Raw genomic sequence first — 56152 nt, forward strand, 5'->3', positions numbered from 1 at the left:
CGTGGCGCTGTCCGTCGCGGACCTGCCCGGCTACGACCAGGACAACCCGGCGGCGCGCAGCGACGACTGGTCGAGGCCCGCCAGCGCGCTCGCCAACGCCGTCGCCGCCGTGAAGGCGCTGCTGCGCGGCCGCCCGGAGACCGCCGGGGGCCTGCTGGAACGCGGCTTCGCCCGGATCGGGGTGGCGGACCCGCTCTGCGGCGACTGGTACACCGACATCACCCGCCTCGCCGCTGCCGCCGCCGCGATCGAGCCCGCCCGGCGCCCGCTCGCCGAACGCGTCGTGCGGCTGGCGGCGGACCACCGCTCGTCCCTCGGCGGGCCGGGGCGATGATGGTGACGTGCGATTCGAAGCGATCACCTGGGAACGGCTGGCGGACGCCCTCGCCGCGCACGCCGACGCGCTGGAGCCGTCCGACGGCGGGCCCTGGCTCAAGGTCGCCGTCGACGGGGCCCCGGCCGCCCGGACCGGCGAGCTGGCCGAGTCGCTCGCACAGGCGCTGCGGCTGCGCGGCCGGGCCGTGCTCCCGGTGTCCACGGCGGGGTTCCTGCGGCCCGCGAGCCTGCGGTACGAGTACGGAAAACGGGACCCCGACTCGTACTACGGCAGCTGGTTCGACACCGGAGCGCTGTGGCGCGAGGTGTTCGGTCCGCTGGAGGCGGGCGGCAGCGGGCGGGTGCTGCCCGACCTCTGGGACCCGGCGACGGACCGGGCCACCCGGAGCCCCTACCGGCTGCTTCCGGAGGGCGGGGTACTGGTGGTGCACGGGCCGTTGCTGCTGGGGCACTGGTTCCCGTTCGACCTGAGCGTCCACCTGCGGCTGTCGCCGGGCGCGCTGCGGCGGCGCACGGAGGAGGCCGAGCAGTGGACGCTGCCCGCCTTCGAACGGTACGAGGACGAGGTGGCGCCCGCCGGGAGCGCGGACGCGGTCGTCCGGGCCGACGACCCGCGCCACCCCGCCTGGACGGGACTCCGGGACAGCCCTTAGGCCGCGCCCGTGTCCGCTGCCGGTCCCCCCGGCAGGGGCGGCCGTCCGCCCATCGCCATGACGGCCAGAGCTCCCGCGCGGCACCCCGCCGCGGCGGCCGTCGCGGGGTCCTCGCCCGCCAGCAGCGCCGCGAGGAAGCCGCCGGTGAAGGCGTCGCCCGCCCCGGTGGAGTCCACCGGGTCCCGCACCGGTTCGGCCGGGACCCGGCCGGTCACCGCGCCCCCGGTGGCGAGCAGGACGCCGTCCCGGCCCAGGGTGACGACGGCCCGGCGGACCAGCAGGCTCAGCTTCGCCGCGGCGTCCGCCGCTCCGGGGAGGCCGGTGAGCAGCCGGGCCTCGTCCGCGTTGGGCAGCAGCAGATCCACCTCCCCGACGAGCTCCAGGAACCGGTCGACGCCGAGCTCGGCCAGGAACCCCGCGGAGGCCGGGTCGACGCTCACCGGGATGTTCCGCCGCCCGGCCTCCCGGAGTGCGAGCAGGGCCGTCGCGCGGCTCCTCGTGGCGAAGAGCAGGTAGCCGGAAAGGTGGAGGCGGCCGATTCCGTCGAGCATCGACGGGGACCAGTCCTCCGGTGCCAGGCGCAGGGCGGCGCCGCTGTCCGTGAGGAAGGTGCGTTCGGCGGCGGAGTCGACCAGGGCGACGACCGTCGCGGTCGGGGCCCCGTCGTCCACGGCCAGCAGAGCGTGGACGCCCGCCCGGCGCAGCCGGTCCCGGTGCCAGGCGGCGGAGTCGGCGCCGACGCGGGCCAGCAGCCGCACCTCGGGGCAGCCGGAACGTACCGCCCAGCAGGCCACGTTGGCTCCAGCCCCGCCCGGCAGGGTCCGGATGCCGGCCTTGGTGTCCGTACCGTGGACCAGCGCTGTTCCGTGCCGGGCCACCACGTCCGTGACCACGTCCCCGACGACGAGGAGTCCACCGGTCACCGGGCGGTCCAGGCCGTGGCGATCCGGGCGGCGAGCGCCACATTGCCCCGGACCGCCGTCAGGTTGGCCTCCAGCGAGGCACCGCCGGTCCGCCGCGTCAGCTGGTCCAGCAGGTACGGCGTGACGGCCTGCCCCACGATGCCGTGCTCCCGGCACGCGTCCAGCGCCTCGGCCAGCACCCGGTCGTGCAGGGCGGGATCCAACTGCTCCTCCGGCGGTACGGGATTGGCGACGATCAGCGCCGCCGCCGGGCCGCCGAGCGCGTCCTGGGCCCGCATCACCCCGGCGACGTCCTCCGGGCTGTGCACGGTCCAGTCGACCGGTTCGCCCGAACTGCTGAGGTAGAACCCGGGGAACCGGTCCGTGCCGTAGCCGAGCACCCCGACGCCGAGCGTCTCCAGTCGCTGGAGTGTGGCGGGCACGTCCAGGATCGACTTCACGCCCGCGCAGACCACGGTGATGCCGGTTCCGGCCAGCAGCCGCAGGTCCGCCGATTCGTCCTGGGTCTCGGTCCAGCCCCGGTGCACCCCGCCGAGCCCGCCGGTCGCGAAGACGCGCAGGCCCGCGCGTGCGGCCAGGAACGCCGTCGCGGAGACCGTCGTCGCCCCGCTCGCGCCCGCCGCCAGGGCCGGGGCGAGGTCCCGGTGGCCGAACTTGCGCATCGCCGGGTCCTGGGCGACCCGCTCCAACTGGTCCTTGTCCAGGCCGATCCTGGCCCTGCCGTCCAGCACGGCGATGGTGGCGGGCACGGCGCCGCCGGTCCGCACGAGCCCCTCCAGCTCCTCGGCCACCCGCAGATTGCGGGGGCGGGGCAGACCGTGGGCGATGATCGTCGACTCCAGCGCGACGACGGGCCGGTGCGCGGCGAGGGCGGCCCGCACCTCTGCGGAGACCACGGGTGCGTAGGGGGCGGTGCCGAACGGCTCAGTCAGTGACATGTCCACATCCCTGTCGCGGGCGGGCCGCACTCAAACGTCCACCACCCGGGCCGCGTCGGCCGTTCAGGCGAGCTGGGCCAGCTGGACCTCCGGCTGCCCGCCGAATCCGGCGTCACGGGCTCGCACCGCGGCCGAGGCCCGGTCATGCACCTCCAGCTTGGTGAAGATCCTGGAGACGTAGTTGCGCACGGTCTTCTCGGCGAGAAAGAGCCGCCGCGCGATCTGCTGGTTGCCCAGACCGTGGGCGAGCAGGTCGAGTATTTCCAGTTCGCGACTGGTCAGGCCGCAGAAGTCCGTCGGATCAGGAATGTTCTGCATCTGCATCGAGGAGAAGTAGCTGCTGAATCTGGCAGCGATCGTTCTGCTGAAAGCGGCGCCGCCTTTCGCGACGATGCGAATGGAATCGAGGAGCTCGTCCGGTGAACCGATGCGTGCGAGATAGCCGCTGACGCCGACGCGCAGTGCCGCCACTATCATGTCGTCGTCATCATTCTGCGAGACAACGAGAATCTTCGGACGCGATCTCTCATGGCCGTATTTCGTGAGGACCTGCTGCACGTTCTCGCAGATGATTTGTTTCGATGGAGGCTCTCCCAGGATGATGACGTGCGGTTTCACCGCGTCTTCTTCGGGACATCGGAGCCAGTCGGCGGCGTCCAGGGTCCGGTCCAGCAGGACGACGTTCTCGTCCTGGTCGACAATGGCCTCCAGGCCCGCGAGAGTGACCGAGTCCTCGCCGATGATGAGCAGGTTTATTTCCACTTCTCCACGCCTTTCTCCGTCATTCCAGGAATTGAAATGCCAATACAGAGAAGCCGTACAGGGCTCCTTCTGACCATCATTCGTTCATGTGGGTGCATGAGATGAGTGGGGGGCCGGAGGTGTGGTGACGCAAATGCCGAGTATGCTGACGCGGTTCAGGGGAACGCAAGTTCGTTCATCAAGTGAAAGAAAACGCTTCCGCTTGGGGGTCGACTCTCGGCCAGGTCCGGCGGGCCCTGGGACGCGATCGGTAGGGACGGCGACGGCCGGACTCCGCGGCGTTGGACGTACCGCAGAACAGCGAATACTTTCGCCGCATGGTGCCTATCCGCGACCGGCGATCAATCGTGTTCGACGTGATGGCCGCGCTCGGCTTCACGCTGCTTCCGCAGCTCTCGCCGCTGCGCCCCGCCCTGGGCGGCGAGTTGAGCGGCACCACTGTCTGGCTGCTCTCGCTGAGTGCCGCGCTGCCGCTGACCGTCCGGCAGTTGTGGCCGTCGCCGGTCTTCGGCGTCACCCTTGTCGCGGCCTGCGCGGCGCTGCCGTTCGGACTCGGGCCCACCTCCTTCCTCGCCGCCGCCTACGCGCTGTACCTGGTGGCCCTGCGGCGGCAGCCGGGGCGTTCCGCGGTCCTCGTGGGCGGCGTGTGCGCCGCCGGCGCAGCGCTGTTGACCATGACGGGAAGTCAGCACTACGAGGGCGGGACCCGGGCCGTGCAGGCCGTGTTCGGGGTGCTGGTCCTCGGTGCGACCTGGGCGGCGGGGTCGGCCGCCCGGGAGCGCCGGGCCGGGGTCGAGCGCGTCATCGACCAGGCGGCCGAGCGGGCGAAGGTCGAGGAGCGCCTGCGCATCGCCCGCGACATCCATGACGTGGTCACCCACAGCGTGGGCCTGATCGCGGTCAGGGCCGGTATCGCCAACCACGTGGCCGAGACGCGCCCGGAGGAGGCGCGTGAGGCCCTGGTGATGATCGAGGGTGTCAGCCGGCAGGCGCTGCGGGACATGAGGGCCACGCTCAGGGTTCTGCGCCGGGAGGACCGGCGGGAGGACCAGGAGGAAGCGGCCGCCCGGGATCTGCGGCCGGTGCCCGGACTCCTGGACCTTCCGGCCCTGGTGCGGATGGCCGAGGCGGCCGGCGTCGGCGTCGACCTGCGCTCCCACTGCCCGCAGGAACCTCCGGACGGGGTCGCCACGTCCGCCTTCCGGATCGTGCAGGAGGCCCTGACCAACGTCGTCAAGCACGCGGCACCGACCCGCTGTTCCGTGCGGATCGTCGCGGCGGAAGGCGTGCTGACGGTCGAAGTCGCTGATGAGGGACCCGGTACCGGGCACCGCCCCACCGTGCCGGGGGGCGGGCTCGGACTCGTCGGGATGCGGGAGCGCGCCGACGCGCACGGCGGCACATTCACCGCCGGGGCGGGGCCGGACGGAGGGTTCCGGGTCGCGGTGACCCTGCCCTACTGACCCGTAGGCGTTCGTGTCCTGAACCGGACTCATTCGCAGGTATGGGTTCCGGGCGCCGGAGACGCCCGGCCTTCCCGCCGCGCGAGCGATGCGGGAGCCGGGGGCCCACGGCCAGACTGGATCGCATGATCGACGTCTCGAACTTGACGAAGCGGTACGGGCCGAGCACCGTCGTCGACGGACTCACCTTCACCGTGCGGCCGGGAGCCGTCACGGGCTTCCTCGGCCCCAACGGGGCCGGGAAGTCCACCACGATGCGGATGATGCTCGGCCTGACCCGCCCGGACGAGGGGTCCGCGCGGATCGGCGGGCACGCCTATCACGAGCTGCGCTACCCGGCCCGGCACGTCGGGGCGCTGCTGGAGACCTCCGCCCCGCACCGCACTCTGACCGCGTTCGACCACCTGCGCTGGCTGGCGCGGAGCAACCGGATCCCGCGACAGCGGATCGGCGAGGTCCTCGACACCGTGGGCCTCGCGGACGCGGCGAAGCGGCGGATCGGCACGTTCTCGCTCGGCATGGGCCAGCGGCTGGGCCTGGCGGCGGCCCTCCTCGGGGACCCGCCCGTCCTGGTCCTCGACGAACCGGTCAACGGCCTCGACGCGGAAGGCATCCGCCGGCTGCGTGAACTGCTGCGCGCCCAGGCGGCAGAGGGCCGGACCGTCCTCGTCTCCAGCCACCTGATGACGGAGATGTCCATGGTCGCCGACCACCTGATCGTCATCGACCGGGGCAGGCTCCTCGCGGACACCGGCATGGCGGACTTCATGGAGCGCCACGGCAGGTCCTACGTACGGGTACGGACGACCGAACCGGTACTGCTGAGAAGGGAGCTGGAGCGCGCGGGAGCCTCGGTGGCCCCGACTCGCGACGGCGGCCTGGAGGTCGACGGGCTGCCGGCGGGCGAGATCAGCCGCCTCGCCGCGGCGAGCGGCCTCGCGCTCGACGAACTGAGCACCCACCAGGGGTCCCTGGAGGACACCTTCCTCGGACTCGTCGCCAGGACGGGAGGACAGACCCGTGTCTGAGACACTCGCGGCCGTCCGGGCCGAGTTCATCAAGATGCGCCGCATCCGCAGCACGTTCCTCGCGCTGCTGCTCTTCGTCCCGCTCAGCGTGCTCATCGGCGCTCTGGACGGCTGGTCCGCGAAGTCGGCGATCGAGTCCGACAACGGGATGATCCGGGACGGATTCACCGCACAGCAGGCCGGACTGGACGGAATCCTGTACGGCCAGCTCGCCCTGATCGTCTTCGGCGTGCTCGTCGTCAGCAGCGAGTACGCCTCCGGCATGATGCGCGTCTCCCTGCTCGCCGTCCCCCGGCGCGGCCGGCTCTACGCGGCCAAACTCGCCGTCACCGCTGCCGCCGCCCTGCTCGTCGCGATCCCGGTCACCGTCGTCGGGTACCTGGTCACGCAGGCGGCACTGGGCCCGCACGGCGCCTCGATCACCTCGGACGGGGTGCCCCGCGCCCTGGCCGGGGCGGTGCTCTACCTGACCCTGATGAGCCTGTTCGCCGCGGGGGTGGCCGCCGCCGCGCGCAGCGCCGTCGTACCCCTGGCCGTGATGCTGCCGATGGTGCTCGCCGGCTCCCAGATCCTCTCCGTCATCGGGGCGACGAAGGAGGTGGCGCGCTACTTCCCCGACCGGGCGGGGACCCAGATGCTCACGGTCGACTCGGGCGACGCCGTCAGGGGCTGCGCGGTGCTGCTCGTCTGGACCGCGGCGGCGCTCGTCCTCGGCTTCGTACGCCACCGCCGGTGGGACGTGTGACGGGACCCGGCCGGGGCGCCTGCCTCACGCCCGTGGGACACGCGCCGCCGTAACTTCCCAGTCAGCCGGGTCGAGGACCGAAGAAGTCGGTTCGAGTGATCCGGCCCAACTGGGAGGAAAACCATGTCTGTTGAGATCTACGAGCCCCCGATGCTCCAGGAGGTCGGCGACTTCGACGAGCTCACCAAGTGTCTCGGCGTCGGAAGCTGCAACGACTTCGCCGGCTGTGGCTACGCCGTCGTCTGCTTCTGGTGAACTCATCCGGTGCCGGTGCGTCCGTTTCGGACGCACCGGCACCGCCCGGGGAACGAGGCGACATGGAATTCACAGTTCTTCCGGACTGCCCGGCCGGTGCCGCGGTCGCGGCGAAGGTACGGGCGAGCTGCCGGATCGACCACGCGTCGGGGCGGCCCTGGATCCTCGGGCACTGGCCCGACGGCGAGACCACGCTGATCGAGGCCGGCCGGCACCGCCTGGTGCTCATCGGCGACACCCGGATCGATCCGGCGGCCGCGGCCGCGACACTCGCCCGGACGAATTCGCCGCACGACGTGGACAAGGAGGCGGCCCGGCTGCCGGGCCTGTTCCACCTGATGGCCTCGGTGGACGGCGTCACCCGGGTCCAGGGTTCGCTCGTCGGCGTACGGCAGGTCTACTCGGCCGTGGTCGACGGTGTGACGGTGGCGGCGAGCGGCGTGGAACCGCTGCTGCGGCTCACCGGAGCCGGCCTCGACGAGGCGGTGCTCGCCGCCCGGCTGCTGGCGCCGGGCGGCGCGCCGTGGCCGCTCGCCCAGCGACCCGTCCGCCGGGGCATCGACCCGCTCAGGACCGGGCACTGGCTGCGGATCGACTCCGACGGCCGCTCCCGGCAGGTGCGTTGGTGGCAGCTCCCGGAGCCCACCCACTCGCTCGCGGAAGGCGCCCAAGCCGTCCGCACCGCGCTGGCGGAGGCGCTCGCCGCGCGGGTGCGCCCCGGCCGGACCATCAGCGCCGACCTGTCCGGCGGCATGGACTCCACCTCGCTCTGCTTCCTCGCCGACGCGGCCGGTGCCGACCTGGTCACCTATCACGTCGCACCACTGGACAGGGCGAACGAGGACACCGCCTGGGCGGCCAGGGCCGCGGCCCTGCTGCCGAGGGCCCGGCACCACACACTGGCGGCGGACCGTGCGGAGAATCTGTTCGGCATCGGTTACACCGCCGGTCACAAGGACGCGGCACCCGAGGGACCGTCCACCTGGGCCTCCGGACTCCCGCACATCAGGGACCTCGCGGGACGGGCCACGGAGCAGGGCGCCACCCTGCACCTGAGCGGATTCGGCGGCGACGAGCTGTTCGGCCGGATGCCCACCAGCGCCTGGTCACTGGCGCGCGCCCGGCCGGTCAGCGGGCTCCGGCTGGTCAACCGCTACCGGCTCGCCAACCGCTGGTCCTGGGGCAAGACCGTGAGGGCGCTCGCCGACCGGCGGACGTTCGCAGAGAACCTGACGGCGGTCGCCGCCCGGATCGCCGCCCCGCCCCCGCCGCTCGACGAACCCGACTTCGGCTGGGTGTTCGCGCCCCGCATGCCGTCCTGGGCCATGCCCGAGGCGGTGTCGGCGGTCCGGCGGCTGCTCACCACGACCGCCCGAAGCCTGCCGGAACCCCTGGACGCCGACCGGGCCCGGCACCAGGCACTGGCCTCCCTCGTCTTCGAAGGGTCGACGATCCGTCAGATCAACACGGTCGTGGCCGGCTCCGGTATCGCGTGGGACGCGCCGTTCCTCGACGACCGGGTGATCGCGGCGGCGCTCACCACCCGGGTCGACCAGCGCCTGGCCGCCGGCCGGTTCAAACCCCTGCTGACCTCCGCCGTACGCGGGACCGTACCCGGAGAGATCCTCGACCGGCGCGACAAGGGCGAGTTCAGCGCCGAGGCGTTCCGCGGCCTCGAACGCAACCGGGCCGCGATCCTGGAGCACTGCGAGGACTCGCACCTCGCCCGCCTGGGCCTCATCGACCCGGCGGCGTTCCGTGCCGCGGTGCTCAACCCCGGGCCGATGTCCCACCACCTCCAGCCGATCGACACCACCGTGGCCTGCGAGAGCTGGCTCCGGACCCACACCGGGGCGGACGCCCCGCACTCCGACACCCAGGACACGGGAGCAAGCAGATGAAGCTGAGGCTCGCCCGCGACGTCACCCTCACCCCCGTCGACTCGGGCGCCGTCCTGCTCGACGGACGCCGCGGCCGCTACTGGCAGCTCAACGCGTCCGGCTCCGCCGTCCTGCGCAGGCTGCTCGACGGGGACGGACCCGACGCGGTCGCGGCGAGCGTGTCAGAGGCCGCCCCGGTCGACGCCGACCGGGCACGGCAGGACGTCATGGCGCTCATCGAGTCGCTGAGCGCCGCCAACCTCCTGGAGGTCTCCGCATGACCACCCCCGCGGTCGCCGAGCACGCGGCACGCCTCCCGCTGCGCAGACAGCTCGCACCCCGCTGCGCGGCCGGCGCCGCCCGGCTCCTGGTGCGGCTGCCGCCCGCCCGGCTGCACCGCCTCCTCGGCGTGATCAGCCGGGGCAGCCGGCCCGCCGGATACGCGGAGGTGGCGCGGGCCCGCCGATCGGTCGTCTCCGTCAGCACCCGCTGCGCGGGCCTCGGCTGCCTCCAGCGCTCCGTCGCCACCGTCCTGATGTGCCGGGCCCGTGGCCGATGGGCCGACTGGTGCACCGGATTCCGCACCCAGCCTTTCGGGGCGCACGCCTGGGTCGAGGCCGACGGCCGCCCGGTCGACGAACCCGGCGAGCTGAGCGTGTTCCGTACGGTCCTGAGCGTGCGGCGCTCCGAGGGGAGCCCGCGATGACGGCGATCAGGGCCGAGAGCCTCTACGCGTACTACGGCACCCGGGCGGCCGTGAACGGCCTCGATCTGGCAGTGCCGGAAGGCTCGACGTTCGGCTTTCTCGGGCCGAACGGCGCCGGCAAGACCACCACCATCAGCATGCTGACCACACTGCTGAAACCCACCGCGGGCCGCGCGGAGGTGGCGGGCTTCGATGTCGCGAGGCAGCCGGCCGAGGTCCGGCGCCGGATCGGCATCGTGTTCCAGGAGTCGACGCTCGACCTGGAGCTCACCGCCGTCGAGAACCTCCGCTTCCAGGCGGGCCTGTGCGGGCTGCCGCGCCACGAAGCGCGTACGGCGATCGCCGCCATGCTCGAACTGATGGAGCTGTCCGCGCGCGGCGGCGTCCCCGTACGGCAGTACTCCACCGGACTGCGCCGGCGCCTGGAGATCGCCCGCGGCCTGCTCGGCGCCCCCCGGGTCCTCTTCCTCGACGAACCGACGACCGGACTCGACGCACAGACCCGCGCGGCGGTCTGGGACCACCTGGACCGGCTCCGCCGGGAACAGGGCATCACGCTCTTCTTCACCACGCACCAGCTGGAGGAGGCCGAGCACTGCGACCAGGTGGCGATCGTCGACCGGGGCAAGGTGATCACCCAGGGCACGCCCGCGGAGCTGAAGACCGTCATCGGATCGGACGTCGTCGTGCTGCGCACGGAGGACGACACCAGGGCCGCGGACGCCGTCTCCGAACGCTTCGGCATCGCCGCGGAACCCACCCCGGACGGGCTGCTCCTCAGGGTCGCGGACGGCGCCGGGCTCGTCCCGCGACTCTGCACCGGTCTCGGTCTCACCGTGCACTCGGTGTCCGTCGCACCGCCCACGCTCGACGACGTCTTCCTGCACCACACCGGGTCCGCCATCCGCGAGACCGGGACGAACGCACACACGCTGAACAACATCGGGGAGGGGCTGCGATGAGCCGCACCGACACCGTCCGGGAAGCCCCCGGCGGCTACGCGGCCACCGCCGCCGCCGAGGGCCCGCCGCCCGGTTCCGGGCCCCGGCACGCGCTGCGCCCGTACGCACTGCTCTGGCGGCGCGAGATGATCCGGCTGAAGCACAACCCGGTACGCCTCGCCATGGGACTCGTGACACCCCTGCTCTTCCTCGTCGTCCTCGGAACCGGCCTCGACGCGGCCTCCGGGAACCTCGGCAAGGCCCAGCTGAACGACTACCGGGCCTTCCTGTTCCCCGGCGTGCTGGTCATGTCCGTGCAGGCACCCGCGATCGCGGTGGGCATCTCGCTCGTGTGGGACCGCCGGCTCGGAGTGCTGCGGCAGATGCTCGTCGCACCGTTCCCGAGGTCGAGCATCGTGCTGGGCCTCGCGCTCGGCGGAGCGACCACGGGCGCCCTCTACGGACTGCTGGTCCTGTCCGTCGGAGGCATCGCAGACATCCGGTACACCCCGGCGCTGTTGCTCGTCCTGCTGGAAATCCTGCTGGTCTCCCTGCTGTTCACCTCGCTCGGGCTGCTCGCCGCGGTGACGATCCGGCAGGTCGACACGTTCCAGGTCGTGGTGAACCTCAGCCTGATGCCCCTCATGTTCTTCTCGGGCGCGATGTTCCCGCCGAACGGCCTGCCGGGCTGGCTCGCCATCGTCGTCAAACTGAACCCCCTCACCTACGGAGTCGACGCCGTACGCCGGACCCTGCCCGGCCCGGACGTGCTCAGCTCGGAGCAGACGCGGCTGCTGATCGGGGACTGGCACCCACCCGTCGTCGCGGAGGCGGGGCTGCTCGTCGCGATCGTGGCCCTCGCGCTCGGCGTGGCCACCTACCGGTTCTCCCGCACCACATGACCGGGACGGCGCGGATCACGAAGACATGGGCCCCCACCGCGGCCCGCATCGTCCTGGCGGTGGTCCTCGGCTACGCGGGCCTGGTGAAGATCCGGGACCTGAACGACGCGGGGCGCTCGGTCGCGGTCTACCGCATCGTGCCGGACGATCTCGCCGAACTCATCGGCGGCGCGCTGCCGTTCGCCGAGATCGCGGTCGCGCTGCTCCTGGTGGCCGGACTGGCCACGCGGGTGGCGGCAGTCGTCACGGCCGTCCTGCTGGCCGTGTACGTCGCGGCCATCGTCTCGGTGTGGGCCAGGGGGATGTCGATCGACTGCGGCTGCTTCGGCGGCGGCGGCACCCTCACGAGCGGCGCGGAGCGCGGATACGCCATCGACATCGCACGCGACCTGGTCCTGCTCGGGGCGGCCGCCCTGCTGATCCGGAATCCGCGGACCCGCTACGCCCTGGACCGCTGGGTCCTGGACACGAAGGAGGAATAGGCATGCCCCCGACGCAGCCCACGGACACCTCGGTACGGGACATGGTGACAAGACGGCACCGCCGCCGGCGCACCCTCCTCATATCGACCGTGGCCACGGTCGTCATCGCCGCCGCCGCGGTGGTCGGCGCGGGACTGGTCCGGACGAACAACTCCGATCCCGGAAAGGCCCCGGACCGCGCGCCCGCCGGTGCGACGGCCGACAAGGCGGGTCTCGCGGTATCCGGCGGCGCGGTCCGTGTCGACCTCTACCTCGACTACCTCTGTCCCGAATGCCGCAACACGGAACGGGCGATCGCCGCCGACCTGAAGGGGCTGAAGGCCGGTCGGGGCGTGCGGCTCGTCTACCACCCCGTCGCCTTCCTGGACGACTACAGCAGCCCCGGCGGCTACTCGACCCGTGCCGCCTCCGCGGCGGCCTGCGCCGCCGACCGGGGAAGGTTCGAGGAGTACTCCTCCGCGCTCTTCGAGAAGCAGCCGCCCGAGCGGGGGCCGGGACTCAGCGACGAACAGCTGATCAGTACGGCGGAGGACGTGGGCATCAAGGGCGACGCCTTCACCCGCTGCGTCCGCGACGCCACCCACAGGCCCTGGGTGAAGTACGTCTCGGAGGCAGCCGCCTCCCGCAGGGTCTCGCTGACCCCGACCGTCATGGTCGACGGAAAGCGCCTCGACATGACGGGCGGCGATCCGGGTGGAACGCTCGTCCGCGCGGTGCGGGAGGCGCGGCGATGACCACGCTGACCGTGGCACTCTCCGGTGACTGCATGGCCACCAGGGGCGCGTTGATCACGTCGGACCCGGCGGCCGAGCGGTTGCGCGGACTCCTGCGCGGCGCGGACTTCGCCTTCACGAACCTGGAGGTGGTGCCCAGCGACGGCCGGGGCCACCCCGTGCACAACGCGGCGGGCGGCGGCGGCCTGATCGCGGACGCCGGTGTGCTCGACGAGATCACCGAGGCGGGTTTCTCCGTGCTCGGCTGCGCCAACAACCACGCCCTGGACATGGGCGTCGACGGCGTGCTCGGCACTCTGGACCTCCTGGACGCGCGGCGGATCGCCTACGCCGGGATCGGCACCGATCTGCCCGCCGCCCGACGGCCCCGTTACGTGGACCGGCCCGGCGGCGGCCTGGCCCTCATCGCGTGCAGCTCGACCTTCCTGCCCGGACAGGAAGCGGCCGCGCCCTCGCCCGAACTGCCGGGCCGCCCCGGACTGAACCCGCTGCGGCACGGCGCCACCCTGGCGGTGACCGGCGCCCAGATGGAGGTGCTGCGGGAGATCGACGCGCGGACCGGGCTGCGGGCCCGGCGGGCCGAGGCACGGACCCTGCTCGGCATCGATCCCGCCCTCCCCTCTCCCGAGCGGCTGACGCTGTACGGCGCGCGCTTCCAGGTGGCGGAGGAGCCGGGGCTGACGACCGTGTGCGACCGGACCGACCTGGACGAGATCGCCCGCTGGGTGGCCGAGGCCCGCGGCCGGGCGGACGTCGTCCTGGTGAGCGTGCATTCCCACGAGCCGGGGCCGACACCGGAGGAACCGGGGGAGTTCCTGCGCGCGTTCGCCCACCGGATGGTGGACGAGGGGGCCGACGCCGTGGTGGGGCACGGCCCGCACTTCCTGCGGGGCATCGAGCTCTACCGGGGCAGGCCGATCTTCTACAGCCTGGGCAACATCGTCAGCCAGATCGAGCTCGCAGACCGGGTTCCCGCCGAGGACTACGCGAACATCGGCGCCGCTCCCGGGACGGTCGCGCCGGGCCGGTACTTCGCCGAACTCAGCGGCCACGGAAGCCGCTTGTTCGCCCCGCACCGCCGCTATTGGCGTTCGCTGGTGCCGGTCCTCACCTTCGACGACGGCACGCTCGTCGGCGTCCGCCTCCATCCGGTGGGCCTGGGCTTCGGCGAACCGGTCCACCGCCGGGGCCGCCCGCGGCTGGCCGGTCCGGCGGAGGCGGAGGAAATCCTCGCCGACGTCGCCCGCCTCGCGGAGCCGTACGGCACCACGGTGAAGGCCGGGGACGCGGGAAGCGGCGAGTTGCTGCTGGACGGGGGGTGAGTGCCTTCCGCGGAAGGCACCCGGGAGGGGCGCCGCTGCTAAAATCGGCGCGGCCGAAGCCCCCGACGAGCGGTATGCGAGGGACGCGCGATGACCGACGTGGTCCGGGTGCTGATCGCCGACGACCAGGCGCTGTTGCGCGGGAGCTTCCGGGTCCTCATCGACTCGACGCCCGGAATGGAAGCGGTCGGCGAGGCGGGTGACGGCGCCGCCGCGGTGGAACTGGCCCGGGAACTCAGGCCGGACGTCGTGCTGATGGATCTGCGCATGCCCGTCCTGGACGGCGTCGCGGCGACCCGGCACATCTGCTCGGACCCGTCGATGTCCGGTGTGCGGGTGCTCGCCCTCACGATGTTCGACATGGACGCGTACGTCTATCCGGCCCTTCAGGCGGGGGCCAGCGGGTTCCTGCTGAAGGACACCTCACCGCACGAACTGGTCGCCGGTATCCGGGTCATCGCCACCGGCGAGAGCGTCCTCGCGCCGACCGTCACCCGTCGCCTCATCGCGGACTTCTCGCGCCACAGCACGGCCCCCCGGCCGGTGTCGAGGCTCGTCGGACTCACCGGGCGGGAGCAGGAGGTGCTGGTGCTGATCGCGAACGGGCTGTCGAACGCGGAGATCTGCGAGCGTCTGGTGATCAGCCTGCCGACCGTGAAGACACATGTGAGCAGCCTCCTCGCCAAGCTGCGGGCCAGGGACCGCGCGCAGCTGGTCATCATCGCGTACGAGAGCGGGCTCGCGGAGCCGGGAATGCCCGCCGGATAAGGCTTTCTCATTCCGGACCGGTCCCGCTGCGGCAGAAAGGCGGAAGTCCGCGATTCCCGTTGCCACTGCTGCCGTACGGGCATGAAGGTGCCGATACCCGCGAGGAATGATTTCCGAACGCGTTCCCGGTCCCGGGACCCTTGCCCGTTCTTCTGGCTTCTGGCCCCTCGGTCTCGCGGTGGTCGGGCCGGAAGATTGTTCGGAGAATTATGCGGAGCGGCAGTACGGGGCCGGGACGCCTGCCTGCCCCGAACTATCGCTCCTCCCGCTTACGTCTCACTGACGTTTCACTAACGTTTCGCTGTCGTGGCGTCCCTGGGCTGCGGACTTGTGGAATGGGGTGCCTGCCGGGCTTGCCCGGTCCCGGGAATTCGGTACAGCATGGCCGCCTTGCGTCAGGCCGCCGGTATCGGGCCGACAGGCCGTCAGGCCAGTGAAGCGGCGTGCGCGGGTTCGATGGCGTGACGGAGCGGCCGGTTCTGTGTGAACCGGCCGAGTTCGTCGAGCACGAGCTGTCCGAGGCGCCGGCGTTCGGCACCCAGGGCGCCGCCGAGGTGCGGTGTCAGGACGACGTTGGGGAGGGTGAACAGTGGCGAGTCATGAGCCGGGGGCTCGGGATGCGTTACGTCGAGCACGGCGGTGAGATCGGGCCTGGCACCCAGGACCTGAGCGGCGGCCGGCTCGTCGATCAGCGCGCCCCGCGCGGTGTTGATCAGCGTCGCGCCGGGGCGCATCGAGTCCAGCAGCCGCGCCCCGATCGTGCCGCGGGTCTCGGGCAGGAGCGGTGCGTGGAGGCTGACGACGTCGCAGGTGGCGAAGAGTTCCCCGACGGGCACCAGCCGGACGCCCGCCCGGCGGGCGGCATCCGGGGAGGCGACGGGATCGGTGGCGAGGACCTCGACGTCGAACCGGGCCAGGTGGGCGGCGACCAGCCTGCCTATGTGGCCGAGCCCCAGCAGGCCCACCCGTGACCGGCAGGCGCCCGGGACCTGGGGATTGTGCGGGAACCGGCGGCTGTTCGCGACCTCCCGCGCGATGCGGTGGGTCTGCTTCAGCCCGAGGAGGACGTGGGCGAGGGTGAATTCCGCGACGGGGACGGCGTTGGCCGCGGCGGCGGAGACGATCGGGATGCCGCGCTCCCAGAAGGCGGGCGTCGTCAGGTGCCGGACGGACCCCGCCGCGACGAGCACGGCCCGCAGCCGGGGGGCCAGGGACAGGAAGGCGGTATCGAGGACGGGCGCCCCCCAGCCGGTGAGCAGGACGTCGACGTCCCTCAGGGCCTCGGGGTCCGCGGCCAGCTCCTCGCGGGTGCGGGGCGGTCCCTGCCAGCGTGCGAGCCGGCCGATACCGGCCAGCACCTCGGGCGGGTAGACGTCCGCCCGGCGTTCTTCCTCCATGACCAGCAGGGCTGTCGGTGCGGTGGCCGGTTCGTTCATGTCGGGTCTGGCTCCTCGGCCGGTCCGGGGCCGGACCGGCGGCCTGGCGGCCGTCGGTCCCCGCTCGGATCTGTGGGCGAATGGCGGGCTGAATGTCGTGGAACGGTGTGGCCTGTTTAGTTCCCAGGCCGGATGGCTCGCAGGGACGATACATCGGATCACTGGAATGTCCTCGCGTGCAGGTCGGATGTCCAGTCCCTGTTTCCCGGCGGTTGCTGTCGTGGTCCGAACTCGCCCCGGGGCGGGGAGTCAGTTCGGGTGCTGAGGTGAACGGGGCGGTTATAGGGGGATTTTCGGAGGTGCTATCGCCCGCGCGCGTTCCGGATTGCCGGAGCTGTGCTCGGAGAGGTGTCCGGCGGGGGCGGTGCTGACTCGTTGAAACATTTTGCATTCATCGGACTATTGACCGCAGATTCCGGCCCCGTTACCGTCCCAGAAAGCGCTTTCCAGGCTGACTGTGATGCGGCGAAAACAGGAGTTGTGATGCAGAGATCGCGATGGATCGGTGCGGGTGTCCTCGCCTCGGCACTGGTCCTCACCAGCTGTTCGTCCGGGCCTGCGGGAGTGGACGCCAAGCAGGACTCCAAGGCGCCGCTGGAGCTGTGGACCAGGACGACACCGGGCGGACCGGGGGAGCAGGGCGCGCTCAAGCTCGCCGCCGCCTTCGAGAAGAAGACGGGCTACAAGGTCAAGGTCACGGCCATCTTCGACGACTTCGAAACCAAGCTGCAGCAGCGGGCCGCTCAGAAGAACCTCCCCGACATCGTCATGAACGACGTCACCCAGCTCGGAGCCATGCACAGCCAGGGGCTGCTCCGGGAGATCGACCTGGACAAGATCAAGAACAGCGGGCAGATCATCGGCCAGGGGCTGGACTCCGGGAAGAGCGTGGACGGCAAGCAGTACGGGCTGCCGTACTCGGCACAGGCGTCCGCGCTGCTCATCCGCAAGGACTGGCGGCAGAAGCTGAAGCTCGGCGTCCCGGAGAACTGGGACGACTTCGCCGCGATGGCCAAGGCGTTCACCGACCGGGACCCGGACGGCGACGGCAAGAAGAACACCGCCGGGCTCGCGGCCCCGCTGTCCACCAAGCGCGGCTACGCCTCCTGGTACTTCTCCAACTTCCTCTGGGCCGCGGGCGGCGACTTCATCACCGAGAGCGGCAAGGGCACGTACAAGCCGGCCTCGGCCACCAAGGCATCGGTCGAGGCCACGCAGTGGTTCCGCGACCTGGGCTGCAAGGCCAAGGCCGTCCAGCCCGGCGCCGTGACCATGGACACCCCGCCGACGAACGAGACCTTCGAGGCCGGCCGGGCCGGCATGTTCGTCGTCGGCCCGTACCTGCTGCCCCGCTTCGACGAGACCCTCGGCAAGGACAAGTACGAGGTCGTGCCGATGCCCAAGGGTCCGAAGGACGCCACCGTCCTCGCGGAGGGCGGCTCGGTCTATCTGATGGCCGGCTCCGCCAACCGGGCCGGCCAGGACGCCTTCGCCGACTACGCGGTCTCCGCGGAGGGCCAGAAGAAGGGGATGGAGGGCGAGACCGGATACACCGTGCAGCTTCCCGTCAACAAGACGGTGGACATCTCCCAGGTGCGGCCCGACCCTCGTTGGAAGACCTACGCCCAGGCGTACCAGGACTCCGGGCGGTACGCCCCGTCCATCCCGAACTGGACCCCGGTGCGGCAGGCGACGGCGGACACCGTGAACGCGCTCATGGCGGACTGCGGTCTCGACACCGGGACCAAGCTCCGTGAGCTCGACAAGCAGCTCGCCGAGATCCTCAAGGAGCAGGGGATCGCCGCGTCATGAGCCTCGACCAGGCCGAAGCGGCCGCCCCTCCGGCGGCCGGCCCCGCCCCGCGGAAACCGGGCCGCCAGGGCCGCGGGGCCACCGGCCTCCTGCGGCGCGGCCGCAGATCGGGCCGGTGGTGGACGCCCTGGCTGTTCCTCGCTCCCGCGCTGCTCCTCTTCCTGTACTTCAAGTTCATCCCCATGGCCAACGCGCTGACCATGTCCTTCCAGGAGGTCCAGCCCTACCTGGGAAACAAGTGGGTCGGCACAGAGAACTACGCCACGGTGCTCCAGTCCCACGGATTCCGCGAGGCCGCCTGGCACACGCTCGTACTCGCCGCCGGGCAGACCGCCGGCTCGATGGCACTCGGCCTCGCTCTCGCCCTCCTCATGGAGGGGCAGAGCCGTCGGCTGAAGTTCGTGCGCTCCGCGGCGTTCCTGCCGGTGGTGGTGCCGCTCGCGGTCGTCGCCGAACTGTGGCGGATCATGTACCACCCCACCGGCGACGGCATGCTCAACTCGCTGCTCGGCATGGTGGGAATGGGCCCGTCCGGGTTCATCAACGACCCCGACACGTCGATGGCCTCCATCATGGTCACCGGCATCTGGCGGGGCGCCCCCTACGACATGATGATCATCCTCGCCGGTCTGACGAGCGTGGACCGCGGCCTGTACGAGGCCGCGAAGGTCGACGGCGCGTCCAGGTGGCAGCGGGTGTGGCACGTGGCCGTGCCCGGACTGCGCTCGGTGTTCTCGATCCTGTTCATCCTCGCCGCGATCCGCGGACTGCGGGTGTTCACCGAGGTGTTCCTGCTCACCAACGGCGGACCCGACGGCTCCACCGAGGTCGTCATGACCCTCATCTACAAGCTCGGCCTCGAACAGAACCGGCTCGGTGTCGGAGCGGCGGGAGCGGTCCTGCTGTTCGTCGCGACGCTGATCCTGACCGTCGTCGTCCAACTGCTGCGGCGGAGGGAAAGCAAATGAGCGAGCAGACCGAGACCGCGCTCGGCCTGACCGAGAGCCGCAGCGCCGGCGGACGGATCCTGAGGAACGTCGTCCACCTGCTGGTCCTGATCGTCTTCGCGGGGCCGCTGCTCGCCCTGCTGGTCAGCGCCTTCGGACACGTCAAGGACCCGACACAGCTGAGCGTCATTCCGTCGGGCGTCACCCTGGACAACTTCAGGATCGCCTTCGACCAGGGGGTGCTCAGGTACCTGCTGAACTCGTTCTTCGTGGTCGGCGGCGGACTGCTGCTACAGGTCGCCGTCTCCGTCCTGGCCGGGTACGCGCTGGCCAGGAAGGTCTTCCCCGGGATGACGCTGGTGCTCGTCGCCGTCCTGGCGACGCTGATGCTGCCCGAGGAGATCCTGGCCCTCCCGCTGTCCCTGATCCTCTCCGACCTGCCGGTCGTCCACTTCAACCTCATCGGCACCCTGGCCGGAATGATCGTCCCGCTGGGCGCCTGGGGGTTCTCCATCCTGGTGATGACCGAGTTCATGAAGGACGTCCCGCGCGAACTGGAGGAGGCCGCCCGCATCGACGGCGCCGGCGATCTGCGGATCTTCGCCCAGATCATCCTGCCGATGTGCAAGCCCGCGCTCGGCGTCATCGGGGTCTTCGGTTTCACCATGATCTGGGACCAGTACCTGCTGCCCCTCCTCGTCTCCACCGACTCCTCCTCGTACACGCTCCCGCTGGCGCTGCGCACCCTGCGGATCGACCCCGCGGTGACCCCCGGAGTGGTGATGGCCGCCTCGCTGCTGGCCCTGCTGCCCTCCGTGATCGTCTTCCTCTTCTTCCAGCGGTCCTTCGTCAGCGGTCTGTCCTCCGGCGCGCTGAAGGGCTGACCCCGGCGAACCCCTCCGCCACCACCCCCGTTCCCCCCCCCCGCAAGGAGCACTCCCATGACCCCGCCCGCGCCCCCCGCTCCCGCAGGAGCCCCGGAGACGGACTGGTTCACCGCCGCCCGGTTCGGCATGTTCGTCCACTGGGGCCTGTACTCCCTCGCCGCGCGGCACGAGTGGGTCAAGAACCGGGAGAAGCTGACCGACGAGCAGTACCAGGTCTACTTCGACCACTTCGCCCCCGACCGCTATGACCCGGTCCAGTGGGCCAGGGCCGCCAAGGCGGCCGGTATGCGCTACGTCGTCCTGACCACCAAGCACCACGACGGCTTCTGCCTGTGGGACAGCGCCCTCACCGAGTACAAGGTCACCAACACCCCGCACGGCCGCGACCTCGTCGGCCCGTTCGTCGAGGCGTGCCGCGCCGAAGGGCTCAAGGTCGGCCTCTACTACTCGCTGATCGACTGGCACCACCCCTCCTTCCCCGTGGACGGCACCCACCCGCAGCGCGACGACGAGGAGTTCAAGGCCGCGAACACCGGCCGGGACATCCGCGACTACCAGCGCTACCTGCACGGCCAGGTCCGCGAGCTGCTGACGTCGTTCGGGCGCGTCGACTACCTCTTCTTCGACTTCTCCTACGCCGGGCGCACCTGGTGGGGCGGCAAGGGGCCCGACGACTGGGACTCACCGAAGCTCCTGGAGACGATCCGGGAACTCCAGCCGCACGTCCTGGTCAACGACCGGACCGGGCTCCCCGGGGACTTCGTGACCCCCGAGCAGTACCAGCCGTCGGGCCCGATGACCGAGGACGGGCGCCCCGTCCTCTGGGAGGCCTGCCAGACGCTCAACGGCAGTTGGGGCTACGACCGCGACAACCTCGGCCACAAGAGCGCCGACCTGCTGATCCGGATGCTCGTCGACGGGGTGTCCAAGGGCGGCAACCTGCTGCTCAACGTGGGCCCCAACGGCCGCGGCGACCTCGACCCGCGCGACTCGGCGATCCTCGGCGAGATCGGCCGGTGGACGCGGCTGCACGAGCGGTCGGTCCGCGGCTGCGGCCCGTCCCCGTACACCGCTCCCGCCGATTGCCGGTACACCCAGCGCGGCGACCGGCTCTACGTCCACCTGTTCGCCTGGCCCCCGCGCCATCTGCACCTGCCGGGGCTCGCCGGCCGGGTGCGGTACGCCCAGCTGCTGAACGACGCGTCCGAGATCATCCCGGTCCACATCGACCCGGACCGGCCCGCCGTCAACACCGAGATGGGCGGGCAGCCCGCCGGAACGCTCACGCTCCAGATCCCGGTGCGCCGCCCCGACACCCCCGTCCCCGTCATCGAACTGTTCCTGGACACACCGGCCGAAGGCTGAGACCCGGACCCCGGTCCACGACACCCTCACTTCCTCACTCACGGAGGCACCATGCAACGCCGCGCGTTCCTCATGAGCACAGCGGCAGGGGTGGCACTGGCCGCCGCCCCCGTCGGCGGAACACCGACCGCGAGCGCCGCGCCGGCCGGGGCGACCGTCCGCACCCTGGACGAGCTCAGGGCGGCGATCGACCGGGCCCGCCCCGGAACCCGGATCGTCGTGGCCGACGGGACGTACACCGTCCCGCCGGACAGCCCCCTCATCATCCGGAACAGGCGCGGCACCCCGCGCGCACCCGTGACCATCGCCGCGCAGACCCGCGGCGGGGTCGTCCTGGAGGGCGAGCACAGCTTCGTGCTGGAGGCGTCCCACCACATCACCATCAGCGGCTTCTCGTTCCGACAGAGCAGCACCCTGGACGTCCCCCCGGACTGCTCGCACATCAGGCTCACCCGCAACGACCTCCAACTGGCCGACATCGAGGGGCTGCACTGGGTGATGGTGCGCGCCGACGACAGCACGGTCGACCACAACCACTTCCACGGCAAGAGCACCCTCGGCATCTACCTCGGCATCGAGGGCGCGGGCACCGAGGAGATGGCCCAGCGCGTCCACGTGTACCGCAACTACTTCTCCGACCACACCTTCGCCGGCTCCAACGGCGGCGAACCGATCCGGCTCGGCGTCAGCCCCCGGGCCCTGTCCGGCGCCCACGCGGTCGTGGAGTACAACCTGTTCGAGCGCGCGAACGGGGACCCCGAGGCGATCTCGGTGAAGAGCTCGGACAACACCATCCGGTACAACACCATTCGCGACAGCCTGGGCGGCATCGTCCTGCGGCACGGCAACCGCAACCGGGTGGAGGCCAACCACCTCGTCGACGGCCAGGAAGGGGTACGGATCTACGGCAACGACCACGTGATCGTCAACAACTACCTGGCCGGCCTGTCGGGCCGCGCCCTCGTCATCGGCAGCGGCTCCGAGCGCGACCACCTGCCCGGCGAGTCGCCCGACACCCGCCGCGGCAACGACGCCCCGGACCGCGTCCTCATCGCGTACAACACCCTGGTCGGCAACAACGGCACGCTCTCCGGCGAGAGCCAGCGCCCGCACGAGCCGCGGGACGTCACCGTCGCGGACAACCTGCTCGTCGCGGAGACCGGTCGGCTCGTCGAGATGGCGGACACCGTGCGCTTCACCTGGTCGGGCAACCTTCTGTGGGGCGCCGCCGCCGACGGCAACATCCCGGCCGGTGGCGGTACCCGCGTCGACCCCCGCCTGGTGCCGGACCCGTACGGCATCGCGCGGCCGGCCGCCGACAGCCCGGCGATCGGCGCGGGCACGCTGCGGTGGCCGCCCGTCACCCACGACATCGACGGTCAGCCGCGCGGCCGGAACCGGGACGCGGGCGCCGACCAGTACTCCCGCCGCGCCTGCGGGCGCGCCCCCCTGACCCCGGCCGACGTGGGCCCGAACGCCGGCTGATGACCCGGGCAGGCGTGCGGCCCGCACGCCTGCTGAACGAATCCGTCCGCATCCACGCAGGAGGCACCATGCAACGCCGCACGTTCCTCAGAAGTACCGCCGTGGCCGCACTCTCAGCCGTACCCCTCACCACCGCGCTGTCGGGCACCGCGTCCGCGGCCGACATCCCGGTCTCCTCCCTGGCCGCACTGCAGAGCGCCATCAACGGCGCGGCGCCCGGTGACCGGATCGTCGTCGCCGACGGCACCTACACGGTCCCGTCGGGCGGCTCGATCAACATCTCCGGCAAGCACGGCACCGCCGCCGCGCAGATCACCATCGTCTCCAGGACCCGCGGCGGCGCCGTGCTGCGCGGCGAGCGCGGCTTCGTGCTCAGCGGTTCGAGCAACATCACCATCAGCGGCTTCTCCTTCCGGCAGAGCACCACGATGGAGCTCCCGGCCGACTGCTCGGCGATCCGGCTGACCCGCAACGACTTCCAGCTCGCGGACTCCGGCGACCCGTACTGGCTCGTCGTGCGGGCGGACGACTCGAAGATCGACCGGAACCACTTCCACGACAAGACGACCGCGGGCATCTTCATCGTCGTCGACGGCACGGGTAAGACCGCCATGGCCCAGAACCTGCACATCTTCCGCAACCACTTCTCCGACCACAGCTTCACCGGCGCCAACGGGGGCGAGCCCATCCGCCTCGGCGTCAGCGGCCGGGCCCTGTCGGAGGCCAACGCGGTCGTGGAGTACAACCTTTTCGAGCGCTGCGACGGCGACCCCGAGGCCATCTCGGTGAAGTCCTCGAAGAACACCATCCGGTACAACACCATCCGCGACAGCCGCGGCGGCATCGTGCTGCGCCACGGCAACGGTTCCGTGGTGGAGGGTAATTACCTCGTCGGCGGCATCGACGGGGTGCGCGTCTACGGCAACGACCACAGGATCGTCAACAACTACCTGAGCGGGCTGTCCGGCCGGGCCCTGGTGGTCGGCAGCGGCACCACCCGTGACCACAACTCCGGCGAGACACCGGAACAGCGGACGGGCAACGACGCCTGCGACCGTGCGGTGATCGTGCACAACACACTGATCAACAACACCGGCTCGCTCTCCGGCGAGACCCGGGCGTTCGAGCCGACGAACGTGACCCTGGCCGACAACCTGCTGGTCGGTGACACGGGCAGCCTCGTCGCGATGGGGGCCACCACCGGCTTCACCTGGCAGAGCAACCTGCTGTGGGGCGCGGCCGAGGACGGCAACATCCCCGCCGGGGGCTTCACCCGGGCCGATCCGCTGCTCAGCCAGGGCGCGGACGGCGTCCTGCGGCTGTCCTCGGGCAGCCCGGCGATCGGCGCCGCCACCCTGAGCGGCGCGGCTGTCGCCGACGACATCGACGGCGACCAGCGCGGCAGCGTACGGGACATCGGCGCCGACGAGTACGCGACGGCGCCCGCGCTCCGGCACCCGCTCACGGCCGCCGACGTCGGCCCGAACGCCGCCTGAGCGACCGCGGTGACGGGGAACCGCCCAACAGGCCCGGTCCGCCCGCCCCGTCCGGGCGGACCCCGTGAAGAACATCCGAACGCCCACCGCTGGAAGGCAGTGCCATGACCGACGAGAGCAGCCGGAACGCGGTGGGCGGAATCAGGCCGGGGCTCTGCTCGGTCACGTTCCGCCGGCTGCCCGCCGCCGAGGTCGCCCGCCGCGCCGCCGGCGCGGGCCTGGAGGTGATCGAATGGGGGGCCGACGTGCACGCGCCCGCCGCGGAGCCCGGCACCGTCCGCGAGGTCCGCGAGGCCACCGACCGCTACGGCATGACCTGTTGCTCGTACGGCTCGTACTTCCGCGCCACCCCGGGGGAGCTGGCGGACTTCCCCGCCGTCGCCCGCGCCGCGGTGCTGCTCGGGGCGGACCGGATACGGGTGTGGGCGGGAGCGGCCGGATCGCGGTCCGCGTCGCCCGGGGAGCGGCGGGAGACCGTGCGCTGTCTGCGGGAGGCGGCGCGGATCGCCGCCGGCCACGGACTGCTGGTCGCGACCGAGTTCCACGGGGGAACGCTCACCGACACCGTCCCCTCGACCGTCCGGCTGCTGGACGAGGTGGGCGCGGAGAACGTCCGCACGTACTGGCAGCCGCCGCTCGACACCCCGGACGAGGAGGCACTGGCGGGGCTCGCCGAACTGGCCGGCCGGGTCTGCGCCGTGCACGCCTTCTCGTGGTGGCCCGGCAACAACCGGCTGCCGCTGGCCGACCGTTCGCAGCTGTGGGGGGCCGCACTCGGCCTGCTGGCGGGCCGGGGCGTCGAGGCGCTCCTGGAGTTCGTGCCCGGCGACGACCCCGGAGTGCTGGCGCGGGAGGCGGCCGTACTGAGGGGATTCACCTTGCCGGACGGCGTGCGGCCGAAGATAGTCGACTGAACCCCGAAGGCCATGAGGGGCGTTTCGGCGCCCCCGATGTCAGAACGGCAGACATGCGCATCAGACACGACGACACGCTCCTGTTCATCGGAGACTCCATCACCGACGCGGGACGCGACCGCGCGGACTCCGCGTCGCTCGGTGCGGGTTACGTCCACGAGATCGCGCGGACCCTGCGCGACCGGGCCGCCGAAGGACCCGGCCCCGGTCCCCGGGTCATCAACAGGGGGATCAACGGCAATCGCGTCTACGACCTCGAAACCCGCTGGGCCACCGATGTCATCGGACACCGGCCCACCGTGGTCACCGTCAAGATCGGCATCAACGACACCTGGCGGCACTACGACAGCGGGCTGGCCAGCCCGGTCGACGCGTTCGAGACCTGCCTCGACGGCCTGCTCGCGGACACTGCGCGCCGGCTGCCCGCGCGGCTGGTCGTCATCACCCCGTTCCTGGTCCCGGTCGGCCCGGACCAGGAGAGCTGGTTCGCGGACCTGACTCCCCGCACCGACGCCGTGCTGCGGGCGGCCGCGAACAACGGGGCCCAAGTAGTCCGCGCCGACCAGGTCATGGGCCGCGCGGTACGGGACCGGCAGCCGGCCGAGCTCGCCCGGGACGGCGTCCACCCGACCCCGCTCGGTCACCGGCTGATCGCCGACGCGTGGCTGGCCGTGGTCGACCCCGCCGCCGGTCCGCAGGGGTAGGGGGTCGCACGGGACGCTCATGGGCGGTCGCTAGAGTGACCGCCCATGACCACGATTGATCAAGCTCCCGCCTCGTTCTCCGTGCACATCCCCGACGCCGTGCTCGAACCGGAACCGCTCGATCCAGAGCAGATCGTGTCGGGAGACCCGCAGGTCACCGGCAAGGTGCTGTGGGAGTCGGCCGACGGCAAGCAGCTGCGCGGGATCTGGCAGATCACGCCGGGCGTGGTGACGGACACCGAGGCCAACGAGCTGTTCGTGGTGGTCAGCGGGCGCGCGACCATGGCGGTCGAGGGCGGCGCGACCCTGGAGCTCGGACCGGGCGACGCCTGCGTGCTGCGCGAGGGCGACCGTACGACGTGGACCGTGCACGAGACGCTGCGCAAGGCGTACCACATCAGCCTCTGAAGGCTCTGAAGCCTCTGAAGCCCTGAGGAGCTCCCGGGTTCGGGCGGTGGGGTCAGGCCCCGGCGGGACGGGTGAGCGACCGGCGCAGTGCCAGTGCGGCCATCGGCAGCAGCAGGCAGGCGCCGGTGAGGTTCAGCCAGCCGTAGCTCGCCCGGGAGACGATGACCCCGGCGACCGCGCCGCCGATGCCCGCGGAGGCGTTCATGGTCAGGTCGGAGAGGCCCTGCACGGCGGCGCGGGCGGGCTGCGGCACGGAGTCGGTGAGCAGCGCGGATCCGGCGACCAGCCCCGCGGACCAGCCGAGCCCGAGCACGAAGAGACCGGCCGCGGTCCTGCCGTGAGCGGCGCCCGCGGTGCCCGCCAGCAGCGCGGCCAGGGAGAGCAGCCCGACGGCCAGGCCGATGACGGCGAGCCGCCCGAAGCGGTCCGACAGCCAGCCCATCACCGGCGAGAACGCGTACATCCCCGCGATGTGACCGCTGATCACCAGGCCGACCAGTTGGAGGTCCGCGCCGTGGTGGCCGAGGTCGACCGGGGTCATCACCATGATCGAGACCATCGCGGTGTGCGAGACGGCGACGGTCACCAGGGCCAGCCGGGCCATCGGTGACGCCCGGACGGCCGCGACGCCCGCGCGCAGCGAACGGTTCCCGGCCGATCTGCTCTCCTGGGGGTCCAGCGCGCGTGCCGTGAGCAGCGGGTCGGGCCGCAGCAGGACCGCGATCACCAGGGCGGCGAGGAGGAAGATGCCGGCCGCCCAGACGAAGGGGCCGGCGGTCTCCGACACGGCGGTGCCGCGGAAGACCCGGCCCGCCGGAGCCGCGATGTTGGGCCCCGCGACCGAGCCGATGGTGGTGGCCCAGATGACGGTCGAGATCGCCCGGCCGCGCCGTTCGGGCTCGGCCAGATCCGCCGCGGCGAACCGCGCCTGGAGATTGGCGGAGGAGCCCGCGCCGAACGCGGCCATGCCGAGGAGCAGCAGCGGGAAGCTCTCCACCAGGGTGGCCAGCACCACCAGACCGGCTCCGAGCGCCCCGATCAGATACGCGAGTACGAGACCGGGGCGGCGGCCGCGTGAGGTCATCAGCGCGGCCAGCGGCAGCGACAGCAGGGCCGTGCCGGTCACAGAGGCGGTGGGCGCGAGGCCCGACAGCGCCTCCGAGCCGCTGACCTGCGTCGCCAGCACGGGGGCCAGGGCGATGCCGACGGGCACGCCGAGGCCGCCGAGTATCTGGCCGGCGATCAGCACGGCGGTCGTCCTGCGCCGGAGTCTTGGCAGGTCGGCCGCGGTGACCCGCCCGGTGGGAGCGGGTCCGCCGGGGGTGTCGGTTACGTCGAGGGTGGTGGTCACCGAGGCAGTGTGCCAGCCCGAACGCGCGTACGAAAATGAGATCTGCGCGGGTACGAAAACGAGATCCGAAGGGGGCGGGTGCCGCGGTGGCTCAGAACAGCGGCTGAGGCAGCACGCCCTCCAGCGCCAGCAGCTGCCGCTTCGTCTCAAGACCGCCGCCGAAGCCGCCGATCCCGCCGTCGCGCTCCACCACCCGGTGGCAGGGCACCACGACCGGCAGGGGATTGGACCCCATGGCCGCCCCGACCGCCTGGGCCGCCCCGGGCTGTCCGACCCGCTCCGCGAGCTCCCCGTAACCGGCGACGGCGCCGTAGGGCACACCGGCCGCCAGCTCACGGAGCACCTGGCGGTTGAAGCCGCCCGTCAGCGACCAGTCGAGATCGAGCGAGAAATCCCGCAGGGTGCCCGCGAAATACGCCGCGAACTGGCGTATCGGCTCGGCCAGCCGGGCGGATTCCGGTGCTTCGACCGGCTCCGCGCCGAGCCGGCTCCGCAACTGGTCCAGCGCCCTGTCCCGTACCGCCGGACGCGCGTGGAAGACCACGCTCACCAGCCCGGCGCCGGTCGCGGCCAGCAGCAGCGGACCGATGTCGCTCTCCACGACGGCCCACTCGACAACCCCGTTGTTGTTCATGGCGTCCACGGTACGGCCGCCCACTGACAACGGCCGGTGGCCGGCCGTCGTCAGTGGCACCGGAACGGTCAGCCGACGGCCTCGCGCGCCCCGGTGGCCGCGCGGACCACGTCCGGCGCGTTGGTGATGATGCCGTCCACGCCGTAGCCGGTCACCCGGAGCGCGTCCGCCGCGTCGTTGACCGTCCAGGTGTCTACCTGGAGCCTCTTGCCGTGCGGTCCCTTCAGCGCGTGCACCGCCGCGACGTAATCGGCCGAGACCGAGGTGTACTCCGGGTTGATCCGGTCGGTGAACTCGGCGTACGCGGCCAGCCGGGCGACCGCCGGGGTGCCCAGGAGCCCCGTGATGACGTCCGGACGCTGCTTGTGCACCGTGCGTACGCTGTCCGCGCCGAAGCTCTGGATCACGAGGCGGTCGCGGACATGACCGGCGTCAAGCCACCCCTCCTCGCCCAGCACCTGAAGAGCCGCCCGCTCGATCCCCGGGTAGGTCTCCGGGCTCTTGATCTCCATGAGCAGGCTCTGGTGGTTGTGCTCGACGCGTTGCAGGTACTGCCGGAGCGTGGGCACCCGGGTACCGGCGTACCGCGCGCCGAACCAGCTCCCCGCGTCCAGCCGGGCGATCTCGGCGGCCGTGAAGTCCTTGACCGCCCACGGGGCACGGTCCGGGAAGACCTTCTCCGCGTCCGTGGTCCGCTTCAGACCGGTGTCGTGGATGACGACGAGAACGCCGTCCTTGGTGAGCTGGATGTCGTTCTCCACCCAGTCGAAGCCGAGCGCGTGGGCCCTGTCCACGGCCGCGAGGGTGTTCTCGGGGGCGTAGGCGGACGCGCCCCGGTGGGAGATGACGAGCGGGGCGCCGGCCGGGGCGGTGGCGCGGGTCACCGGCACGGCGTGCCCGGTGGCAGCGGTGGCAGCGGTCGTGGTGGTGTCCGGGTCGGGGGCGCTTGTGTTCGACAGCAGGAACGTGCCGGCGGCCAGCAGGGCGGCGGCAGCGACGGAGGCGGTAGCGGTAGCGGTGCCTGCGTGCACGTGGACTCCTTGCGTGGGGTACGGAGCGTCGGAGTTGCGGACGGCTGGAGCGTCGCAGCCGCCGCCGAACGGAGGAGAGTCGAAGGGTGGCCACCATGTGAACGGCCCCCGGGGACCGCGTCATGGGCCGGTGCCCCTGTCGATAAAGTGCAGTTCTTCTGTTTGTCTGCCGGGCCTCGCGCCCCAGGGCCTTTCTAGGCGCTGATCCGCCGGACGGGCCCTAGGGTCGTCCGCACCCGGGCTTCTGCGAAGGACGTGTGTATGCAGGGCACAATCGACGGTTTCAGCTATGGGGCGGTGACCCCCGTCGCGGCTTTCCTCATGGCCTGCCTCGGCGCGGCACTCGGTCTGCGCTGCACCACCCGGTCACTGCGCACGGAACGTTCCTTCAAGGCCGGCTGGCTGGCCCTCGGCGCGACTTCCATAGGCTCCGGAATCTGGACGATGCACTTCATAGCGATGATGGGTTTCTCCGTCGAGGAGGTGCCGATCGGCTACGACAAGGCGATCACCTTCGCCAGCCTCGCCGTCGCGATCGTCATGGTCGGTGTCGGGATCTTCCTGGTCGGGTACCGGGGCGCCACCCCGATGGCACTGGTGACGGGCGGCACGATCACCGGGCTCGGCGTGGCCACCATGCATTACCTCGGCATGGCCGGGATGCGGCTTGATGGGCAGTTCGAGTACGACACGGTCACCGTGACGCTCTCCGTGGTCATCGCCGTGTCGGCCTCGACCGCCGCGCTCTGGGCCGCCGTCTCGATCCACGGCTTCCTGCCCAGCCTCGGCGCCGCCGTCGTCATGGGCGTCGCCGTCGGCGGAATGCACTACACGGGCATGGCGGCGCTCCGGGTCCACCTGCACGCCGCCGCCCTCACCGGCACCGCCGGGGGCGACACCCCGACCGGCCTCCTCGTGCCGATGCTGATCGGCCCGGCCTGCTTCCTGCTGGTCGCCGGGGTCGTCGTGATGTTCGACCCGCTGGTGGTGATGGGCACCCCGGACTGGGAGGACGCCGCCGCCGGACGGGCCCTCGGCATCCCCGCCCAGCGCCAGGTGCCCCGGTTCGGCACGCACGCCGACCCGGCGTCCTTCCACTCGCAGCGGCGCGACCCCGTGGAGCACCACGACCGCTGACCCGCCCCGTTGTCAGTGGGGGGTCGTACGGTGGTTGCATGCGGCCCGTTTCGAAGATCGAACGTTCGGTGGCGCCTTTCGAGGTCGTCAGTCCCTACCAGCCCAGCGGCGACCAGCCGACGGCCATCGCCGAGCTGGAGCGGCGCGTCAGGGCAGGTGAGAAGGACGTCGTGCTGCTCGGCGCGACCGGCACCGGAAAGTCGGCGACCACCGCCTGGATGATCGAGAAGCTCCAGCGCCCCACCCTGGTGATGGCGCCGAACAAGACCCTCGCGGCCCAGCTCGCCAACGAATTCCGCGAGCTCCTGCCCAACAACGCCGTCGAGTACTTCGTCTCGTACTACGACTACTACCAGCCCGAGGCGTACGTCCCGCAGTCGGACACCTACATCGAGAAGGACTCCTCCATCAACGAGGAGGTCGAGCGGCTGCGCCACTCCGCGACGAACTCCCTGCTCACCCGGCGTGACGTCGTCGTGGTCGCCTCCGTCTCCTGCATCTACGGCCTCGGCACACCGCAGGAGTACGTGGACCGGATGGTCCAGCTCAAGGTGGGCGACGAGATCGACCGCGACCAGCTGCTGCGCCGCTTCGTCGAGATCCAGTACAGCCGCAACGACCTGGCGTTCACCCGGGGCAGTTTCCGGGTGCGGGGCGACACCATCGAGATCTTCCCGGTCTACGAGGAGCTCGCCGTCCGCATCGAGATGTTCGGTGACGAGATCGAGGCGCTCTCCACCCTCCACCCGCTCACCGGCGAGGTCATCAGCGAGGACGAGTCCCTGCACGTCTTCCCCGCCAGCCACTACGTGGCGGGTCCTGAGCGCCTGGAGAAGGCCGTCGGCGGGATCGAGAAGGAGCTGGAGCAGCGGCTGGCCGAGCTGGAGAAGCAGGGCAAGATGCTGGAGGCCCAGCGGCTGCGGATGCGCACCACGTACGACATCGAGATGCTCCGCCAGATCGGCACCTGCTCGGGTGTTGAGAACTACTCGATGCACTTCGACGGCCGCACCCCCGGCACCGCGCCCAACACCCTCCTGGACTACTTCCCCGAGGACTTCCTGCTCGTCCTCGACGAATCGCACGTCACCGTGCCGCAGATCGGCGCGATGTACGAGGGCGACGCCTCCCGCAAGCGGACCCTCGTCGACCACGGCTTCCGGCTGCCGTCCGCCCTGGACAACCGCCCGCTGAAGTGGGAGGAGTTCCTCGGACGGATCAACCAGACGGTCTACCTCTCCGCCACCCCCGGCAAGTACGAGCTCTCCCGGGGCGACGGCTTCGTGGAGCAGATCATCCGGCCCACCGGTCTCGTCGACCCGGAGATCGTCGTCAAGCCCACGGAGGGCCAGATCGACGACCTGGTGCACGAGATCCGCAAGCGCACCGAGAACGACGAGCGGGTCCTGGTCACCACCCTGACCAAGAAGATGTCGGAGGACCTCACCGACTACTTCCTGGAGCTGGGCATCCAGGTCCGCTATCTGCACAGCGACGTCGACACCCTGCGCCGCATCGAGCTGCTGCGCGAGCTGCGCTCGGGCGAGTACGACGTCCTGGTCGGCATCAACCTGCTGCGTGAGGGCCTCGACCTGCCGGAGGTGTCGCTCGTGGCGATCCTCGACGCCGACAAACAGGGCTTCCTGCGCTCTGGCACCTCGCTGATCCAGACCATCGGCCGTGCCGCTCGTAACGTGTCGGGCCAGGTCCATATGTACGCGGACAAGATCACCCCGGCGATGGCGCAGGCGATCGACGAGACCAACCGGCGCCGCGAGAAGCAGATCGCCTACAACACCGAGCGGGGAGTCGACCCGCAGCCGCTGCGCAAGAAGATCAACGACATCGTCGCCTCCATCGCCCGCGAGGAGGTCGACACCGAGCAGCTGCTCGGCACCGGCTACCGCCAGACGAAGGGCACCAAGGCGCCCGTGCCCACGCTGGGCATCAAGACCGGCTCCGCGAAGACCAAGGGGGACGGGGCGGCGGTCACCGACCGCCCGGCCACCGAGCTCGCCGGGATCATCGAGGAGATGACCGACCGGATGCGCGCGGCCGCCGCGGATCTGCAGTTCGAGGTGGCCGCCCGACTGCGCGACGAGGTGGGGGAGTTGAAGAAGGAGTTGCGCCAGATGCGGGAGGCGGGTCTGGCCTGACCCCGCGCCGCGGGGGTGTGTTGCAGGAACGACACAAAACGGCCCGGACCCGATGCGCCGGTGGAGCGAATGCGTAGGGTGCTGGAAACCGCGCAAGGACGGTTTGCGGGGAAGCGGAGAGGGGACAGCGCGTGACGGTCAATATGACCAAGGGCCAGGCCATCAGCCTGCAGAAGAGCGACGGGGGGACCCTGACCGCGGTACGGATGGGGCTCGGCTGGCAGGCGGCGCCGCGCCGCGGCCTGTTCGGTTCGCGCACCCGGGAGATCGACCTGGACGCCTCGGCGGTCCTGTTCGCCGACAAGCAGCCGGTCGACGTCGTCTTCTTCCGGCACCTCGTCAGCGACGACGGCTCGGTCAAGCACACCGGGGACAACCTGGTCGGCGGCGCCGGTTCCGGCGGCGACGACGAGGCGATCCTGGTCGACCTCCAGCGGGTGCCGGTCCACATCGACCAGATCGTCTTCACGGTGAACTCCTTCACCGGCCAGACGTTCCAGGAGGTGCAGAACGCCTTCTGCCGCATCGTCGACGAGACCAACGGCCAGGAGCTCGCCCGCTACACCCTGGACGGCGGCGGGCAGTACACCGCCCAGATCATGGCGAAGGTGCACCGCTCGGGTAACGGATGGCAGATGACCGCCATCGGCACCCCCGCCAACGGCCGCACCTTCCAGGACCTCATGCCGGCGATCCTGCCGCACCTGTAGGCGGAGCCGGACCCACCCGGTCCGTATCGGTAACGCGCAGCTCCCGGAGGCATCGGCCGCCGGGAGCTGCACCGCATCACCACCAGGGCATCACGACCACCGCGGCACCGTGCTTCGCGGCGGCAACTCGTCGAGGGGACAGGGCAATGACGGCCGAGCTGGTCCGGGGGCAGAACCACGTCTTGCCCCAGACCCGTCTGGAGATCCGGATTTCGGCGGGGGCGCCGGTCGTCGCCGGTGCCACCCTCGGGGACGAGGACGGCACCGTGCACGGCGTGGAGCGGATCGCCCACCCCGGCTCGCCGCAGCTGCCGGGGCTTGAGGTCTCCAGGCAGGCGGCGGCGGACCACCGGCTCGCCGTCGACCTCGACGCCCTGCCCGAAGGGGTGCACCGGGTCACCGTGCTGCTCGCCCTGCCGCTGGCGGCGGGCGGCCCGTCCCGGTTCGGAGCCGTGGCCGCGCCCTTCGTCGCCGTCACCGGGCTCGAAGGCACGGAGATCGCCACCTTCACCCTGACCGGCCTGGACAGCGAGTCCGCGGTCGCCGCCCTGGAGCTCTACCGCAGACAGGGCGCCTGGAAGGTCCGCGCGGTCGGCCAGGGCTATGCGGGCGGTCTCGCCGCGATGCTCGCCGACCAGGGCGTGGACCGGGCCGCCGAACTGGCCGGGTCGATCCAGGAGGCCGTCGCCCGCGGCCTGGCCCGCTCCGTGTCACCGCCGCCGCCCCGTACCCCGGAGGGCGACCGGGTCCGCCACCCGGCGCGACCGGCACCCGCCCAGGGCGGCGGACAGCCCCCGGCGGGACAGCCCCCCGTCGGGCCGCCGGCCGCCCGGCAGCCAGAGGCCCCGGCCGCCGTCCCGTCCGGCCCCATCGACTACGCGCACCCGCGCCGCCGGTCCGCCGCGCCCCCGCCGCCCCCGCCCGCCGCGCCGCCCGCCGGGCCCGGACAGCCGGCGCAGCCCGTCGCCGGGGACGCGACCGGCTGGTCCATGGACGAGCGCCTCTACAACCAGATCTGGGGGATGTTCGAGGACCTGGCCAGGGCCACCGCCGCCTACCGCAGCGCGGTCGACTTCGCGGACTCCCGGATGGACCAGGAGCTGGAGCGGACCCTGTCGGACCCGCGCGGCCGGATCGGCGGCGCGGGCGACCTCGCCCGTGAGCAGGCCCGCGCCAAGCGCGACGAGCTGACCGGCCGGGCCCGCGAGGCGCTGGACCGCGACCTCGCCCAGCTGGCCGCGGAGTCCGCCGTGGTGGAACCCGCGCTGCCCGCCCCCTACGCGGGCTGGGACAACCCCGTCTGGCACGCCTACCGGGTGCCGATGGAGATCCCGATGGCGCTGCGGATAGGCGACCTGCACCTGCCGGAGAGCGCCGCCATCCGCATCCCGCTGCTCGTACGGCTGCCGCTGGAGCGCGGGATCTGGATCGACAGCGGGCGCACCGCCTCTGAGGCCGCGGCCCTGGCGGACGGCGACCAGTTGCACCGGCTGGCCATGGAGAGCGCGGTGCTGCACGCCGCCCGGCTGCTCGCCGTCTACCCCGCGGGCGAGTTCGCGGTCCATGTCATCGACCCGGCCGGCTCCGCCTCTGCCGCGCTCGCCCCGCTGGTCCGGTCGGGGGTGCTCGCGGGACCGCCCGCGTCCGGTGCCGGGGGAGTGTCCTCGGTCCTCGCGCAGCTCACCCGGCGGGTCGACCTGGTGCAGATGGCGGTCAGGGCGGGCGCCGCGGACTCGCTGCCGCCCGATCTGGACCCGGCCGAGCAGCTGCTGATCGTCAACGACTTCCCGCACGGCTTCGACGACCGGGCCGTCAACCAGCTGCGCTACCTCGCGGACGAGGGGCCGTCCGTCGGCGTGCATCTGCTGATGGTCGCGGACCGGGAGGACGCCTCCGCGTTCGGGCCGGTGCTCGATCCGCTGTGGCGGTCGCTGCTCCGGATCACCCCGGTCGCCGACGACCATCTGGCCGACCCCTGGGTGGGCCACGCCTGGACGTACGAGCCGCTGACGACGCCCCCGGGCAGCCGCGTCCTGGATCTGGTGCTCGACCAGGTGGCGGCGGCCCGCCGCGACGGACCCCGCTGACCTGCTCCGCCCTGTTCCGTCACCACCCTCCGCCTAGCTCCTGACCTGGGGGTTTGATCCTTCTTTAGCTTTCTCTTTACCTTTCCTTGGTAATTCCTGTACTGTTCTTTGGGCGGAGGGGAGTACTCCCGATCGCGGCGTTCCCGTCAGTACGGACTGTGACCGGTCCCGGGGCGCCGGCCAGGCGCGCAGCCCGCGCGCCCCGGTGGAAGAGACCTCCGGCAGCGACGACGCTGATCAGTAGCCGTAGCGAACTGCCGGAGGCGCAGTGGACGTTTCATGGACCCTCTGGGCGCTGACCATCTTTGGTCTCAGCGCCCTCATCGCCGTCGACTTCTTCATCGGGCGCAAGCCCCATGACGTGTCGACCAAGGAAGCCGGAATCTGGACGGTCGTCTGGATCGCCCTGGCCGCCCTCTTCGGGCTCGGCCTGCTCGTCTTCGGCGAGACCCAGGCCTCCGGCGAGTTCTTCGCCGGCTTCATCACCGAGAAGTCGCTGAGCGTCGACAATCTCTTCGTCTTCGTGCTGATCATGGCGAAGTTCTCGGTGCCCTCGCACCTCCAGCAGCGGGTGCTGCTCTTCGGTGTGCTGATAGCGCTGGTACTGCGGGCGATCTTCATCGCCGCGGGCGCCGCGGTCATCGCCAACTTCTCGTGGGTCTTCTACATCTTCGGCGCGTTCCTGATCTTCACCGCCTGGAAGCTCATCCAGGAGGCGCGGGCCGACGAGGAGGAAGAGGAGTTCGAGGAGAACCGCCTCCTGAAGACGATCGAGCGCCGCTTCGGTGTCGCCGACAGGTACCACGGCACCAAGCTCTTCATCCGGAACAACGGCAAGCGCGTCCTGACACCCCTGATGGTCGTCATGCTCGCCATCGGCACCACCGATGTGCTGTTCGCGCTGGACTCGATCCCGGCGATCTTCGGGCTGACCCAGGACCCGTACATCGTCTTCACCGCCAACGCCTTCGCCCTGATGGGCCTGCGGCAGCTGTACTTCCTGATCGGCGGTCTGCTGAAGAAGCTGGTCCACCTCAGCTACGGGCTGTCGGTGATCCTCGGGTTCATCGGCGTCAAGCTGGTGCTGCACGCCCTGCACGAGTCCGGGGTGCACGTCCCGGAGATCTCGATCCCGGTCTCGCTCGGCGTCATCTGCGGCGTGCTGGTGATCACCACGGTCACCAGCCTCCTGGCTACCAGGAAGCAGGCCGCCGCGGAGAGCGCGAAGGCCGAGGACGGTGCGGACAGCGGTGTCGACACGGGCGCGGACAAGGGTGCCGGAATAGACGCCTGACCGGGCCGCGAGGCGCTGACGCCCGCGGCAGCGGCCCCGGTGCCCCCCGCTGTGCGGGGAGGCACCGGGGCCGTTTCACCAGCCCCGGGACCGCCACTCGGGCAGCCGCGGGCGCTCGTCGCCCAGCGTGGTGTCGTCGCCGTGGCCCGCGTAGACCCAGGTCTCGTCCGGCAGCGGGGCGAAGAGCTTGGTCTCCACGTCGTCCAGCAGCCGCACGAACGCCTCGGCGTCCCCGAAGGTGTTGCCGACCCCGCCCGGGAAGAGGCAGTCCCCGGTGAACAGGTGCGGGGCGCCGTGTGGGTCGTCGTAGAGGAGCGCGATCGACCCCGGTGTGTGCCCGGTCAGGTGGCGGGCGGTCAGGGCGACCTGTCCGACCCGGATCGTGTCGTCGTCCTCGACGAGCACATCGGTGGGGACCTCGATCCCCTCGGCGTCGTAGCGCCCGGCGTACGTACGCGCGCCGGTTGCCGCCACGACTTCGCCCAGCGCCTGCCAGTGGTCGCCGTGCCGGTGGGTGGTGACGACCGAGGCGATCGAGTCGTCACCGATCAGCCGCAGCAGGGTCCCGGCCTCGTTCGCCGCGTCGATCAGGAGCTGCTCGCCGGTGGCCCGGCAGCGCAGCAGATAGGCGTTGTTGTTCATCGGGCCGACGGCGACCTTGGAGATCATCAGATCCGTCAACTCGTGTACGTCCGCACGCCCGCCGACCTTGACCGCTCCGCTGTACGTCATGCGTCTCAGCCTATAGCGGGGGCAGTGCGGGCAGGGCCTGTCCGCCCACGACGGTCAGCGCGGAGCCGTCGCGGCGTCCGCTGAGCCAGCCGAGCAGGTCGGGGGCCGTACCCCGGACAGTGATGGGGTCTCCCTCGGCTCCGCCGCCCGTCGTCCAGGACCGGCCCGTGGAGTCGGCCACGTGCGTGGACACGATGTCCGGGTGTCCGGCGAACCGCTCGGCCAGGAAGTCGATCTCCCGGGCAACGAACTCGTCCGGCAGGTCCTCCAGCTCGTAGCCGACGTCCAGGTCGACGTGGTGCAGCTCGACCTCGCCGCGGCGGCGGAAGGGGATGCGGGAGGCCGAGTCCGTCACACCGTTGCGCATGGCGACCGTGCGTGACCAGTCGGCCGGGGCGGTGGCCGCCGCCACGAAACCGGCCGCGCTCTCCGCCAGGTCGGCCAGCTGCTCGGCCCGCGGCCTGGGGGCGTCGCGCTCGATGTCGCGGTCGCGGGTTTCGCTGTCTGCGTACATCGGCCGACCCTGGAGAACATTTACCAGCGCGTCGGCGTTACGTGAGAGGTGCGCGACGACATGACCCCGGCTCCAGCCGGGCAGCCGCGACGGCCGGGCGAGCTCGGAGTCGTCCAATTTCTCCGTGGCGCTGAGCAGCCGGGCGGTCGCTTCACGCAGTGCGTCCAGGTCATGCACGTGATCAGTCATGGGGCCGAGAGTAGCCCCGCCACTCATTCGGGTGAAGGAGTCATCAGCCGTCCGTAAATCGAATGCGCGTGCTATACGCTCGGAGTCGAAAGCTCCGTACATCGCTGTGGCACCCCCCATACCCTGGGGCAGGGGCTCAGTTCCCCCGCTTCTCTCTAGAAAGGTGCGGACCGGCGTGGCCGACCGTCTCATCGTCCGTGGCGCTCGCGAGCACAACCTCAAGAACGTCTCGCTCGACCTTCCCCGCGACTCCCTCATCGTCTTCACCGGGCTCTCCGGGTCGGGCAAGTCGTCGCTCGCGTTCGACACGATCTTCGCCGAGGGGCAGCGCCGTTACGTGGAGTCGCTCTCCTCGTACGCCCGGCAGTTCCTCGGCCAGATGGACAAGCCGGACGTCGATTTCATCGAGGGCCTGTCGCCCGCCGTCTCCATCGACCAGAAGTCGACCTCGCGCAACCCGCGCTCGACGGTCGGCACCATCACCGAGGTCTACGACTACCTCCGGCTGCTCTTCGCCCGGATCGGCAAGCCCCACTGCCCCGAGTGCCACCGGCCCATCTCGCGCCAGTCGCCGCAGGCCATCGTGGACAAGGTGCTCGGCCTGCCGGAGGGCAGCCGCTTCCAGGTCCTCTCGCCGCTGGTGCGCGAGCGCAAGGGCGAGTTCGTCGACCTCTTCGCCGACCTCCAGACCAAGGGCTACAGCAGGGCCAGGGTCGACGGCGAGACCATCCAGCTCTCCGAGCCGCCCACGCTCAAGAAGCAGGAGAAGCACACCATCGAGGTGGTCATCGACCGCCTCACCGTCAAGGACAGCGCCAAGCGCCGCCTGACCGACTCGGTCGAGACCGCGCTGGGCCTCTCCGGCGGCATGGTCGTGCTCGACTTCGTCGACCTCCCGGAGGACGACCCCGAGCGTGAGCGGATGTACTCCGAGCACCTCTACTGCCCGTACGACGACCTCTCCTTCGAGGAGCTGGAGCCGCGCTCCTTCTCCTTCAACTCGCCCTTCGGCGCCTGCCCCGACTGCACGGGCATCGGCACCCGCATGGAGGTCGACCCGGAGCTGATCGTCCCCGACGAGGAGAAGTCCCTCGACGAGGGCGCGATCCACCCCTGGTCGCACGGCCACACCAAGGAGTACTTCGGCCGCCAGATCAACGCGCTGGCCGAAGCCCTCGGCTTCCGTACGGACATCCCCTGGGCCGGGCTGCCGCAGCGCGCCAAGAAGGCCCTGCTGCACGGCCACAAGATCCAGACCGAGGTCCGCTACCGCAACCGTTACGGGCGCGAGCGCGCCTACACCACGCCCTCCTTCGAAGGCGCGGTCCAGTTCGTCAAGCGGCGGCACTCCGAGGCGGAGTCCGACTCCAGCCGGGAGCGCTTCGAGGGCTACATGCGCGAGGTGCCCTGCCCGACCTGTGAGGGCACCCGCCTCAAGCCGATCGTCCTGGCGGTGACGGTGATGGAGAAGTCCATCGCAGAGGTCTCCGCGATGTCGATCAGCGAGTGCGCCGAGTTCCTCGGTCGGATGAAGCTGAACGCCCGCGACAAGAAGATCGCCGAGCGGGTCCTCAAGGAGGTCAACGAGCGGCTGAAGTTCCTGGTCGACGTGGGCCTGGACTACCTCTCGCTGAACCGCGCGGCCGGCACCCTGTCCGGCGGCGAGGCCCAGCGCATCCGGCTCGCCACCCAGATCGGCTCGGGTCTGGTCGGCGTGCTCTACGTGCTGGACGAGCCGTCCATCGGTCTGCACCAGCGTGACAACCACCGGCTGATCGAGACCCTGGTCCGGCTCCGCGACATGGGCAACACCCTCATCGTCGTCGAGCACGACGAGGACACCATCAAGGTCGCGGACTGGGTCGTCGACATCGGCCCCGGCGCCGGTGAGCACGGCGGCAAGGTGGTCCACTCCGGTTCGCTCAAGGAGCTGCTGGCCAACGAGAAGTCGATCACCGGTCAGTACCTGACGGGCAAGAGGTCGATCGCGACGCCCGACATCCGGCGTCCCGTCGACCCCTCGCGCCTGCTCACGGTGCACGGCGCCCGGGAGAACAACCTCCAGGACATCGACGTCTCCTTCCCGCTCGGGGTGCTGACCGCCGTCACCGGCGTCTCCGGATCCGGCAAGTCGACGCTGGTCAACGACATCCTCTACACCCACCTGGCGCGCGAGCTGAACGGCGCCAAGTCGGTTCCGGGCCGGCACACCCGGGTCGACGGGGACGATCTCGTCGACAAGGTCGTGCACGTCGACCAGTCGCCCATCGGCCGCACGCCCCGCTCCAACCCGGCCACGTACACCGGCGTCTTCGACCACGTCCGCAGGCTGTTCGCGGAGACGATGGAGGCCAAGGTCCGCGGCTATCTGCCGGGCCGGTTCTCCTTCAACGTCAAGGGCGGCCGCTGCGAGAACTGCTCCGGTGACGGCACCATCAAGATCGAGATGAACTTCCTGCCCGACGTGTACGTCCCGTGCGAGGTCTGCCACGGAGCGCGCTACAACCGGGAGACGCTGGAGGTCCACTACAAGGGCAAGTCCATCGCAGAGGTGCTGGACATGCCCATCGAGGAGGGCCTGGAGTTCTTCGAGGCCGTGCCGACCATCGCGCGCCATCTGCGCACGCTCAACGAGGTCGGTCTCGGATACGTCAGGCTCGGCCAGTCCGCGCCGACGCTCTCCGGTGGTGAGGCGCAGCGCGTGAAGCTGGCCAGCGAGCTCCAGAAGCGCTCCACCGGCCGCACGGTCTACGTGCTGGACGAGCCGACCACCGGTCTGCACTTCGAGGACATCTCCAAGCTCATCAAGGTGCTCTCCGGGCTGGTCGACAAGGGCAACACGGTGATCGTCATCGAGCACAACCTCGATGTCGTCAAGACCGCCGACTGGGTCATCGACATGGGCCCGGAGGGCGGCAACGGCGGCGGTCTGGTCATCGCCGAGGGCACCCCGGAGTACGTGGCCGGAGTCCCCGCCAGCCACACCGGCAAGTTCCTCCAGGGCATCCTGGACACGGACCGGGTCAGCGAGGCGGCGGTCCCCGCGGCCCGCAAGCCGGTCCGCAAGACGGCCGCGAAGAAGGCGGTCGCCGCGAAGTCCGCCCCCGCCAGGAAGACGGCGACGGCGAAGGCCTCGGGCACGGCAGCGGCGAAGAAGGCCGCCACCAAGAAGCCCGCCGCCAAGAAGACGGCCCGCGCACGCAAGGCCTGACAGCCCGCGCGCACAAGGCCCGAACGGCAGACGAGGCGGCGGTTCCCGGTTCCGGGAGCCGCCGCCTCGCCGTATGTACGGCACCGTCCGCAGCCGTACCGCGCCCGCCCCGCGTGACCTGCCGCACCCGCCCCCGGGCACCGGGGCATCACTCTCCGCCGGTATCGTCGGTTACGTCACCGATGCCTCCGCTGCCGCTGCTGTCCCAGGCACCTCTGGCACCGCACCGAATCCCTCAGACCAGTGGAGACCGCATGCCCGGCCAGCCCGCCGCCCGCCGTACCGTGCTGAAGGGCGCCGCTCTCGTGGGCGTCGCCGGGCTGGGAACGGCCGCCTGCTCGACCGACTCGAAGCTCGGACACGCCCAGACGCCGACCCCCACCGCGCCCGTCGAGCTCGGCGCCCCGGACGAGGTGGCGGTGGGCGAGTCCAAGCTCTTCCGCGAGCAGCGCGTCATCGTCAGCTGCCCGGCCAAGGGCCAGTACAAGGCGTTCAGCGCCCAGTGCACCCACGCGGGCTGCCTGCTGGACAAGGTCGAGGAGAACGAGGGGCACTGCCCCTGTCACGGCAGCCGCTTCGACACCACCACCGGCAAGGCCGTGCACGGTCCGGCGACCGTGCCGCTGCCCTCCGTCCCGGTCAGGGTCGAGGGCGGCCGGCTGGTCGCGGGCCCGGAAGCCTGAACGGCCCCCGCCTGAACGGCCCCCGCCTGAACCGGCCCCGCCCGGACCCGTAGCGCGCCGCCCCGCCGCTCACTCCCAGTCCCAGTCGATGCCGACCAGCCCCGGCCGCACCCCCTGCTCCACCAGGTGGACCGTCCGGTGGCGGCCGGTGAGCGTGAGGTCGGTCCGGGCGCCGCGCGGCGCCCCCGCCGACACCTGGACGAAGCGCCGGCACCGGACCGGCAGCGCCTCCTCGTCGAACCGGACCTGGAGCACGTACTGCCCGCCGCCGAAGGTGAAGCCGCGCACGTACTCGCCGCAGGGCCCGCCCGTGCCGTCCTCGAAGCCGTAGCCGAAGAGGTACGTGTCGCCCGCCCGCAGCCGGGTGTCGAAGAGCAGCTCGGCGACCAGCACCCCCGCCGCCGCGTCCCAGCGGACCCGCCCCGTCCGGCAGTTCTCCCGCGCGCTCACCCCGACCCGGGCCGGATCGCAGCCCGGATCGCCCCGGTACACGGCGAGATAGCGGTCGATGCCGTCGCGGTGGGCGCGCACCACGTGCTGGGAGCCGCGCCGCTGCAACCGGCGGCCGGGCCCGATCCGTACCCGCTCCTGGTGCCCCACCGTGTGCAGCCCGCCGTCCGCGGGTGACTCCATCGCGGTGAGCAGCCGCTCGACCGCGCCGGACGCGTCCACCAGGGAACGGTACGAGCGGCCCTGCGGGCGGTCGGCCTCCGGGCGGGGCTCCCCGGGCCCCAGCAGCCCGAGCAGTGAGTTCCCCGGCAGCTCCAGCACCTCCTCCAGCGCCTTCACGGCCCGCAGGGACTCCGGGCGCTGCGGACGTCTGGCGCCCTGCTGCCAGTAACTCAGGCTGGTCACACCGACCTTCACCCCGCGGTGCGCCAGATGGTGCTGCACCCGCTGGAGCGGCAGCCCGCGCACCGAGAGCGCGGTGCGCAGCGCCAGATGGAACGGTCCGGTGTGCAGCACCTGCGCCAGTTCGGCCTCGGTGTGCTGCATGGGTCCTCCAGGTGAACGTTCACGTCGCGCGGGGGCGGGTCCGCGCCGGTGGATGCCGGTCCGCAGGTGGCCGGGGGGAGGCGTTCACGGAGCCGCCCCGGGCGTTCACACCGCGATGTTCCCCCGCATTGAAGCGTGTTGACCCGTTCCCGACAACGGTTGATGCTCCTCGACAGCGTCCGGACGCGCTCCTTGGAACCCCACCCCCCGCCCCGGGAGGCCACCATGCGCAACCGAAGAGTCAGCCCCAGAAGGCTGTCGGTCACGGCCCTGCTCGCCGCCGTACTGCTCGCCGTACCCGCGGCGACCGCCACCGCTGCGGACCGGAGCGGCTCCGCACCCACCGCCACCCTCGCCGCCGCCCAGCGGCTGAACATCACCATGCAGGCCCAGCAGAAGACCAACTGGTGCTGGGCCGCCGCCGGCAACACCGTCGCCGCGTGGTTCGGCCGCAACCACACCCAGAACGAGTTCTGCAACGCCGCGTTCGGCCGGGCCCAGGGCTACGAGTGCCCCAACTCGCAGGCCTCGCTCGGCAACGTCCAGGACGGCCTGTACTGGGCGGGCATCAACCCCGGTTCGTACGTCACCGGCTGGCTGCGCTACCCCACCGTGCAGGCCGAGATCAGCGCCGGGCGGCCGGTGGAGACCCGCATCCAGTGGTCCTCGGGCGGCGGCCACATGCACGTCCTGTACGGCTACGACGACGCGAACAACTGGGTCTACTGGGGCGATCCCTGGCCCTCCAACAACCGCTACAACTGGGCCTCGCACGCCTGGTACGTGAACAACAACGAGTTCTCCTGGACCCACTCGCTCTACCGGATCGGGGCGTGACGGCATGACCTCCACCCGTACCGTGCGCGGCGCGCGTCCCCTCGCCGCCGCCCTCGCCGCGAGCGGGGTGCTGGCGGGCGCCGCCCTGCTCACCGCCGCCCCGCAGGCCGCGGCCGCCACCGGCCCCTCGGCCACCCCGGCATCCCTGGCGGCGGCCCATGAGGCGGCCACCGACGCCACGACGCTCGACACCCTGTCCCGGTTCTTCGCCCGGGAGGGCGCCGTCACCAGGGCGGCCGCCGCCCCACGGATCGAGGGCGCGGCCGTGCCGGTCCGTACCCTGTCCGCCGATTTCGTCGCCGGTGAACCGGGGGCGCCCGTCGCCGCGCTCGACTACCTGGCCAGCACCGCCGTCTCCTCCGACGGACAGCGGGCGTCCCTGTGGACGCTGCCCGAGCCGGGCAGGGACGGGCACTGGCAGGTGGTGAACATAGCCAGCGGCGACGACGAGACCCGCTACACCACCGCGGGCGCCCGCAAGCTGCCCGGCGGCACCGTCTTCCGGGAGCCCCAGATCGACGCCTGGTACGTCCAGAAGGGGAGCAGGGTGCTCCCGCTGGACCGGGACGCGGTGGGCGCGGTCGGCAAGGACGGCACCACCCTGGCCGCCTACCGCACCCGGGTACGGGCCGCGTACGCGGACAAGCTCCCCGGCTCCGGGTACGCCCGCTCGGGCCGGGCGGGCGGCTACGGGCCCGCCGGTTCGCAGCCCGCCGCCGGACGGGCCCCGGCCCCCGCCGGGCGCTCAGGTCCCGCCATCGCGGCGGACACCGGCCAGGCAACCGCCCTGACCGCCACCTCCGGGGCGGCGGCCGCGGGCGCCGCCGTCGTGCTCGCCCTGTGCGCGGCCACCGCCCTGCGCAACCGGGGGCGGCGCCGCGCTCGGGAGTGACGGCGGGCCCCGCCCGCACCCGAAGACCCTCGCCCGCACCCGAAGACCCCGGGCTCCGGGACACGTGCCCCCGCGCCGTGTCCCGGAGTCCGGGACCACCCGTGCGCACGCCGCGTTGTCACCGCCCGCAAGTAGGGTGGGAGACATGGCAGACCCCTCCAGCTACCGCCCCAAGCCGGGACAGATCCCCGACTCCCCGGGGGTCTACAAATTCCGCGACGAACACCGCCGGGTGATCTACGTCGGGAAGGCGAAGAACCTGCGCCAGCGCCTGGCCAACTACTTCCAGGATCTGGCGGGCCTCCATCCGCGTACGCGCACGATGGTGACCACCGCCGCGTCCGTGGAGTGGACCGTCGTCTCCACGGAGGTGGAGGCGCTCCAGCTGGAGTACTCCTGGATCAAGGAGTTCGACCCCAGGTTCAACGTCAAGTACCGCGACGACAAGAGCTATCCGTACCTCGCCGTCACGCTCAACGAGGAGTTCCCGCGCGTACAGGTGATGCGTGGGGCGAAGAAGAAGGGCGTGCGCTACTTCGGTCCGTACGGCCACGCCTGGGCGATCCGCGAGACGGTCGACCTGATGCTGCGGGTCTTCCCCGTCCGCACCTGCTCCGCCGGTGTCTTCAAGAACGCCGCGAGGACCGGCCGCCCCTGCCTCCTCGGCTACATCGGCAAGTGCTCGGCCCCCTGCGTCGGCCGGGTCACCCCCGAGGAGCACCGCGAACTGGCCGACGACTTCTGCGACTTCATGGCCGGTCGCACCGGCGCCTACATCCGCCGCCTGGAGAAGGACATGACGGCGGCGGCCGAGGAGATGGAGTACGAGCGGGCGGCCCGGCTCAGGGACGACGCGGAGGCGCTCAAGCGCGCGATGGAGAAGAGCGCCGTCGTGCTCGCCGACGCCACCGACGCCGACCTCATCGCGGTCGCGGAGGACGAGCTGGAGGCCGCCGTCCAGATCTTCCACGTCCGGGGCGGCCGGGTGCGCGGCCAGCGCGGCTGGGTCACCGACAAGGTGGAGAACGTCGACACCTCCGGGCTCGTCGAGCACGCGCTCCAGCAGCTGTACGGCGAGGAGGCAGGGGACGCCGTCCCCAAGGAGGTCCTCGTCCCGGCCCTCCCCGAGCACCCGGACGCGGTCTCCCAGTGGCTGGCGGACCGCCGGGGCTCCCAGGTCAGCCTGCGCATCCCGCAGCGCGGCGACAAGAAGGACCTGATGGCCACGGTCCAGCGCAACGCCCAGCAGGCCCTGGGCCTGCACAAGACCAAGCGCGCCTCCGACCTGACCACCCGCTCCCGCGCCCTGGAGGAGATCTCGGAGGCCCTCGGCCTGGACACGGCCCCGCTGCGCATCGAGTGCTTCGACATCTCCCACCTCCAGGGCGACGACGTGGTGGCGTCCATGGTGGTCTTCGAGGACGGGCTGGCCCGCAAGGGCGAGTACCGCCGCTTCCAGATCAAGACCTTCGAGGGACAGGACGACGTCCGCTCGATGCACGAGGTGATCGGCCGGCGCTTCCGCCGCTACCTGCACGAGAAGGAGCAGACGGGGGAGTGGGAGGAGAACCCCGCGCAGACGCCGGAACAGACCTCCGGCCCCGCTCCCGCGCCCACCGGCCCCCTCCCCTCCGGACCCGCGCCGGATTCCGCCGCGGAGCCCCGCGAGGACGACGGCCGGCCCAAGCGGTTCGCCTACCCGCCGCAGCTCCTCGTGGTCGACGGCGGCCAGCCCCAGGTCGCCGCGGCCAAGCGGGCGCTCGACGAGCTGGGGATCGACGACATCGCGGTCTGCGGCCTGGCCAAACGCCTCGAAGAGGTCTGGCTGCCCGATGACGACGACCCGGTGGTCCTGCCCCGCTCCAGCGAGGGCCTCTACCTCCTCCAGCGCATCCGCGACGAGGCGCACCGCTTCGCCATCACCTACCAGCGCGCCAAACGGGCCAAGCGGGTCCGCTCCAGCCCCCTGGACGACGTGGCAGGGCTCGGCGATACCCGCAAGCAGGCGCTGATCAAGCATTTCGGCTCCGTGAAGAAGCTGCGGCAGGCGACAATCGACGAGATCTGCGAGGTTCCGGGGATAGGCCGCAGAACGGCGGAATCAGTGGCCGCCGCGCTCGCCTCGACCACCCCGGCCGCGCCCGCCGTGAACACGGCCACAGGAGAGATCATCGAAGAGGACGACGGGGGCAGTACGACATGACTGAGCGCGAACATGAACAAGGGCACGACCGCACAGACCGAGCAGACGGAGCAGGACACGTGAGTACGGGCACCCCGGCGGGCACCCCCGCCGAGACGACCGACAGCGCCGCCGCCATCCCCGAGCTGGTGATCATCTCCGGCATGTCCGGCGCCGGGCGCAGCACCGCGGCCAAGTGCCTGGAGGACCTCGGCTGGTTCGTCGTGGACAACCTGCCGCCCGCGCTGATCCCCACCATGGTGGAGCTCGGCGCCAGGTCCCAGGGCAACGTCGCCCGGATCGCCGTCGTCGTCGACGTACGCGGCCGACGCTTCTTCGACAACCTCCGGGAGTCCCTCGCGGACCTGGAGGCCAAGGGCGTCACCCGGCGGATCGTCTTCCTGGAGTCCTCCGACGACGCCCTGGTCCGCCGCTTCGAGTCGGTCCGCCGCCCGCACCCCCTCCAGGGCGACGGCCGCATCGTCGACGGCATCGCCGCCGAGCGCGACCTGCTGCGCGAGCTGCGCGGCGACGCCGACCTGGTGATCGACACCTCCAGCCTCAACGTGCACGAACTGCGCGCCAAGATGGACGCCCAATTCGCCGGTGACGAGGAGCCGGAGCTCCGGGCCACGGTGATGTCCTTCGGCTACAAGTACGGCCTCCCGGTCGACGCCGACCTCGTGGTGGACTGCCGGTTCCTGCCCAACCCGCACTGGGTCCCCGAGCTGCGCCCCTTCACCGGGCTCAACGAGGAGGTCTCCGCGTACGTCTTCGACCAGCCGGGCGCCAAGGAGTTCCTCAACCAGTACACCGAGCTGCTCCAGCTCATCGCCGCGGGATACCGCCGAGAGGGCAAGCGCTACGTGACCATCGCCGTGGGCTGCACGGGCGGCAAGCACCGCTCGGTGGCCATGTCGGAGAAGCTTGCCGCGCGGCTCGCCACCGAGGGGATCGAGACCGTGCTCGTCCACCGGGACATGGGGCGCGAGTGACCAGTCGCAATCTGCGTCTGCGCCGGCTGAGCAGGGCCACCTCCGCGCTGTCCGGCCGCAAGCGGGGAGCGCAGCCCAAGGTCGTCGCGCTCGGCGGCGGCATGGGGCTGTCCGCCTCGCTGGCCGCGCTGCGGCGGATCACCGGTGATCTGACCGCCGTGGTCACCGTCGCGGACGACGGCGGCTCCAGCGGCCGGCTCCGCGAGGAGCTGGGCGTCCTGCCGCCCGGCGACCTGCGCAAGGCGCTGGCCGCCCTGTGCGGCGACGACGACTGGGGCCAGACGTGGGCCCAGGTCATCCAGCACCGCTTCCAGTCCAAGGGCGATCTGCACGAGCACGCCGTCGGCAATCTGCTGATCGTCGCCCTGTGGGAGCAGCTCGGTGACCACGTCCAGGCCCTGGACCTGGTCGGCAAGCTCCTCGGGGCGCACGGCCGGGTGCTCCCGATGTCCGCCGTGCCGCTGGAGCTCCAGGCGCTCGTACGGGGACACGACCCGGAGCGCCCGGACGAGGTGGACACGGTCCGGGGCCAGGCCACCGTGGCGCTCACCCCCGGCGAGGTGCAGTCCGTGCACGTCGTCCCGGCCGACCCGCCGGCCGTCCCGGAAGCGGTCGCGGCGGTCCTGGACGCGGACTGGGTGGTGCTCGGACCGGGGTCCTGGTTCTCCTCGGTCATCCCCCATCTGCTCGTCCCCGATCTGCTGGACGCGCTGATCGAAACGAAGGCCCGGAAGGTCCTCTCGCTGAACCTCGCGCCGCAACCCGGTGAAACAGATGGCTTCTCTCCGCAGCGTCATTTGGAGGTTTTGGGACGACACGCCCCTAAACTCGCCTTGGACGTGGTGCTGGCCGACGAGGCCGCCGTGCCCGACCGCGAGTCCCTGGCCGATGCCGCAAAACGGCTCGGTGCCGCGGTCGAGCTGGCGCCCGTGGCCTCACCCGACGGCGTTCCGATTCATGATCCGGAGCTGTTGGCCGCCGCGTACGACCGTATTTTTCGGATGCATGGAAGGATCGGCCCATGGCGATGACGCCAGCGGTGAAGGACGAAATCTCTCGGCTTCCCGTAACCCGGACCTGCTGCAGGAAGGCAGAAGTCTCGGCGATTCTTCGGTTCGCGGGTGGGCTGCACCTGGTGAGCGGCCGGATTGTGATCGAGGCGGAGCTGGACACCGCGATGGCGGCGCGCCGGCTGAAGCGGGACATCCTCGAAATCTTCGGGCACAGCTCGGAGCTGATCGTGATGGCCCCCGGCGGGCTGCGGCGCGGTTCCCGCTACGTCGTACGGGTGGTGGCGGGCGGCGACCAGCTGGCCCGTCAGACGGGTCTGGTGGACGGCCGGGGCCGTCCCATCCGCGGGCTTCCCCCGCAGGTGGTCTCGGGGGCCACCTGCGATGCGGAGGCCGCCTGGCGGGGGGCGTTCCTGGCGCACGGCTCGCTCACCGAGCCCGGCCGCTCCTCCTCCCTTGAGGTGACCTGCCCGGGACCGGAGGCGGCCCTCGCGCTGGTCGGCGCCGCCCGCCGGCTCTCCATCGCGGCCAAGGCCCGCGAGGTGCGCGGCGTGGACCGGGTCGTCGTCCGCGACGGCGACGCGATCGGCGCCCTGCTCACCCGGCTCGGCGCCCATGAGTCGGTGCTGGCCTGGGAGGAGCGCCGGATGCGGCGCGAGGTCCGCGCCACCGCCAACCGCCTCGCCAACTTCGACGACGCGAACCTGCGCCGGTCCGCCAGGGCCGCCGTGGCGGCGGGCGCCCGGGTGGGGCGCGCGCTGGAGATCCTGGGCGAGGAGGTGCCCGAGCACCTCGCGGCGGCCGGACGGCTGCGCATGGAGCACAAGCAGGCCTCCCTGGAGGAGCTGGGCGCCCTCGCCGATCCGCCGCTGACCAAGGACGCCGTCGCGGGCCGTATCCGCCGGCTCCTCGCGATGGCCGACAAGCGGGCCCAGGATCTGGGCATCCCGAGCACGGAGTCCACCCTCAGCGAAGAGCTGGCCGACGGGCTGGTCGGCTGATCAGGACGGGTCCGCGCACCTCTGCCGTCCAGCGGTGCGGGAACGCGCCACGGTCCCGGGGGCGTTGACACTGCGTAATCGTCGCGGCGGACGGGGCCGGGCAACCGGATGCCCGTACTCCTACCGAGGAGTACGGGCAGCCGCCGTTCTTCCGGCCACGCTCGATGTCACCCCGGCCGCCTCGGAGGGGTAGGGTCGTAGGCGGTCGGGGACATCCCATACAAACTCGCCGGCGTCTAAAACCGGCGTCCCTAACGAGGAGATCGGTTCGTGACGATCCGCGTAGGCATCAACGGCTTTGGCCGCATCGGTCGTAACTACTTCCGCGCGCTGCTGGAGCAGGGTGCGGACATCGAGATCGTGGCTGTCAACGACCTGGGTGACACCGCGACCACGGCTCACCTGCTGAAGTACGACACCATTCTGGGTCGTCTCAAGGCAGAGGTCAGCCACACCGCCGACACCATCACCGTCGACGGTCACACCATCAAGGTGCTCTCGGAGCGCAACCCGGCGGACATCCCCTGGGGTGAGCTGGGCGTCGACATCGTCATCGAGTCGACCGGCATCTTCACCAAGAAGGCCGACGCCGCCAAGCACATCGCGGGTGGTGCGAAGAAGGTCCTCATCTCGGCTCCGGCCAAGGACGAGGACATCACCATCGTGATGGGCGTCAACCAGGACAAGTACGACGCGGCCAACCACCACGTCATCTCCAACGCCTCCTGCACCACCAACTGTGTGGCGCCGATGGCCAAGGTTCTCGACGAGAACTTCGGCATCGTCAAGGGCCTGATGACGACGGTCCACGCGTACACGAACGACCAGCGGATCCTGGACTTCCCGCACTCGGACCTGCGTCGCGCCCGCGCCGCCGCCGAGAACATCATCCCCACCACGACCGGCGCCGCCAAGGCGACCGCTCTGGTCCTCCCGCAGCTCAAGGGCAAGCTCGACGGCATCGCGATGCGTGTCCCGGTCCCGACCGGTTCCGCCACCGACCTCGTCGTCACCCTGCAGCGCGAGGTCACCAAGGACGAGGTCAACGCCGCGTTCAAGAAGGCGTCCGACGACGGCGACCTCAAGGGCTTCCTGACGTACACGGAGGACCCGATCGTGTCCTCCGACATCGTCAGCGACCCGTCGTCCTGCACCTTCGACTCCTCCCTGACCATGGTCCAGGAGGGCAACACGGTGAAGATCCTCGGCTGGTACGACAACGAGTGGGGCTACTCCAACCGCCTCGTCGACCTGACCGTTTTCGTCGGCAGCCAGCTCTGACCCTCGAATCGGCAGGCACCTCGATGTGAGCACGGGGCTCGAACAGCGCAACGAAGCGCCGTTCGAGCCCCGTTGCATGCTCTCTCGTCCTTCCAAGGAGTGCAGAAGATGAAGACGATCGACGAACTTCTCGCCGAAGGGGTCGCCGGCAAGCGCGTATTCGTCCGCGCCGACCTCAACGTGCCGCTCAGCGGCACCACCATCACCGACGACGGCCGCATCCGCGCCGTCCAGCCGACCGTGGAGAAGCTGGCCGCGGCCGGTGCCCGGGTCGTCGTCGCCTCGCACCTGGGCCGCCCCAAGGGCGCCCCGGACCCGGCGTTCTCGCTGGCGCCCGCGGCCACCCGGCTCGGTGAGCTGCTCGGCACCGACGTGGCGTTCGCGACCGACACGGTCGGTGACTCCGCCCGCGCCACGGTCGACGCCCTCACCGACGGCAAGGTCGCCGTCATCGAGAACCTCCGCTTCAACCCCGGCGAGACGTCGAAGGACGACGCCGAGCGCGGCGCGTTCGCCGACCGGCTGGCCGAGCTCGCCGACGTGTACGTGGGTGACGGCTTCGGCGCCGTGCACCGCAAGCACGCCTCGGTCTTCGACCTCCCGGCGCGGCTCCCGCACTACGCGGGCTACCTCATCGCCACCGAGGTCGGCGTCCTGAAGAAGCTCACCACCGATGTGAAGCGGCCGTACGCGGTCGTCCTCGGCGGCGCCAAGGTCTCCGACAAGCTCGGCGTCATCGACCACCTGCTGGAGCGGGCCGACCGCATCCTGATCGGCGGCGGCATGGCGTACACCTTCCTCAAGGCCCAGGGCCACGAGGTCGGCAGCTCGCTGCTCCAGGAGGACCAGATCCCGGTGGTGCTGGAGTACCTCAAGCGCGCCGAGGAGAAGGGCGTGGAGTTCGTGCTCCCCGTCGACGTCGTGGTCGCCCCGGCGTTCCCCGACCTCAAGACCAAGGCCCCGGCCCAGGCCACCACCGTCGCCGCCGACGCCATGCCGGCCGGTCAGATGGGTCTGGACAACGGTCCGGAGACCAACCAGCTCTACGCATCGAAGCTCGCCGACGCGGCCACCGTCTTCTGGAACGGCCCGATGGGCGTCTTCGAGCACCCCGATTTCGCCGAGGGCACCCGGGCGGTCGCCCAGGCCCTCGTCGACTCGTCCGGCTTCAGCGTGGTCGGCGGTGGCGACTCCGCCGCCGCGGTCCGCATCCTGGGCTTCGACGAGAACGCGTTCGGACACATCTCGACCGGTGGCGGCGCCAGCCTCGAATACCTTGAGGGCAAGACGCTTCCCGGCCTCGCCGCACTGGAGGACTGACCTTTCATGACCACCCGCACCCCGCTGATGGCGGGCAACTGGAAGATGAACCTCAACCACCTTGAGGCCATCGCGCACGTCCAGAAGCTCTCCTTCGCACTGGCCGACAAGGACTACGACGCCGTCGAGGTCGCCGTCCTGCCGCCCTTCACCGACCTGCGCTCCGTGCAGACGCTGGTCGACGGCGACAAGCTGAAGATCAAGTACGGCGCCCAGGACATCTCGGCGCACGACTCCGGCGCGTACACCGGTGAGATCTCCGGCCCGATGCTCGCCAAGCTGAAGTGCACCTACGTCGCCGTGGGCCACAGCGAGCGCCGCCAGTACCACGCCGAGACCGACGAGGTCTGCAACGCCAAGGTGAAGGCGGCGTACAAGCACGGCCTCACCCCGATCCTCTGCGTCGGCGAGGGCCTGGACATCCGGAAGGCGGGCGAGCAGGTCTCCTACACGCTCGCCCAGCTGGACGGGGCCCTGAAGGACATCCCCGCCGAGCAGGCCGAGTCCATCGTGATCGCCTACGAGCCGGTCTGGGCCATCGGCACCGGCGAGGTCGCCACCCCGGACGACGCGCAGGAGGTCTGCGGTGCGATCCGCGGCCGCCTCGCCGAGCTGTACTCGCAGGAGCTGGCCGACGCGGTCCGTATCCAGTACGGCGGCTCGGTCAAGTCCGGCAACGTCGCCGCGATCATGGCGCAGCCCGACGTGGACGGCGCGCTGATCGGCGGCGCCGCACTGGACGCCGACGAGTTCGTCAAGATCGTCCGCTTCCGCGACCAGTGAGTATGCGGTAGCGCGGATCCGTCGTACCCTTGCGGGGGCCGAGGAGGCTGAGCCTCCCGGCCCCCGTTGTTCGCATAGCAGTCCAGGAAATTCCGGAAAGTAGGGACCAGCCGTGATTTTGGCGTTCGAGATCGCCCTGATCGTCTTCAGCCTGCTGATGATGCTGCTGGTGCTGATGCACAAGGGAAAGGGCGGCGGTCTCTCCGACATGTTCGGTGGCGGCATGCAGTCGTCCGTCGGTGGCTCCTCCGTCGCCGAGCGCAACCTCGACCGGATCACCGTCGTGGTCGGTCTTGCCTGGTTCGCATGCATTGTGGTGCTTGGTCTGCTCATCAAGCTGGACAACTGACCCCTCGTACGTGATTCCTGTGAGGGTGTAACTCCTTTCACTGGACGCGCGTTGGGCCTTACGTAGACTGGGGCATCTTCGAGCACCATCACGCAGGGAGTTACGACCGTGGCAAGTGGCAACGCGATCCGGGGAAGCCGGGTCGGAGCGGGGCCGATGGGGGAGGCCGAGCGCGGCGAGTCCGCGCCACGGGCCCGCATCTCCTTCTGGTGCTCCAACGGGCACGAGACGCAGCCGAGCTTCGCCCATGACGCGCAGGTACCGGAGACCTGGGACTGCCCGCGCTGCGGTTTCCCGGCCGGCCAGGACCGCGACAGCCCGCCCGACCCGCCGCGCACCGAGCCGTACAAGACGCACCTCGCGTACGTGCGCGAGCGGCGCAGCGACGAGGACGGCGAGGCGATTCTCGCCGAGGCCCTCGCGAAACTCCGCGGCGAGATCTGATGGTTCACCGGCCGGACACCCCACGGGTGTCCGGCCGGAATGCTTCTGCCGTGCCACAGCCCGCCGCCGTCCCGTCCTCCCCGCTGATCAATTAAGTTGGAGGGGCAGCGGGGAACTGCGGTGACGAGGAGAAATGGGCTGATGTCCGGGATGAACGCACAAAGCCGAGCCAGGCTCAACCAGACGCCGGAATGGACCGCGCTGGGAAAGCACCGTGAGCAACTCGGGGCGACCCATCTGCGCGAACTGTTCGCGGACGATCCGGAGCGCGGCACCGGATACACACTGCGGGTCGGTGACCTGTACATCGACTACTCCAAGCAGCTCGTCACCGACGAGACGCTGCGGCTGCTGCGCGAGCTCGCCGGAGCCACTGGAGTGGCCGCCCTGCGGGACGCCATGTTCCGCGGCGACAAGATCAACACCACCGAGGACCGTGCCGTCCTGCACACCGCGCTGCGCGCCCCGCGGGACGCCGTGATCGAGGTCGACGGCGAGAACGTGGTGCCGGCCGTGCACGCGGTGCTCGACAAGATGGCCGCCTTCTCTGAGCGCGTCAGGTCGGGCGAGTGGACCGGTCACACCGGCAAGCCGATCAAGAACATCGTCAACATCGGCATCGGCGGCTCCGACCTCGGCCCCGCGATGGCGTACGAGGCGCTGCGCTCCTTCACGGACCGCTCGCTCACCCTCCGCTTCGTCTCCAACGTCGACGGCGCCGACCTGCACGAGGCGCTGCACGGCCTCGACCCGGCCGAGACGCTGTTCGTCATCGCGTCGAAGACCTTCACCACGATCGAGACGATCACCAACGCCACCTCTGCCCGCGACTGGCTGCTGACGGGTCTGAGGGCCGGTCAGGAAGCGGTGGCCAAGCACTTCGTGGCGCTGTCGACCAACGGCGAGAAGGTCGCCGACTTCGGTATCGACACCGCCAACATGTTCGAGTTCTGGGACTGGGTCGGTGGCCGCTACTCGTACGACTCCGCCATCGGCCTCTCGCTGATGATCGCCATCGGCCCGGACCGGTTCCGCGAGATGCTCGACGGTTTCCACCTCGTCGACGAGCACTTCCGCACCGCCCCGGCCGAGGAGAACGCACCGCTGCTGCTGGGCCTGCTCGGCGTCTGGTACGGCGCGTTCTTCGACGCCCAGTCGCACGCGGTCCTGCCCTACAGCCACTACCTCTCGAAGTTCACCGCGTATCTCCAGCAGCTCGACATGGAGTCCAACGGCAAGTCGGTGGACCGGGACGGCAATCCGGTGGACTGGCAGACCGGACCGGTCGTCTGGGGCACCCCCGGCACCAACGGTCAGCACGCTTACTACCAGCTGATCCACCAGGGCACCAAGGTCATCCCGGCCGACTTCATCGGCTTCTCCGAGCCGGTCGACGGGCTGCTGCCCGGTCTGGTCGCCCAGCACGATCTGCTGATGGCCAACTTCTTCGCCCAGACCCAGGCGCTGGCCTTCGGCAAGACGCCGGACGAGGTGCGCGCCGAGGGCGTACCCGAGGAGCTGGTGCCGCACAAGACGTTCCGGGGCAACCACCCGACGACGACGATCCTCGCCGACCGGCTGACGCCGTCGGTGCTCGGCCAGCTGATCGCGCTGTACGAGCACAAGGTCTTCGTCCAGGGCGCCGTCTGGAACATCGACTCCTTCGACCAGTGGGGCGTCGAGCTCGGCAAGGTCCTCGCCAAGAAGATCGAGCCGGTGCTCACGGAGGGCAGGGGCGGCGAACAGCTCGACAGCTCGACCGCCGCGCTCGTCGCCGCGTACCGCGAGCGCAGGGGGCGCTGAGCCCATGCCCACGGGGGAGGGGACGGTACGGCTGCGGCCGCCGGTCCACACGCTGGACCGGCGGGCCGTCGGCTGGTGGCGGACCCAGTTGCTGCTGCTGACCGCGGGCCCGGTGGTGGTCCTGGCCGTGCTGGGCGTGTTCCTCACGTCCGCCCGGTTCTGGCTGCTGCTCTGCGCCGCGGCCCTGGCGGCCCTCGGCGCCGGCTGCGCCGTCCTGCTCCCCCTCTGGTGGTTCCGC

General features: G+C 71.2%; 54 protein-coding genes (2 of these 54 cut by a window edge). 44 read left to right on the forward strand and 10 right to left on the reverse strand.

Translation table 11 applies throughout. The features are described from left to right. Both ACFVQ0_RS22535 and ACFVQ0_RS22540 read left to right on the forward strand, forming a co-directional pair. Nucleotides 1-334 carry the 3' end of a hypothetical protein gene (locus ACFVQ0_RS22535; RefSeq protein ID WP_390090602.1) on the forward strand. It extends 341 nt beyond the left edge of the window, so 334 of the gene's 675 nt are visible here — the last part of the coding sequence; its start codon lies beyond the left edge, outside the window; it ends in the stop codon at nucleotides 332-334. A 7-nt stretch (nucleotides 335-341) separates the two neighbouring features. After that, nucleotides 342-989 (forward strand): uridine kinase, encoded by a 648-nt coding sequence (locus tag ACFVQ0_RS22540; RefSeq protein WP_390090604.1) that lies wholly within the window; start codon nucleotides 342-344, stop codon nucleotides 987-989. Here the strand turns inward: ACFVQ0_RS22540 and ACFVQ0_RS22545 are convergent. The 3 genes from ACFVQ0_RS22545 to ACFVQ0_RS22555 all read right to left on the reverse strand — a co-directional run bounded on the left by ACFVQ0_RS22545 (nucleotide 986) and on the right by ACFVQ0_RS22555 (nucleotide 3612). Next, nucleotides 986-1912 (reverse strand): carbohydrate kinase family protein, encoded by a 927-nt coding sequence (locus ACFVQ0_RS22545; protein ID WP_390090606.1) that lies wholly within the window; start codon nucleotides 1910-1912, stop codon nucleotides 986-988. The genes ACFVQ0_RS22540 and ACFVQ0_RS22545 overlap by 4 nt on opposite strands. Beyond that, the gene (locus ACFVQ0_RS22550) at nucleotides 1909-2850 is read right to left on the reverse strand and encodes a pseudouridine-5'-phosphate glycosidase (RefSeq protein WP_390090608.1); all 942 of its coding nucleotides are present in this window, start codon (nucleotides 2848-2850) and stop codon (nucleotides 1909-1911) included. The genes ACFVQ0_RS22545 and ACFVQ0_RS22550 overlap by 4 nt, the downstream gene beginning before the upstream one ends. Before the next feature lie 63 nt (nucleotides 2851-2913). Next, nucleotides 2914-3612, reverse strand: coding sequence for a LuxR C-terminal-related transcriptional regulator (locus ACFVQ0_RS22555; RefSeq protein WP_390090610.1), 699 nt, complete (start codon nucleotides 3610-3612; stop codon nucleotides 2914-2916). Nucleotides 3613-3929: 317 nt separating this feature from the next. On the opposite strand from ACFVQ0_RS22555, the gene ACFVQ0_RS22560 reads away from it, so the two are divergent. From ACFVQ0_RS22560 to ACFVQ0_RS22620, 13 genes are all read left to right on the forward strand, one after another. Continuing rightward, nucleotides 3930-5075 (forward strand): sensor histidine kinase, encoded by a 1146-nt coding sequence (locus tag ACFVQ0_RS22560; RefSeq protein ID WP_390090612.1) that lies wholly within the window; start codon nucleotides 3930-3932, stop codon nucleotides 5073-5075. Between the two features lie 125 nt (nucleotides 5076-5200). Continuing rightward, the gene (locus ACFVQ0_RS22565) at nucleotides 5201-6103 is read left to right on the forward strand and encodes an ABC transporter ATP-binding protein (RefSeq protein WP_390090614.1); all 903 of its coding nucleotides are present in this window, start codon (nucleotides 5201-5203) and stop codon (nucleotides 6101-6103) included. Beyond that, nucleotides 6096-6848, forward strand: coding sequence for an ABC transporter permease subunit (locus ACFVQ0_RS22570; RefSeq protein ID WP_390090616.1), 753 nt, complete (start codon nucleotides 6096-6098; stop codon nucleotides 6846-6848). Before ACFVQ0_RS22565 ends, ACFVQ0_RS22570 begins: the two co-directional genes overlap by 8 nt. A 123-nt stretch (nucleotides 6849-6971) precedes the next feature. Continuing rightward, complete coding sequence (locus ACFVQ0_RS22575) at nucleotides 6972-7103, forward strand: aborycin family tricyclic lasso peptide (protein ID WP_311306310.1); 132 nt, start codon at nucleotides 6972-6974, stop codon at nucleotides 7101-7103. 62 nt (nucleotides 7104-7165) lie between these two features. Further along, nucleotides 7166-9004, forward strand: coding sequence for a lasso peptide isopeptide bond-forming cyclase (locus tag ACFVQ0_RS22580; protein ID WP_390090618.1), 1839 nt, complete (start codon nucleotides 7166-7168; stop codon nucleotides 9002-9004). Continuing rightward, on the forward strand, nucleotides 9001-9264 hold the full coding sequence (locus ACFVQ0_RS22585; protein WP_390090620.1) for a lasso peptide biosynthesis PqqD family chaperone: 264 nt from the start codon (nucleotides 9001-9003) through the stop codon (nucleotides 9262-9264). Before ACFVQ0_RS22580 ends, ACFVQ0_RS22585 begins: the two co-directional genes overlap by 4 nt. Further along, complete coding sequence (locus tag ACFVQ0_RS22590) at nucleotides 9261-9689, forward strand: lasso peptide biosynthesis B2 protein (RefSeq protein WP_390090622.1); 429 nt, start codon at nucleotides 9261-9263, stop codon at nucleotides 9687-9689. Before ACFVQ0_RS22585 ends, ACFVQ0_RS22590 begins: the two co-directional genes overlap by 4 nt. Next, a complete protein-coding gene (locus tag ACFVQ0_RS22595; protein WP_390090624.1) occupies nucleotides 9686-10651 on the forward strand; it encodes an ATP-binding cassette domain-containing protein in 966 nt (321 codons plus the stop codon). Before ACFVQ0_RS22590 ends, ACFVQ0_RS22595 begins: the two co-directional genes overlap by 4 nt. Beyond that, complete coding sequence (locus ACFVQ0_RS22600) at nucleotides 10648-11532, forward strand: ABC transporter permease (RefSeq protein WP_390090626.1); 885 nt, start codon at nucleotides 10648-10650, stop codon at nucleotides 11530-11532. The genes ACFVQ0_RS22595 and ACFVQ0_RS22600 overlap by 4 nt, the downstream gene beginning before the upstream one ends. Beyond that, nucleotides 11529-12014 (forward strand): MauE/DoxX family redox-associated membrane protein, encoded by a 486-nt coding sequence (locus tag ACFVQ0_RS22605; RefSeq protein ID WP_390090628.1) that lies wholly within the window; start codon nucleotides 11529-11531, stop codon nucleotides 12012-12014. The genes ACFVQ0_RS22600 and ACFVQ0_RS22605 overlap by 4 nt, the downstream gene beginning before the upstream one ends. Nucleotides 12015-12016: 2 nt before the next feature. Then, the gene (locus ACFVQ0_RS22610; protein WP_390090630.1) at nucleotides 12017-12748 is read left to right on the forward strand and encodes a DsbA family protein; all 732 of its coding nucleotides are present in this window, start codon (nucleotides 12017-12019) and stop codon (nucleotides 12746-12748) included. Then, on the forward strand, nucleotides 12745-14070 hold the full coding sequence (gene mslH, locus ACFVQ0_RS22615; RefSeq protein WP_390090632.1) for a lasso peptide C-terminal Trp epimerase: 1326 nt from the start codon (nucleotides 12745-12747) through the stop codon (nucleotides 14068-14070). Before ACFVQ0_RS22610 ends, mslH begins: the two co-directional genes overlap by 4 nt. 90 nt (nucleotides 14071-14160) lie before the next feature. After that, entirely contained in the window at nucleotides 14161-14838 is a 678-nt protein-coding gene (locus ACFVQ0_RS22620; protein ID WP_390090634.1) for a response regulator, read from the forward strand. A 425-nt stretch (nucleotides 14839-15263) separates the two neighbouring features. Here ACFVQ0_RS22620 and ACFVQ0_RS22625 read toward each other — a convergent pair whose 3' ends face one another. Next, on the reverse strand, nucleotides 15264-16274 hold the full coding sequence (locus ACFVQ0_RS22625) for a hydroxyacid dehydrogenase (protein ID WP_390090636.1): 1011 nt from the start codon (nucleotides 16272-16274) through the stop codon (nucleotides 15264-15266). Nucleotides 16275-16757: 483 nt separating this feature from the next. On the opposite strand from ACFVQ0_RS22625, the gene ACFVQ0_RS22630 reads away from it, so the two are divergent. From ACFVQ0_RS22630 to ACFVQ0_RS22670, 9 genes are all read left to right on the forward strand, one after another. After that, nucleotides 16758-18086 carry an extracellular solute-binding protein gene (locus tag ACFVQ0_RS22630; RefSeq protein WP_390090638.1) on the forward strand — a complete coding sequence of 443 codons (1329 nt, stop codon included), beginning with the start codon at nucleotides 16758-16760 and terminating at the stop codon, nucleotides 18084-18086. Further along, a complete protein-coding gene (locus ACFVQ0_RS22635) occupies nucleotides 18083-19054 on the forward strand; it encodes a carbohydrate ABC transporter permease (RefSeq protein ID WP_390090640.1) in 972 nt (323 codons plus the stop codon). The genes ACFVQ0_RS22630 and ACFVQ0_RS22635 overlap by 4 nt, the downstream gene beginning before the upstream one ends. Further along, nucleotides 19051-19917, forward strand: a complete 867-nt coding sequence (locus tag ACFVQ0_RS22640) for a carbohydrate ABC transporter permease (RefSeq protein ID WP_390090642.1) — start codon at nucleotides 19051-19053, stop codon at nucleotides 19915-19917. Before ACFVQ0_RS22635 ends, ACFVQ0_RS22640 begins: the two co-directional genes overlap by 4 nt. Nucleotides 19918-19974: 57 nt before the next feature. Further along, nucleotides 19975-21285, forward strand: a complete 1311-nt coding sequence (locus tag ACFVQ0_RS22645; RefSeq protein WP_390090644.1) for an alpha-L-fucosidase — start codon at nucleotides 19975-19977, stop codon at nucleotides 21283-21285. A 51-nt stretch (nucleotides 21286-21336) separates the two neighbouring features. Next, complete coding sequence (locus ACFVQ0_RS22650; RefSeq protein ID WP_390090646.1) at nucleotides 21337-22770, forward strand: polysaccharide lyase 6 family protein; 1434 nt, start codon at nucleotides 21337-21339, stop codon at nucleotides 22768-22770. A gap of 101 nt (nucleotides 22771-22871) precedes the next feature. Then, nucleotides 22872-24266 (forward strand): polysaccharide lyase 6 family protein, encoded by a 1395-nt coding sequence (locus tag ACFVQ0_RS22655; RefSeq protein WP_390090648.1) that lies wholly within the window; start codon nucleotides 22872-22874, stop codon nucleotides 24264-24266. A 104-nt stretch (nucleotides 24267-24370) separates the two neighbouring features. Beyond that, nucleotides 24371-25180, forward strand: coding sequence for a sugar phosphate isomerase/epimerase family protein (locus ACFVQ0_RS22660; RefSeq protein ID WP_390090650.1), 810 nt, complete (start codon nucleotides 24371-24373; stop codon nucleotides 25178-25180). 53 nt (nucleotides 25181-25233) lie between these two features. Beyond that, nucleotides 25234-25884, forward strand: coding sequence for an SGNH/GDSL hydrolase family protein (locus ACFVQ0_RS22665; RefSeq protein WP_390090652.1), 651 nt, complete (start codon nucleotides 25234-25236; stop codon nucleotides 25882-25884). Nucleotides 25885-25929: 45 nt separating this feature from the next. Beyond that, complete coding sequence (locus ACFVQ0_RS22670) at nucleotides 25930-26292, forward strand: cupin domain-containing protein (RefSeq protein ID WP_390090654.1); 363 nt, start codon at nucleotides 25930-25932, stop codon at nucleotides 26290-26292. A gap of 52 nt (nucleotides 26293-26344) precedes the next feature. Here the strand turns inward: ACFVQ0_RS22670 and ACFVQ0_RS22675 are convergent, their stop codons facing one another. The 3 genes from ACFVQ0_RS22675 to ACFVQ0_RS22685 all read right to left on the reverse strand — a co-directional run bounded on the left by ACFVQ0_RS22675 (nucleotide 26345) and on the right by ACFVQ0_RS22685 (nucleotide 29308). Continuing rightward, the gene (locus tag ACFVQ0_RS22675; protein WP_390090656.1) at nucleotides 26345-27643 is read right to left on the reverse strand and encodes an MFS transporter; all 1299 of its coding nucleotides are present in this window, start codon (nucleotides 27641-27643) and stop codon (nucleotides 26345-26347) included. A gap of 91 nt (nucleotides 27644-27734) precedes the next feature. Further along, nucleotides 27735-28277, reverse strand: coding sequence for a methylated-DNA--[protein]-cysteine S-methyltransferase (locus ACFVQ0_RS22680; RefSeq protein WP_390090658.1), 543 nt, complete (start codon nucleotides 28275-28277; stop codon nucleotides 27735-27737). A gap of 68 nt (nucleotides 28278-28345) precedes the next feature. Beyond that, a complete protein-coding gene (locus ACFVQ0_RS22685) occupies nucleotides 28346-29308 on the reverse strand; it encodes a glycerophosphodiester phosphodiesterase (RefSeq protein ID WP_390090660.1) in 963 nt (320 codons plus the stop codon). A 261-nt stretch (nucleotides 29309-29569) separates the two neighbouring features. Here ACFVQ0_RS22685 and ACFVQ0_RS22690 point away from each other — a divergent pair, with 261 nt between their 5' ends. The 5 genes from ACFVQ0_RS22690 (at nucleotide 29570) to ACFVQ0_RS22710 (ending at nucleotide 36692) form a co-directional block, all read left to right on the forward strand. Then, a complete protein-coding gene (locus tag ACFVQ0_RS22690) occupies nucleotides 29570-30445 on the forward strand; it encodes an MHYT domain-containing protein (RefSeq protein WP_390090662.1) in 876 nt (291 codons plus the stop codon). Nucleotides 30446-30483: 38 nt separating this feature from the next. After that, nucleotides 30484-32601 carry an excinuclease ABC subunit UvrB gene (uvrB, locus tag ACFVQ0_RS22695; protein ID WP_390090664.1) on the forward strand — a complete coding sequence of 706 codons (2118 nt, stop codon included), beginning with the start codon at nucleotides 30484-30486 and terminating at the stop codon, nucleotides 32599-32601. 131 nt (nucleotides 32602-32732) lie between these two features. Then, entirely contained in the window at nucleotides 32733-33311 is a 579-nt protein-coding gene (locus ACFVQ0_RS22700) for a TerD family protein (RefSeq protein ID WP_136328667.1), read from the forward strand. Between the two features lie 146 nt (nucleotides 33312-33457). Then, the gene (locus tag ACFVQ0_RS22705) at nucleotides 33458-35398 is read left to right on the forward strand and encodes a TerD family protein (protein ID WP_390090666.1); all 1941 of its coding nucleotides are present in this window, start codon (nucleotides 33458-33460) and stop codon (nucleotides 35396-35398) included. A gap of 268 nt (nucleotides 35399-35666) precedes the next feature. Then, nucleotides 35667-36692: a TerC family protein gene (locus tag ACFVQ0_RS22710; protein WP_390090668.1), complete on the forward strand. Its 1026-nt coding sequence runs from the start codon at nucleotides 35667-35669 to the stop codon at nucleotides 36690-36692. 75 nt (nucleotides 36693-36767) lie between these two features. On the opposite strand, the gene ACFVQ0_RS22715 is transcribed toward ACFVQ0_RS22710, so the two are convergent. Together ACFVQ0_RS22715 and ACFVQ0_RS22720 are read right to left on the reverse strand one after the other, a co-directional pair. Beyond that, nucleotides 36768-37424, reverse strand: coding sequence for an MBL fold metallo-hydrolase (locus ACFVQ0_RS22715; RefSeq protein ID WP_390090670.1), 657 nt, complete (start codon nucleotides 37422-37424; stop codon nucleotides 36768-36770). 10 nt (nucleotides 37425-37434) lie between these two features. Continuing rightward, on the reverse strand, nucleotides 37435-38127 hold the full coding sequence (locus ACFVQ0_RS22720; RefSeq protein ID WP_390090672.1) for a maleylpyruvate isomerase family mycothiol-dependent enzyme: 693 nt from the start codon (nucleotides 38125-38127) through the stop codon (nucleotides 37435-37437). Between the two features lie 175 nt (nucleotides 38128-38302). Here ACFVQ0_RS22720 and uvrA point away from each other — a divergent pair, with 175 nt between their 5' ends. Both uvrA and ACFVQ0_RS22730 read left to right on the forward strand, forming a co-directional pair. After that, on the forward strand, nucleotides 38303-41338 hold the full coding sequence (gene uvrA, locus ACFVQ0_RS22725) for an excinuclease ABC subunit UvrA (RefSeq protein ID WP_390090674.1): 3036 nt from the start codon (nucleotides 38303-38305) through the stop codon (nucleotides 41336-41338). Nucleotides 41339-41592: 254 nt separating this feature from the next. Continuing rightward, complete coding sequence (locus ACFVQ0_RS22730; RefSeq protein ID WP_390090676.1) at nucleotides 41593-42021, forward strand: Rieske 2Fe-2S domain-containing protein; 429 nt, start codon at nucleotides 41593-41595, stop codon at nucleotides 42019-42021. Between the two features lie 69 nt (nucleotides 42022-42090). Here the strand turns inward: ACFVQ0_RS22730 and ACFVQ0_RS22735 are convergent, their stop codons facing one another. Beyond that, complete coding sequence (locus ACFVQ0_RS22735; protein WP_390090678.1) at nucleotides 42091-43017, reverse strand: hypothetical protein; 927 nt, start codon at nucleotides 43015-43017, stop codon at nucleotides 42091-42093. Nucleotides 43018-43242: 225 nt separating this feature from the next. Here ACFVQ0_RS22735 and ACFVQ0_RS22740 point away from each other — a divergent pair, with 225 nt between their 5' ends. The 13 genes from ACFVQ0_RS22740 to ACFVQ0_RS22800 all read left to right on the forward strand — a co-directional run. Continuing rightward, nucleotides 43243-43854 carry a papain-like cysteine protease family protein gene (locus ACFVQ0_RS22740; protein WP_390090680.1) on the forward strand — a complete coding sequence of 204 codons (612 nt, stop codon included), beginning with the start codon at nucleotides 43243-43245 and terminating at the stop codon, nucleotides 43852-43854. Nucleotides 43855-43858: 4 nt separating this feature from the next. Next, on the forward strand, nucleotides 43859-44746 hold the full coding sequence (locus tag ACFVQ0_RS22745) for a hypothetical protein (protein WP_390090682.1): 888 nt from the start codon (nucleotides 43859-43861) through the stop codon (nucleotides 44744-44746). A 145-nt stretch (nucleotides 44747-44891) separates the two neighbouring features. After that, the gene (gene uvrC, locus ACFVQ0_RS22750) at nucleotides 44892-46949 is read left to right on the forward strand and encodes an excinuclease ABC subunit UvrC (RefSeq protein ID WP_390090684.1); all 2058 of its coding nucleotides are present in this window, start codon (nucleotides 44892-44894) and stop codon (nucleotides 46947-46949) included. Next, complete coding sequence (gene rapZ / locus ACFVQ0_RS22755) at nucleotides 46946-47923, forward strand: RNase adapter RapZ (protein WP_390090686.1); 978 nt, start codon at nucleotides 46946-46948, stop codon at nucleotides 47921-47923. Before uvrC ends, rapZ begins: the two co-directional genes overlap by 4 nt. Then, entirely contained in the window at nucleotides 47920-48954 is a 1035-nt protein-coding gene (gene yvcK / locus ACFVQ0_RS22760; protein ID WP_073735399.1) for a uridine diphosphate-N-acetylglucosamine-binding protein YvcK, read from the forward strand. The genes rapZ and yvcK overlap by 4 nt, the downstream gene beginning before the upstream one ends. Beyond that, nucleotides 48945-49934 (forward strand): DNA-binding protein WhiA, encoded by a 990-nt coding sequence (whiA, locus tag ACFVQ0_RS22765; protein WP_024494235.1) that lies wholly within the window; start codon nucleotides 48945-48947, stop codon nucleotides 49932-49934. Before yvcK ends, whiA begins: the two co-directional genes overlap by 10 nt. Nucleotides 49935-50204: 270 nt before the next feature. After that, nucleotides 50205-51215: a type I glyceraldehyde-3-phosphate dehydrogenase gene (gene gap, locus ACFVQ0_RS22770; RefSeq protein WP_390090689.1), complete on the forward strand. Its 1011-nt coding sequence runs from the start codon at nucleotides 50205-50207 to the stop codon at nucleotides 51213-51215. A gap of 108 nt (nucleotides 51216-51323) precedes the next feature. Beyond that, nucleotides 51324-52535, forward strand: a complete 1212-nt coding sequence (locus ACFVQ0_RS22775; protein ID WP_390090691.1) for a phosphoglycerate kinase — start codon at nucleotides 51324-51326, stop codon at nucleotides 52533-52535. A 6-nt stretch (nucleotides 52536-52541) separates the two neighbouring features. After that, complete coding sequence (tpiA, locus tag ACFVQ0_RS22780; protein WP_390090693.1) at nucleotides 52542-53318, forward strand: triose-phosphate isomerase; 777 nt, start codon at nucleotides 52542-52544, stop codon at nucleotides 53316-53318. 112 nt (nucleotides 53319-53430) lie between these two features. Continuing rightward, nucleotides 53431-53667: a preprotein translocase subunit SecG gene (gene secG / locus ACFVQ0_RS22785; RefSeq protein ID WP_390090695.1), complete on the forward strand. Its 237-nt coding sequence runs from the start codon at nucleotides 53431-53433 to the stop codon at nucleotides 53665-53667. A 108-nt stretch (nucleotides 53668-53775) separates the two neighbouring features. Beyond that, a complete protein-coding gene (locus ACFVQ0_RS22790; protein ID WP_078617917.1) occupies nucleotides 53776-54111 on the forward strand; it encodes an RNA polymerase-binding protein RbpA in 336 nt (111 codons plus the stop codon). 150 nt (nucleotides 54112-54261) lie between these two features. Then, the gene (gene pgi / locus ACFVQ0_RS22795) at nucleotides 54262-55914 is read left to right on the forward strand and encodes a glucose-6-phosphate isomerase (RefSeq protein WP_390090697.1); all 1653 of its coding nucleotides are present in this window, start codon (nucleotides 54262-54264) and stop codon (nucleotides 55912-55914) included. Nucleotides 55915-55918: 4 nt separating this feature from the next. After that, a protein-coding gene (locus ACFVQ0_RS22800; RefSeq protein WP_390090699.1) for a PH domain-containing protein crosses the window boundary here: on the forward strand, nucleotides 55919-56152 show its beginning. 270 nt of this gene lie beyond the right edge of the window; 234 of the gene's 504 nt are visible here — the first part of the coding sequence; its start codon is at nucleotides 55919-55921; its stop codon lies beyond the right edge, outside the window.

The sequence above is a fragment of the Streptomyces sp. NPDC057900 genome (assembly GCF_042887885.1).
Lineage (GTDB): Bacteria > Actinomycetota > Actinomycetes > Streptomycetales > Streptomycetaceae > Streptomyces.

What these genes read in the sequence shown, in the direction of transcription:
- ACFVQ0_RS22550 (WP_390090608.1), bottom strand. Translation starts at nt 2,850, where the DNA reads ATGTCACTGACTGAGCCGTTCGGCACCGCCCCCTACGCACCCGTGGTC.
- ACFVQ0_RS22560 (WP_390090612.1), top strand. Translation starts at nt 3,930, where the DNA reads ATGGTGCCTATCCGCGACCGGCGATCAATCGTGTTCGACGTGATGGCC.
- ACFVQ0_RS22565 (WP_390090614.1), top strand. Translation starts at nt 5,201, where the DNA reads ATGATCGACGTCTCGAACTTGACGAAGCGGTACGGGCCGAGCACCGTC.
- ACFVQ0_RS22575 (WP_311306310.1), top strand. Translation starts at nt 6,972, where the DNA reads ATGTCTGTTGAGATCTACGAGCCCCCGATGCTCCAGGAGGTCGGCGAC.
- ACFVQ0_RS22580 (WP_390090618.1), top strand. Translation starts at nt 7,166, where the DNA reads ATGGAATTCACAGTTCTTCCGGACTGCCCGGCCGGTGCCGCGGTCGCG.
- ACFVQ0_RS22585 (WP_390090620.1), top strand. Translation starts at nt 9,001, where the DNA reads ATGAAGCTGAGGCTCGCCCGCGACGTCACCCTCACCCCCGTCGACTCG.
- ACFVQ0_RS22590 (WP_390090622.1), top strand. Translation starts at nt 9,261, where the DNA reads ATGACCACCCCCGCGGTCGCCGAGCACGCGGCACGCCTCCCGCTGCGC.
- ACFVQ0_RS22595 (WP_390090624.1), top strand. Translation starts at nt 9,686, where the DNA reads ATGACGGCGATCAGGGCCGAGAGCCTCTACGCGTACTACGGCACCCGG.
- ACFVQ0_RS22600 (WP_390090626.1), top strand. Translation starts at nt 10,648, where the DNA reads ATGAGCCGCACCGACACCGTCCGGGAAGCCCCCGGCGGCTACGCGGCC.
- ACFVQ0_RS22605 (WP_390090628.1), top strand. Translation starts at nt 11,529, where the DNA reads ATGACCGGGACGGCGCGGATCACGAAGACATGGGCCCCCACCGCGGCC.
- ACFVQ0_RS22610 (WP_390090630.1), top strand. Translation starts at nt 12,017, where the DNA reads ATGCCCCCGACGCAGCCCACGGACACCTCGGTACGGGACATGGTGACA.
- mslH (WP_390090632.1), top strand. Translation starts at nt 12,745, where the DNA reads ATGACCACGCTGACCGTGGCACTCTCCGGTGACTGCATGGCCACCAGG.
- ACFVQ0_RS22620 (WP_390090634.1), top strand. Translation starts at nt 14,161, where the DNA reads ATGACCGACGTGGTCCGGGTGCTGATCGCCGACGACCAGGCGCTGTTG.
- ACFVQ0_RS22625 (WP_390090636.1), bottom strand. Translation starts at nt 16,274, where the DNA reads ATGAACGAACCGGCCACCGCACCGACAGCCCTGCTGGTCATGGAGGAA.
- ACFVQ0_RS22630 (WP_390090638.1), top strand. Translation starts at nt 16,758, where the DNA reads ATGCAGAGATCGCGATGGATCGGTGCGGGTGTCCTCGCCTCGGCACTG.
- ACFVQ0_RS22635 (WP_390090640.1), top strand. Translation starts at nt 18,083, where the DNA reads ATGAGCCTCGACCAGGCCGAAGCGGCCGCCCCTCCGGCGGCCGGCCCC.
- ACFVQ0_RS22640 (WP_390090642.1), top strand. Translation starts at nt 19,051, where the DNA reads ATGAGCGAGCAGACCGAGACCGCGCTCGGCCTGACCGAGAGCCGCAGC.
- ACFVQ0_RS22645 (WP_390090644.1), top strand. Translation starts at nt 19,975, where the DNA reads ATGACCCCGCCCGCGCCCCCCGCTCCCGCAGGAGCCCCGGAGACGGAC.
- ACFVQ0_RS22650 (WP_390090646.1), top strand. Translation starts at nt 21,337, where the DNA reads ATGCAACGCCGCGCGTTCCTCATGAGCACAGCGGCAGGGGTGGCACTG.
- ACFVQ0_RS22660 (WP_390090650.1), top strand. Translation starts at nt 24,371, where the DNA reads ATGACCGACGAGAGCAGCCGGAACGCGGTGGGCGGAATCAGGCCGGGG.
- ACFVQ0_RS22665 (WP_390090652.1), top strand. Translation starts at nt 25,234, where the DNA reads ATGCGCATCAGACACGACGACACGCTCCTGTTCATCGGAGACTCCATC.
- ACFVQ0_RS22670 (WP_390090654.1), top strand. Translation starts at nt 25,930, where the DNA reads ATGACCACGATTGATCAAGCTCCCGCCTCGTTCTCCGTGCACATCCCC.
- ACFVQ0_RS22680 (WP_390090658.1), bottom strand. Translation starts at nt 28,277, where the DNA reads ATGAACAACAACGGGGTTGTCGAGTGGGCCGTCGTGGAGAGCGACATC.
- ACFVQ0_RS22690 (WP_390090662.1), top strand. Translation starts at nt 29,570, where the DNA reads ATGCAGGGCACAATCGACGGTTTCAGCTATGGGGCGGTGACCCCCGTC.
- uvrB (WP_390090664.1), top strand. Translation starts at nt 30,484, where the DNA reads ATGCGGCCCGTTTCGAAGATCGAACGTTCGGTGGCGCCTTTCGAGGTC.
- ACFVQ0_RS22705 (WP_390090666.1), top strand. Translation starts at nt 33,458, where the DNA reads ATGACGGCCGAGCTGGTCCGGGGGCAGAACCACGTCTTGCCCCAGACC.
- ACFVQ0_RS22715 (WP_390090670.1), bottom strand. Translation starts at nt 37,424, where the DNA reads ATGACGTACAGCGGAGCGGTCAAGGTCGGCGGGCGTGCGGACGTACAC.
- ACFVQ0_RS22720 (WP_390090672.1), bottom strand. Translation starts at nt 38,127, where the DNA reads ATGACTGATCACGTGCATGACCTGGACGCACTGCGTGAAGCGACCGCC.
- ACFVQ0_RS22730 (WP_390090676.1), top strand. Translation starts at nt 41,593, where the DNA reads ATGCCCGGCCAGCCCGCCGCCCGCCGTACCGTGCTGAAGGGCGCCGCT.
- ACFVQ0_RS22735 (WP_390090678.1), bottom strand. Translation starts at nt 43,017, where the DNA reads ATGCAGCACACCGAGGCCGAACTGGCGCAGGTGCTGCACACCGGACCG.
- ACFVQ0_RS22740 (WP_390090680.1), top strand. Translation starts at nt 43,243, where the DNA reads ATGCGCAACCGAAGAGTCAGCCCCAGAAGGCTGTCGGTCACGGCCCTG.
- ACFVQ0_RS22745 (WP_390090682.1), top strand. Translation starts at nt 43,859, where the DNA reads ATGACCTCCACCCGTACCGTGCGCGGCGCGCGTCCCCTCGCCGCCGCC.
- uvrC (WP_390090684.1), top strand. Translation starts at nt 44,892, where the DNA reads ATGGCAGACCCCTCCAGCTACCGCCCCAAGCCGGGACAGATCCCCGAC.
- rapZ (WP_390090686.1), top strand. Translation starts at nt 46,946, where the DNA reads ATGACTGAGCGCGAACATGAACAAGGGCACGACCGCACAGACCGAGCA.
- whiA (WP_024494235.1), top strand. Translation starts at nt 48,945, where the DNA reads ATGGCGATGACGCCAGCGGTGAAGGACGAAATCTCTCGGCTTCCCGTA.
- ACFVQ0_RS22775 (WP_390090691.1), top strand. Translation starts at nt 51,324, where the DNA reads ATGAAGACGATCGACGAACTTCTCGCCGAAGGGGTCGCCGGCAAGCGC.
- tpiA (WP_390090693.1), top strand. Translation starts at nt 52,542, where the DNA reads ATGACCACCCGCACCCCGCTGATGGCGGGCAACTGGAAGATGAACCTC.
- pgi (WP_390090697.1), top strand. Translation starts at nt 54,262, where the DNA reads ATGAACGCACAAAGCCGAGCCAGGCTCAACCAGACGCCGGAATGGACC.